Raw genomic sequence first — 54,516 nt, forward strand, 5'->3', positions numbered from 1 at the left:
CCGGCATCATCACTGCCGCCCTGGGGTTTTGCCATCGCCGCGGGCACGCATAGCATGCCAAAGACGACAGCGACCACCACCGCCGCAGTGAGTGCTGCGGTGAGTTTGTTTCTTTTTATCATTTCCATCATCTCATATCTGGATTCCTGTTGATCCAGGGTGATGGCTATGTAGTAAAAAAACTATATATCAGATTGCCGGGCATGTGTCGGTCACAAGAAGCCTGTCCATCCAATGCTGATATGGCGGGCAACTTCCAGCCAATTATCTCTGTCATGCACTCCTGATAGTTATATCAGCGGAAACCATGATTTCAGGTGTGCTCTGACATCTGTATTCGGTATCCCGTAATCTCCCGCTGACCAAAGGCAGCAGACCACCCAATTCGAGGGTGTGGAGGCCGGGGGGGAGAACCAAATCATTGAATTATCCATTTCCCGTATAATAATTCAGGAAAAGAAGGTGTCGTCTGGGTGGGCAAGTATGTTACCTCTGATTTCCAGAAGATTTTGGTCATCGGAGTTGTTGTTGGAATAATCTCTGGTTTTGGTGCCTATCTCTTCTATAGCGGTCTGAAATACGGCGGCCTCTTTGTAATGAAGTACCTCTGGGGGGGTATGATTTTCCCGCAGAGGGGGGGCGTCCATTACTGAAATTGCTACGTGGGCCCCCCCACCCGAGGTTGGGTTCCTGTTTCTTCCAATTATATGCATCGGTGCGCTGATATCAGGTTATCTGGTCTATACCTTTGCACCTGAAGCAGAAGGGCACGGAACTGATGCCGCGGTTGCCGCTTTTCATGGGACCGGGGGGGTGATTCGACGGCGCGTACCTCTGGTGAAGGCCGTCGCTTCTATTATCACCATATCGACCGGCGGAAGCGCAGGGCGTGAGGGGGCCGACAGCCAGATATCCGCCGGGTTTGGATCGCTGGTGGCTGATAAACTCGGTCTCTCCATGAAATACCGGCGCATTGCGATTGCCACCGGCATTGGTGCGGGTATCGGAACTATCTTCAAGGCCCCCCCTCTCGGGGGGGCGATTCTCGCCGCAGAAATTCTTTACACCCGCGATTTTGAGTCCGCTGCCATTATCCCGGCATTTATTGCCTCGGTGATCGGGTATTCTATCTTTGGTATTCTGGAAGGATTCGAACCGGTATTCGGTGCGGTTGAAATCACCTGGACGGTCTTGCAGATTCCGTTCTTTGCGCTGCTCGGTGTTGTCTGTGGTCTGCTGGGAAAACTCTACTGCCATTCGTTCTATGGCACCCGGGATCTCTTCACTGGCTTTTTCACCCGTCACGGACTGCCGAAAAAACTCAAACCCGTGACCGGTGCATTCTTTATCGGTCTCGTCTTCGTTATCTTCTGGTACCTTGCTCCGGAAACCCGGCTGGTCGCTCTGGGGAGTATCGGTTCCGGGTATGGATTCCTCCAGCTGATGATGTATAACATGGTCCCGCTCTCTGTGCTGATCATGATCCCGTTTGTAAAGATTTTCATGACCTCCTTTACCATCGGATCGGGGGGGGATCCGGTGGGGGGGTCTTTGCACCCGGTCTGACGATCGGCGGGTCGGCGGGTGCTGCGGTTGGCATGATCCTTCATCTCTGTTTTCCCTCGCTTGTGGCTATCACCGCGGTCCCTGCCTTTGCGGTAGTGGGTATGATCGCTCTCTTTGGTGGGGGGGTGGCGAACGCACCTATTTCTGTTTTGATCATGGTTATTGAGATGACGCACAATTATTCCCTGCTCCCTCCGGCGATGGTGGCGGTTGCCATCTCCTATATCGTCACATCCAGAGATACAATATTCCGGGCACAGGTGGAAACAAAGCTTGATTCCAACGCCCATCGCGGTGAATACCACATGGACATTGCCCAGATGATTACCGTGGGAGAGGCGATGGTTCCGGGGGGGAAAAAGGTGATCAACTTCTCACCGGAAACCTCCAGTAGAGAGGTGGTAGCCTGATGAACCGGACACGGCACACCGGCTATCCGGTGATCCGTGATGGCGTCCTTGTGGGTATTGTGACCGTTGGTGATCTTCCGAATTATCAACAGGGGGAGACGGACCGCCCGGTGGGTGAGTGCATGACAAAGGATGTGATGACGACGTCACCGGATCAGACACTGGATGAGGTGCTCCGGCAGATGGCAGAGAACAGCTCCATCACTTCCCGGTAACCGATGCTGACGGGAAGTGTGTCGGGTTTCTGACGACCAGTGATATTCTTCGGTCCTATACCAGGAGAATGACCGCACTCTCGAAGGTGGATGAGGAATAAATCGATTTCCTCCCCCCCCTTTTTTCACATCTGTTATTTCATCCGTCCATGGCTATTTATTTCATCACTACGCATGGGTGAGATATGCAGATTCCCCCCCCGTTTGCCCTTGAACGTTACTTTGGAAGATATGAATTCTCAGCGCCCCCCCACATGCTGTCGGCCGCTGACTGTGAGACTTGGTCTGCCGGAGACCTCTTTGCGCTGGAAGAAGGCTCACTTGATGACTTCTGTTCAATGCGGTTCGGGTATACCGAGTCACAGGGAGACCCAACCCTCAGAGAGGAGATATCGGATCTTTCCGGGGGGGATATCGGCCCGGACAGGTGTGTCGTCTTTGCCGGTGCGGAGGAGGCGATTTATATCACGATGCATGCTCTCCTCTCACCCGGAGACCATGTGGTGATTCTTTCCCCCCCGGCCTACCAGTCCCTTCATGAAGTTCCCCCCCGCCACATCGGGGCCGATGTCTCCTACTGGCAGATGAAAGAAGAGTCTGGCTGGCGGCCGGATATGGCGGAACTCTGGTCGCTCATCCGTCCTGAAACCAAGTGCATCGTGATAAACACACCGCACAACCCGACCGGTTTCCATTTTTCTGCAGCAGAACTGGACGAAATCATCGGGATTGCAGAGGAGAAGGGCATATGGCTCTTTTCAGATGAGGTATACCGCTTCGGGGGGGAGTATAGCTCCGCTGACCTTCTCCCGTCCGTTGCCTCATGGTACGAAAAGGGCATATCGGTCGGCGTGATGTCAAAGAGTTTCGGTCTTGCCGGTCTCCGGCTGGGCTGGGTTGCGACACGGGACACGGATCTGATCTCCCGTATGCTCGCGTGGAAGGACTACACCACCATCTGCACCAGTGCTCCGGCGGAGTTTCTCTCCACCCTGGCCCTCCGCCACAGGGAGACTATCATTGCCCGCAACCGGGACATCCTCAACGAAAACCGTGCCCTGCTCAATGCCTTCTTTGCCCGTCACCCTGACCTCTTCTGCTGCCGGGAACCACGGGCAGGACCGGTCTGTTTCCCCCGGTTTATGGGAGAGGAAGGGGGGGCGGAGGCCTTCTGTGACACCCTTGTCCGGGAGACCGGTGTGATTTTGCTTCCGTCAACGGTCTTCGCGCCGGTGACGAGCATATCAGGTTTGGATTCGGACGGTGGGACATGGTGCCCGCCCTCGCGGTGCTGGAAGAGTATCTGGCCAAAAACGGGCGCTGAGCGGTTTGTTGAGAACGGATCTGTTCTCCTCCCGGGATATCAGAAAAAGAGGCAAAATATCACAGAGGTTCGGACCGGAATGGAGTGTTCCGGTCTCTCGTCTGTTTTTTCCGTTATAAATCCAGCGCTATGGCAGTGCCGGATTATTCTCTGTTCTTTTTTATGAGCTTTTTCACATAGAGAGCAGCCCATCCGAATGCAAGGAGACCGCTTACGATGTCACCCAGCACAATGCCCCCCCACCATGCGCCTGATTCCCCCCCATACCAAAGATGAGGGCAAGCAGGGTGGCAAAGAAGGCAATAAAGATGATATTCCTGAAGAGGGAGAGAACAAAGGAGGTGGTGCCCTTTCCGGTGCCCTGGAAGATAGAGGATGACATAATCCCCCCATCGGACGAAGGGTAGAAGAAGCACATCGTCCGGAGGAATGTGGTCAGTTGCGGCAGCAGGTGGGCACTTTCCGGGGTGTAGGCGAAGAGTGTCGCAATCTGCGGCGCAAAGACCCAGGTGAGGATGCTTATCGCAATTGCTATCCCTGTTCCCAGGCCGGTTGAGTAGAAGTGGACCGTCCGGAGTTCTGCATATCGTTTTGCCCCCCCATACAGTGCGCCGGTGACTGATATGACGGCGGTGCCGATTGCGATCATTGGGACAATGGCAAACATCACTACCCTCCATCCGCCGGTGTATACGGCAACCCCGTCCGTCCCTGCCACGGTGACAAAGAGACCGTTCAGGATGATCCCGGCTCCTGCCATCAGCAGGAATTCCCCGCTTGCCGGCAGGCCGACCTTCAGGATATCGGCGACGATCGCCGGGTGATAGTGATAGGATATCCGGCGAACGGAGACATAGGTATCACGTTTTACCAGGAACCAGTAGAGCAGGACAGTGGAGACGGATGCAACGGATATAACGGTTGCAAGGGCAGCACCTGCCATACCCATATCCAGACCATAGATAAGGATGGGGTCAAGAACCAAGTTGACGACGGATGAGACGGCCATCGCGTACATCGTCCGCTTCATGTCCCCCCCTTCTGCACGGAGGATACCGTAGGCCACATTCGTGAAGAGGATGAGTATGGTGCCTCCGAAGATGATGTTGGCATATTCAAGCGCAAGGTCGATGGTATCTCCGGCACCGATGAGGAGCAGGGCGGGTTTGAGGAGGACGAGGAAACATATCGTCAGCACCACCGAGATGGCGACCGTCAGGTAGAGGGCGTGCATGGCGGTATTGTTTGCCCCTTCCCGGTCTTTTGCCCCAATACGCCGGGCGATCGCTGAGGTAGCCCCGGCACCGATGCCATTGGAGAAGCCGATCAATACCATAAAAACCGGTGTGACAAATCCGATCGCGGCAAGTGCGTCCGGACCCAGGCCCGCCACCCATATCGCATCGACGATATTGTACACCGACATGAGCAGCATTGCAACGATCATCGGGCCCGAGAGTTTGATGATGGCCCGTTTCGGGTCGCCGGTGAGGATCGAGATGCCTTTGGTGGCACCGGAAGCGGTGCCGGTTCCCGTTTCCGTCTCAGTTCTGTGTGTCATTGTGATCATTTCCCCCCCTGTCTGCCATTCTGCTGCTGGTGTATGCCATTGACCTGAGGATGGGTGTCAGATATGCCTGCGCTCCCTCCGGGAGACTGCCGGTGATTTCGTGGTCAACGGTGTCTGCTGCCCGGATCACGTCCTGTGCAACTTTTTCCCCCCCTTTTCCGTCATAATGATGCAGAACTTCCGGCGGTTTGTCTCATCCGGTATGCGTGTGATGCAGCCTTCCTCTTCCAGACGGTGGATGGTCCGGGCAATGGCTGCCTTGTCGATCATAAGCCTGCGGCTGATCTCATCCTGGGTGGCATCCGGATGTTTTGTAAGATAGATGAGGGGGCCCACCATGCCAGCCGAGATACCCATGCGTCCCGTATGTTCATTGAGCAGGATATTCCGGTTTCGGTAGATGATCGAGAGGAGCGCTCCCGTCGGCAGGTCGGGAGGGAAAGGGATGTGCATGGTTACAGGTTGTGTGTGTCAGGAGTTAACTGTTGACGTGACAACAGTTGATCCGTCTACTGTCAGGCGGCTTCTTCGCTCTACCCGTCTCGCACTTATGTTGGCGCTTGGAGGAGGAATCCTCATCAGGGATGGTGCAGAACTCTTCTGCAATAGGTGAACCATGTGACCGAAGAAGGGAAGGCAACCCCCCCGGCTGACAGCGACAGGGACGCGGCAGTGATTTTTGATATATTCATGCGGATTGCGGCAATACCACGGTGTTCGGGGAATGAAGATGGTATCGTCCGTTTTATTCTGGACCGGGCAGCGGCAGCAGGTTTTATGGCAGAAAAGGACACGGCGGGTAATGTGTATATCACCCGTCCGGGGGAGGGGGGCGGAGAGGTCGCGCCGCCGGTTGTTTTACAGGCGCATATGGACATGGTCTGTGTGGCAGCGCCCGGCTGTGACCATGACTTTGCCCGTGAGGGTATTGACTGCTACGAAGAGGACGGCATCCTCCGAGCACGGGGAACTTCTCTCGGGGCAGACAACGGCATTGGCCTTGCGATAGGGCTGCACCTCATGGAACATCCGGGAAAGTCCCACCCACCCATCCAGCTTATTGCAACACGGGAAGAGGAGACAACGATGCACGGCGCTGCATCCCTTGACCCCCCCGCCTGTATTGCCGGGACGACGGTTATTAACCTTGACGATGAGGAGGAAGGTGTTATCACCACCAGTTCGGCGGGGATGATGGCAGTGGCCTTTGCCTTCTCTGCCCCCCCGCGTCCGGTCCGTGGCCCGGTCAGTTGGCAGACAGTTGAGGTGGTGGGTGGCAGGGGGGTGGCCATTCGGGGGGGATGGAGGCGGCGTCCGGTCGGGCCAATGCCCTCTCCCTTTTAGGAAAACTGGTCTCCGGTCTCATGGCAGAGACCGGGTGTGCCATCACCTCTCTGACCGGTGGTGAACGGGATAATGTAATACCCGGACAGGCACGGGTCTGCATCGGCATCGACCCGGCGGTGGTAAAACAGGTGATCCTGTTCATCCGGGAGGAGGCACGTGCCTGCCGGGAGACATATCGCGAAACAGATCCTGATCTGCGGATACGTATCTTTCCGGCAACCCCCCCGCAAAAGGATGTTTTCACCCCCCCGGAGACAGCAGCAGCGGCGGTTGCCCTTCTGGCCCGCCTGCCCACAGGTATCTGTGCAATGGATCCCGTCATTCCCGGTCTTGTTGCCACCTCTGTCAACCCGGCAACGGTCTCCGAGAATGAGGGTGTACTTACGATTGGTCTCTCCGCCCGCAGCAATGATGATGCCGCCCTTGCAAAACTGGGGGGGGACACGTTCCGTAAAATGGGTCCGGAGGCAGGGGGGGCAGCAGTCTCGATTCCGGGGGGGGTTGCACCGGCCTGGCACTACCGGGAGGTGTCCCCCCCATCCGTGAGACGGTAAAGGCGGCCTATCGCGATCTCTTTGGCAGGGAGGCACATCTTCGTGGTCTGCATGCCGGTCTTGAGACTGCTGGATTGCACAGAAGATGCCTGTAGCAGACCTCATCGCTATCGGTCCGGATATCCGGGATGCCCACACGTTCCTTGAATCTGCGTCCCTTCCTTCCGCAGGGCGAGTCTGTGTGCTGCTCCGGGAGACGCTTCGGCGGTGTGCCGGGGGTGTGGAAGAAGATAACGAAGACTGATTGCCGGGCGATATGTGTCTCTCATTATTTTGTTGATGCATGATACCGGATTCTTCTCTGCCGTTTCAGGTATCCATCTTTTATTTCAACGATTCGGTGTGCCGGGCATTATATGCTGGTGGAGATGTCCGGGAATATCCAAATAATCCTCTATTTCGAAATGCTGTGTGATACTGCCTCACATATCCTTTTTGTATCTCTTTTGTATCGGTATGTCACAGGGATTGCAGGTATGCAGACACTGGATACCTGATCCTTTGTGAGTGAATGAGGTAAAAATGCTAAAAAAAGTGGAATCTTCATCGTGGTTCTTTTGCTGTGTTTTTCCGTGTATGCGGTCAGTGCACAGGATATCATAGTTCCACAGGAACGTGCCGTTTCAGGCGATTCATCACTGTATGAAAGCCCTGCCGGAATCGTGTATTCAGAATCGTCAGAGCCCCCCCCGCCCCCCCCCAACATGGCCGGAGCCGACACCCGTACCTGAATTCCCGGCCATGGCGCTTCCGATTGGTATGGTTGTCAGCCTTTTCGCCGTTGCATTCGTGCTTCGGCGCTAATTCTCTTCTTTTTCTCTTTGTTCGTTCAGAATCCTGACAGGTATCTCCGGAAGCTGGAGCAACAGCTCATCTGTTAAGGATACAAAAAAATGAGTGATGTGGGTGCTCTCCCCCCCTCTTTCTTTCAGGTATCCTGCCGGATGACACCCGGCCCTTTCATTGTGCTTTTTCCGCCGCTCTCTTTTTTGATCCTGATGACGGTTCCAATCCGCTCGTTTAGGGCGGGAACATGCGAGATGACACCGATCATCTTTCCCTGTTCATGCAGGGAGGAGAGGGTGGAGAGGGCCATATCGAGGGCATCCCCCCCGTCCAGTGTACCGAACCCTTCGTCAAGAAAGAGAGAGTCGACCTGTATCTTCCCGGATGCCATTGAGGCAAGGCCGAGGGCCAGGGCCAGACTCACCAGAAAGCTTTCGCCGCCGGAGAGATTTCTTGTCGACCGGATGGTTCCGCCCTGATAATTGTCGGTCACCGCGAGTTCCAAGGGCTGATTAGGATCATGAATCAGGATATATCGGTCGCTCATCGCCTGTAGCTGGCGGTTTGCCGAGGCGATCATCACCTCGAAGGTGAGACCCTGCGCGAAGTTGCGGAACTTCTTTCCGTCTGCCGACCCGATGAGGGCATGGAGTTCGTCCCAGCGGTTTGTCTCGGTCCGCTGGGCGGTAACCCGTTCCAGCTGTTTGGCATACCGGGTGATTTCTTCTTCCTGGCGTTTGAGCTGCTGCCGTACTTCGCCCTGCGGGTATTTGACTCCTGAACTACTGTGCTGAGGGCATGCAGCTCTTTGGTGAGGGCGGCCTCATCCTTTACCGTACCTGCCAGGGAGCGATGTGTCTCTGCTTCTTTCAGAGCAGATGCACGTTGTGCTGCAATACCTGCCTGCCACTGCTTCAGGCGGTCGCGTTCTTTTCTGAGGTCTGCCGCCTCTTCCGGTGCAAGAAGGGCAACAGCAAAGTCGCCTTCTCCGAGGAATCCGGCGCTGCATACCGCCTCATCAAAAAGACGTTCAGCCTCTTTCAGTTCTTCTCCCTGTCTTTTGATGGAATCCCGGAGAACCCGGACCTCTCCTTCGAGACCTGCGATCTCCTGCACTGTTTTCTGGTAATCGTTTTGAGCTGCTTCCAGTTTCTCCTCTTCTGCTCGGATCATCCGGTAAACTGTGCTTCTGCCTCATCCGGGCTTATATCGGACAGCAGGTTCTCCCGTTTCTCCTGGATTCTCACCATTTCTGCCTGTATTTCGGCGGTGCGAACCGCGCACCTCTGTGCATCCCCGAATCTCAGAACTGCCTGCCGACAGTTGGCGATGAGCGTTTCCGTTGTCCGGACCTCTTCTTTCAGTGTCCAAATGGCGGTCTCTGTTGTATAGTAACGTTTGATTGTCTCATTTGCCTCTTCAAGAGCTGTATGGACCACTGCTTCAGATTCCGGTGTGTCAGGAGTGAGACCGCATGCCCTACACCCGTCTGCCCAGGCCTCTTCCCGGTGTGCGGCCCGTTCACGGATGATAGCGAGTGCCTCATCTGCGGCCTCTGCTTCGCTCTTGCACTGGATCATTGCCTGACAAAGAGTGGCTTCCTTCTTTTGGATTTTCGAGAGGGTGCCCTGTTCCCTTTTGAGTTCTTCATCTGTCGCACGGGGCAGTGCCGCTGTCTCATCTGCGTATGGGTGTATCGTTGAACCGCACAGGGGACAGGGATCTCCCGCCCTGAGATGAGAACGCTCCGTTTCGAGATCATGGATTCGGGCGGCAAGAAGGGCGTTCTCCTCCATCTGTTTGGTGAGGCGCACCTGTCGTTCACGATCATATATGCATCTCTCCAGTGCCTGCTCATATCGGGCGTATTCTTCACGTTTTTCGTTCAGACGGGTGGTGAAATCCCGGCTTTTTCGGGCATCATCTTTACTTTCTGAGATTCGGTCACGAAGCAGGGTCAGCTGTGTTCTCTGCTCCTGAGATGTGTTGATTTCCACTCTGAGTGCGGCAGGATCCTGGTACCACAGGATTTCTGTGAGGGACTGCTGTAGACTACCAATCTCTGTGTTAGCAGTGGTGCACCAGGCATCAATCTCTGCAGGTATCGGTCGGGCGGCATCACCCGGAACTGCTGCAGTGAGCTGTTTTGTGAGATTCATGCTGTCTGAAATGAAAGATGCAGGATCTCCTGAAATCCCTCTGTCCGTAAGAAACCATGCCGTCGCCTCCGTTTCTTCCGGGCTACGGACCTTTGTGTCCGTTCCCCGGTGCAGGTCTGTGCAGGCACTCTCCCAGTCTGCGTCTGCTCTCTCCTGTGCTTCGGTCACTTCACTGAGACGGTCTGCCCCCCCGGCCTGCAGCTTCCGGTCGAGTTCCCGCACTTCCCGGATGGCCGGGGGGGCGGCCAGATCTGCCCGTTCCTTAACCTTCGTGAGTGATTTCTTCTGCAAAGAGACAGTCTCCTCTGTCCGGCGGATGGCATCCATTTTGTCCGGCATTGCCGCTTCGAGCTGTCCGAGGGATGTTCTGTTCTTCTCCCGGCTCTCCCGGAGGGTAGTGATCTGGCGGTAGGCCCCCCCTCCTGTGCGGCGGCTGTTTCTCCTCTCTGCAGGCGGCTGAGCCCTTCTTCTGCTGCGGCCCGCTCTTCCGTCCAGTCTGCCTCTTCGTGTTCCGTCTCGGCAATGGCGGAGTCAATTCTTGTCATATCCTGGTGCCAGGCAATTCCTGTTCTGCACTGCTTGATCTCTTCCTGCAGCGCATCTGCCTTCTCTGTAAGGGTCGCCTCTTCCTCCCGGAGTGCGGTAATCTCCTCATCCGGGAGCAGTGCGATTCCGCTGCCTTCCGCCTCCAGCACCTTCAGTGTCTCATCTTCCTTTCGTTTCCGTTGATGGACCGCAACGGAGATTCTCGAATAGATCTCCGTACCGGTGATCTGCTCCAGAAGAGGAGAGCGTTCATCTGGCGATGCGTTTAAAAATGTCGCAAAATCTCCCTGTGCGAGCATCACGGAACGGGTAAACCGGTCGTAGTCCATGCCCGTTAACTTCTCAACCAGTTTCGGCACTTCACGCTTCCGCGTGGTGAGCACCTCCTCCGTGAGTACATCTGCAATTTCGTGGTGTGGGGTCTGAAGTGTACCGTCCGGTTTCCCGCGTGCCCGTTCCTGTGCCCAGGTGCACCGGTAGATGCCGCCTGCTGTTGCAATCTCCACTTCTGCACTGCATTCCCCCGCCCGGCGGTGCATAATCTCGTTGGTTGACTTGCTGATGGTCTTGAGCCGGGGGGGTGTGCATCCATAGAGTGCCAGGCAGATGGCATCCAGGATGGTCGTCTTCCCTGATCCGGTCGGTCCGGTTATGGCAAATATGCCATCCGCAACGTAGGCTCCGCTGGTGAGATCGATTTCCCAGACGCCTGCAAGAGAGTTGAGATTTTTTAGCCGTATTTTTTGTATTCTCATGCGAGGTCTCCTCCATCTGGTTCGTTGGAGTCCATGTCCCTGCGCACTTCCCGGAAGGCGGTCATCAACGATCCTGCTGTTCGGGGGGGGAATTTCTGCGGTTTCCATGCGGCGTCTGAAGACCTCGGTCTCTGTCAGTTCTGCAAGTTCCTCGCATGACTGATATGCCGAAAGTGCTGCAGAGACAAGACGCATATCTTTCACCCGTAAAACCTCAATAGGGGTCCCTTCAACCATTCCAGCCACCTCTCCCATCAGGTCTCCCGGAAGGGCGGCACCATCGTATATCACCTCAGCCCAGACCGGATCACTGGTATCTCTGAGTTCATTGATTCTGTCGGAAATGGCTGGCAGATCACCCCCCCGGATGGTGGTGAGGTGGCGGAACCGGGGGGGAACGGGGACAGAGCGTACCACGGCCGGTATTCCCGGTGCGGTGGTCACGATGATCACTTCCTTTTGCTGCTCTGCCTCTCCGAATCCAACCGGGATCGGCGAGCCGGGATATCGTATGGTATCAATTCCTGCCACCTTCTGCGGGACATGCAGGTGTCCGAGTGCCACATATGCGGCCTCTGCCGGGAAGACATCGGCTCCGACCCGTTCGATAAAGCCTGCGACCTGGTCACGGACACCATCACCCTCGATGGTCTTTCCCCCCCCTGCAGCGAAAAGATGCCCAGTGACGATCACAGGGACCCGCGGCCTGTCTTCAGGCTGCATGATACATGCGGCTTCCCAAGCTTCCTGATAGATGGACTGGACCCCCCCTTTGCGGATCTGTAAGGCTTTTTCATCAATAGAGATGCCGGGGGGGTGGAGTGCCTGATATCGCGGTCACGGAGGTAGGGGGGGACAGCGGCCACGATGCACTCCGGTTTGCCGTCCGGCCTGTCCAGAAGAAAGGTGCCACCCGGATGTCCGGCGCCTGCTTTCCCCACGATATGGATGTTGAGCGGTTCAAGGATCTCCCGTGGTGCCTCAAGAAATGCCGGGGGGGAGTCATGGTTGCCTGCCGTGATGATGATATGTCGGCAGCCCGCCGCTGCTGCTGCGGTCAGGAAGCGGTAATACAGCGATTGGGATGTGGCGGACGGGGGGGAACCGTTATCAAATATATCACCGGTCACCAGCAGCAGGTCAACAGATTCTCTTTCGATAACTCCTGCCAGCCAGTCAAGAAATTCTTTCGCCTCTTTGTCCCGGCGCCGTCCGCAGAGTGTCATTCCGAGGTGCCAGTCGGCGGTATGAAGAACGTTCAGAGTTCTCCCTCCGTGAAAAGAGATGTAGCCGGATAGTCTGCGATACGGATGTTTTTGCCCTGCATATGATGAATCCTTCTCTCCGGTTCCAAAAAGGTGAGGGATGCAGGGTGAAAGTGTCTGCTGTAGATACGGTGTCCGGCTGCCATAGAAATATCCCTGACCCTCTTTTGTCTGAGAAAGTGGTTATCATCAGATTTATATGCAGTATCGAAGGGTGTTTTGGCCAGATGGAGTTTCATCTGTTGGAGGTTGGTATTTTCATGCACCTGTCTGGTGGATATTCCGTGAGAAAGAGAAGATACCACAGATATGGGGGTGCTCTGTACAGAATACATAGAGGTCAATCATCTGGTGGTCCCAGACACAGAGAACGAAGAGGAAGTCGGGGAAACCAGACCTCTCTTTAATCACTCTCCCTGATATCCCCCCCGGTATCCTCCCTCGGGGATCTGCATCACAAACCCTGAGCCTTCCCCCCCTTCCGTTCCTTCTTCAGTGATCGCGATACGGGTGAGGGCCAGGATCTCTTTACTTAAAAAGAGGCCAAATCCTGTATTTTGTCCATACCCCCCCTGCGTAAAGATCTTCTCCTTGAGTTCCTTTGGCACACCCCGACCGTTGTCTTCCACCACCAGACAACTCCCCCCCGGGATGGTGTTCAAAACGGACGGTCACTGTGGTGACACGTTTACCATGGCGGTGGGCGTTTTCAAAGAGGTTCTCAATCACCTTCTGGAACATGGGGTCAGCATATATTTCCAGTGTACCCGTATCACAGGAGACGGAAATTCCGGTCTCACTTATTGCCCCCCCTTCGGCTCGTGCGGCCACTGCTGCCACGTTCTGCCACGAAGGAGTATAGGTGCCGAGATCTTCATAGTCGCGGGTGAATGAGAGCTGTTCCTCGATTACGGCAGCGGCATGATCAATCTGTGCAACCATCTTTCTCACCTCCGGGCTCATTGCCTCTTCAGGTCCATCCCCCCCGTGAGTTCGGCTATCATCCGGATCACCATCACCTGATTGAGAATATCATGCCGGGTGATTGATGTGAGCAGTTTAAGCTTGGTGTTTGCTTCCATCACGGCCGATCGGGCCTCGTAATGATTCGAGACATCCTGGGTGATACCCACAATCCACATCGGTCTCTTGGTATCATCCCGTCCGATGATCTGGCCGGTGATCTGAACCCAGCGATCCTTTCCGGTCTCTGTGATGGGAAAATCAAGGGAGAAGGTATCCATTCTGCCGGTTGCAATTTCTGCAAACAGCTGTTCAAGTACCATCTCCTGTCCTTCAGGCAGGTGTTCTTTCATTTGATCTGTGAGTGCCTCTATGGTGGTGACATTCTCTATCGTACGGTCGGCGGGCAGATTTTCATAGATCACATATCCCTGACCTTCCCGCCACTCCCAGGTCGCAAGGCCCGCACCTTCCATTGCGATCTTGAGTCTGAGATCCTTTGCCTTCATCTCCTCCTCCGCACGCCTGCGTGCGGTTGCGTCACGGATGAGGATTATCGTACCTCCCGACCGGGTGTCATATCCCTCCACCCGGCTGACGGTCAGGTCAGACCAGCGCCTCTCTTTGGCAGCGTCCGTGTGCAGGACCGTGAGTGAACGAGCCTCCCTGAGTGCAGTGAGACTGGTTCCGAAGACCCTGCCGAGGAGCACATCGGCAGAGAGGGAGATGGCCTCCTCCTCACTTATCCCTGATGCCTGGCAGGCCGCACTGTTGATGTCAATGATGACACCGTTTCCGTCTGCGACGATCACCCCCCCTTCCAGGATCTCGGTTATGATACGGGTTCTTGCAAACGGCATGATGTTGAAGAGGCGCAGCCAGAATATGGTGATGAAGATGAGGATGGCACTCAGGGCAAAGAAGAACGGGGGGGTGATGTCGACGTTGCCGCCATCCGGCACTGTGATGAGCGTGAATACGGTGATTATATTTGCGGTGAATGGGACGAGGGCGCTCAGGATCAACAGGTATATCTGCCGCCTGAAGTGTTGTGGTGAGGACGTCAGAAGGCCGGTCAAAAGGAGTAGGGCGCTGGTGACGAGTGCATATGAATATACCAGATTTATCCAGAACCAGATCCCGCGGGGGGGTCCGGCGTATCCATTGAAGAGCCAGAGGGACGGGTCAGCCATCTGCACATAGTAGAGTCCCGTCCACGGGTTTGTGAGGAGAAAACCGATGCTTACTGCCGGAAGAAGGGCGACTGCTGTCCGCTGCCACCCTGGCATCTGTTCGTCCTTTACGGTATATGCGAGGGTAAATAGAAAGAACACGAGCGGGGGGGTGAGGATGATGAAAATGAACTTGATACCCGAGAACATGAACTTGGTGGGGGGGACGTCCGGAACAGCGATGATTACCGCATCACAACAGAGCCACCCGGTCAATGCGGCAGAGGTATACAGGAGCCAGCTGGCGCCGCGGGCGTCCTGCCGGGTTCGGAGCACCCATGCAATACCTGCGGTAATACACGCCGTTCCCAGTAAGAGGGCGAATACAAATAACTCCGGGTTATTCATCATCACCGTCTCTGCTCTGATTTCTGTTTTGTTTGTACATGCACGTGTTCATCCGGATGAAGTGGATATGTTGTCGTTGGGGGGGTTCCTGATTTATCATGATATAGATGGATGAAATGCAGGATGGTCGACTCTGACAGTAGCGATCTGATTCATGTCTCCTTTCCGGTTGTCTCTCAAAGCTGACTATTATATGGAGTTATTATCCGCGCTTCTGAATAGTGCAGGAGGATATGGCTCGTGCTCTGATCCTCCCGGAATTCCCATACCTGTTTTCAATTATACTATATGATACGTATTTTTCCGTTTTTCAGGTGGGCATCATCTTTTGGATAATTCCTCTCGGTATACCGGTACGGTGTGCACCTTTTAATATCTCAGACGTTGTTGTTTTTTAAGTAACAACAGGAGATAATCATGGGTGTCGGGTGTGGCTTCTTCGTCTCCCTCCCTTGGGGAAGAGAGCATACAGGCGGTACCTGTCCGTCATGGCAGCATCGTTTGTCCTGCATCTGTGAATATCCCGGAATATCAAGCAATAACAGATAATAGAGAGATAGCATGCAGTCACCATTTGCCTTTCTGGCCAATTCCATCAATCATCACCCAAAGACCGTTGCAGCAGTGGTCTTTGGTGTGATCCTGGTGATGATGTTCTTTGCGTCCGGGGGGGTCGAGATGAAGACCGGTACCGAGACCTATGTGGACATCACCTCACCCTCGGGTTCCCTCATCAAACACTATGAGGACACGTATAAATCTGACTCTGTTATTCTCATGATCGAGGGCGATGCGGTCTATATGCCTGAGACACTGGATTACATCCGGGATCTCTCAGAGGATATCGAAAATGAATACCAGATCGTCTCAGTCACGAGTATCATCGACCTGATCAATATATACAACGGCGGTGTAATCCCCCCCGGGTCTGAAGCGGAGATAAAAAGCATTGTTGAGCCGTATAAAGACGTCATTCCGGGGGCCGCAACGACCGGTGCGATGACTTTGATGCAGGTCATCGTGCAGCCCGGTTTATCCGACTCCGCCTCCAGCGCCGCCCTGAATAACATCCGCTCCGTGGTGGCCGCCCATAGCCCCCCGCCCGGTATATCGGTTACGGTAACCGGGACGGCGGCATTTGCTGATGAGATGAAGACCTCCATGGGTTCATCCACCGGCATGCTCATCGGCCTTGCGATGCTGTTGATGGTCGTTGCGATGGCCTTTCTCTTCGGGCATGTCCGTTACCGCTTCCTGCCGGTCCTCATTGTGATGATGGGTGTCATCGTCTCCTTTGGCATGATGGGCGCTACCGGGACGGGGGGGCTCACCATGATGGTGATGGCCGCATTTCCAGTGATGATCGGTATCGGTATTGATTACGCCATCCAGTTCCAGACACGGTTTGATGAGGAGATACGTAAATCGTCTATTGAAGACGCGGTCTTTACCACCATCACCCAGTCGGGCAGTGCGGTTGCAATAGCGATGGTCGCCACATCACTCGGATTTATCGCTCTTACCATGTCGCCGTTTCCCATGGTCACTGACTTCGGGGGGGTGATCTGTGTAGTGGGTGTCCTCTCCTGCTATCTCTGCGCCTTGGTCATTGTGCCCACCTTTGCAACACTGGTGCACTACCGGCCACTGGATCCCAAATCCCATAAAAGCGGCAAGGGCAACCAGAAGTCCATGATGGAACGCTATGATGTGTTTCTCGGAAAAGTGGCTGGATGGATTGCTAATCACCCGGTTGGTGTCCTCCTCCTCGTTGGCTGTATTGCGATGATTGGCATCCCGCTGGATGACAAGATCATCATCAACACCGAAGAGGAGGCGATGGTGCCGCCGACGATGCCTGCAAAGGTGAGTATGGACAAACTGGGCAGTGCGATGGGGGTCGACGTCCACGATACCCCCCCTGATGGTACGGGGGTGACGACATCTTTGAACCCGATACTCTGAAATGGATGTACTCATTCACTGAATATGAGAAACAAAAGCACAGTGAGATCACGGGAGGGAAGAGCATTGCCAGCATCCTTGCGTCAATGAACGGCGGCGTCCTGCCACAGGACCGTGGACAGATAGCCGCACTCCTGAAGCTCGTGCCGGAAGGCACCCTGTCCCGGTATACTGCCGGTCAGATGGAGGCGGTCATCGAGTTTTCCACCGAGGATCTGGATCTCAATAGCATGAAGGCACTTCTCGATGAGATGCGTGAGGATCTCGCGTGGTACGAGAGTGACCCCCGGTACGACCGGCGTGTTTACGGGTAGTCTGGCACTCTTCGGGGGGGACATGATCGACGGCATCACGGAGTCCAAGAGTGACATGAACCTGCTGGGATTCGGCCTGATATTTGCCTTCCTCCTCCTCATATACCGGAAGCAACGGCCATTACTCCGATTATCCCGATCATTATGATCGTCGGCTGGAACGCGGTCATCATGTATGTCCTTGGTCTGGAGTATAACATCCTCACAGCCACCCTTGGTGCGATGACCATTGGTGTTGCGTCCGAGTATACTATCCTTATCATGGAGCGGTATGATGAGGAACGCGAACGCGGGCTATCCTGCATGATGCCATCCAGACCAGTATCCAGAAGATCGGGACGGCGATTACCATCTCCGGGCTGACGACGGTTTTCGGTTTCTCCGCTCTCACCTTATCGGAGTTCCCCCCCATCATGGCCAACTTCGGTCTGGTGACCGTGATCACGGTGGCCTTCTCTCTTGTGGGAGCTATCCTCGTGATGCCTGCAGTGCTTGCCATTGTCAGCAATATCCAGGACTGGCTTGCGGCACGAAAGTCTGCAAAAGTGTGCTGAGGAGATCACAAAAAAGGTGCAGGGGGGGCCATAATTCTACCCTGCAAAAATCATTTTTTCCTGCGTTTTTTTCCCCATGATTTGATTGCAGTATCCGTTCACGTTGTCTCTTCTGCAGGACGTGGTCTGAGGTTGCCCCCCCGCACCGCAGAGAACCAGACGCCTGCTGCACAGAGTGTCCCAAAGGCGGTAAAGGCGTATTTTGTTGCGGTGAGAAGTTCCGTGGTGATGTCCGGGGGGGTGATGACAACTGTCCCGATGACCATGGAAAAGGCCATCATCGCCACTGCCATGGAGAGATTCTGCCCCAATACCCGCATCGTGGCGGCGGTGGCAGAGGCAACGCCTGCCTGTGCATTGCCGACCGAGCTCATGATGGAGTTCATATTGGGAGGTGAGAAGATACCATATCCAAGTCCGAGCAGCATCAGCACGGCCATGATGAGGGAGACCGGCGTCTCTGTCCCGATGAAGGACAGGAGAAAGAGGCAGGCAGTGACAATGCCCATGCCGGTGGTGGCCAGTATCCGGGGGGGCTCAATGCGGTCCGAAAGTCTGCCCGCGACAGGTGCCGCCACTGCCATGAGGATGGGTTGTGCAAGGAGGATGGTGCCCGCCGCCTGCGGGGGGGAGAGGAGCCGGACGTACTGGAGATAGAGGGAGAGCAGAAAGGTGACGGCGTAGGTAGAGGCGTAGTTGATGAGTGCAGCAATATTCGAGAAGGTGAATGCCCGGTTGCCACGGAGGAGCCGGACGGGAAAGATCGGTTCGTCTGCACGGGTCTCCCAGAAAAAAAATCCAACCAGACCGCAGATACCGGACAGGGTGAGGACCGCTGCCCAGAGAGCGGGCAGGCGGGAGGCACCGCCGATGATGAGGATGAGGGAGATGCCATAGATGACGGTTCCTGGGTAATCAAACAGTCTTTTTGGTGCACTGCTGGTATCTTTGGGAATGACAGAATATCCGACAACAAGGGCGGTGAGGATGACCGGGGGGGCTGTCGCAAGAAAGAGTGCCCGCCAGCCGAGAAAACCGGTGAGGATGCCACCGAAGAAGGGGCCTGCGGCGAGGCTCACATAGACGACTGCGGTATTGATGCCGATGATCTTTCCCCGTTCCCGCAGGGGGGGATAATTCGTGGTCAGAAGTGGCAGGGCGGTGGCAAAGGTCATCGCGCTCCCGAACCCGGCAATGGCCATCCCTGCCATCAAAATACCGAATGACGGTGCCAGTCCGGCGCAGATGAGGCCGGTGCCCATGACCGCGATACCAACGAGGAAATATGGTCGCCTCCCGAGCATGTCCGCCGTCTTTCCGAAGGGCAAAAGGAACATCGCATAGGGGGGGAGAAGAAATGCGGTCGGCACCCAGCCCAGCAGGGTGGCGGGGGGGACGCCGAATGCCGCTGCGATGAAGGGCAGGGCAATCTGGACCCCGGAGGAAATGAAGGGGGGGTGGCAAAGGAGGCGAGGCAGACGGCGAAAAGAATCGCGGCGAGGGTGCGTCCTGAAAGCTGGGGGGGTGTGACGGTATCCATGGAATTCTCCGGTATATGTCTGTTTAGGGCTGGCAGAGGAATGAATGTTGGGGGGGGTGGTGCCTCCGGGTACTAATCGTCCCGCAGATTGCCCCGTGCGGCAGAGAACCAGATACCCGCCCCACAGAGGCAGGCACAGATGGCAAAACAGACCTGGACCGCACGCAGGAGTTCGTTGATGACTGCCGGGCCGATCTCCACCTCCCCCGATGACAATGGAGAAGACCATCATTGCAATGGCCATCGAGAGCATCTGGCCGATGACCCGCATCGTGGCGGCGGTGGCAGAAGCAACACCTGCGGCATGGTCGGGCAGGGCACTGATGATGGAGTTCATATTCGGCGAGGAGAAGATGCCGAACCCGAACCCGACGATGACAAGGAGGGCTGCCACGATAATGAGCGGTGTCTCCGGCCCGAGGAGCGCGAACCCGGCAAGGGCCCCCTGCGACCACGGCCATGCCGATGGTGGCGGGAATCCGTGGTTCAACCGGTCGGAGAGTCTGCCTGAGAAGATGACAACGATGGTCATCACGACGGGCTGGGTGACGAGGAGGATACCCGCGGCATCGGGTGTAAAACCCCTGACTCCCTGGAGATAGAAGGAGAGCAGAAAACCGATGGCGAAGGTGGCGGCGTAGTTGATGAGTGCAGCGATATTCGAGTAGGTGAATACTCGGTTGCCAGCAAAGGCCCGCACCGCGAAGACCGGGTTTTTGGCCCGGCCTTCCCACCAGAGAAAGGCTGCAAGTCCCCCCCCGGTGCCTGCTGCTGCGAGTATTCCCCCCCCTTCCAGTCGGGGATCAGGGAGAGACCGGTGATGAAGAGGATGAGGGCGACTGCATAGATGCATGCTCCCGGATAATCGAATCTGCCGGTCAGCCGTCCGGTTCCCTTTGTTGCGGGGGGGATATCCCGTACGCTGGGGGGGATAAAGGAGAGAACGGCGATGGCTGCGGCAAGGGTGAAGACACCCCGCCACCCGGACACGCCGGTGACGATGCCACCAATGAACGGCCCTGCGGCGAGGGCTATGTATATAATCGCGGTATTGATGCCGATGACCTTCCCGCGTTCATGCAGGGATAGTTCATCGTGAGAAGAGCGATGCCCGTTGCATAGATCATCGCACTCCCGATGCCTGCGACAAACATCATCACGAAGAGCGTCCAGAAACCGGGAGAGAGGGCGGCACCCACGAGGGAGACGGCCATCACAAGGATGCCTGCCAGAAAAATCTGTCTCTGTCCGATGGTGTCTGCGACCCTGCCGAACGGGATGAGAAAGATGGCGGACGCGAGCAGGTACGCCGTCGGAACCCAGCCGACCAGGTCTGCACTCACCATGAACTCTGCCGCGATAAGCGGCAGGGCGATGTTGATGGCTGACCCGATAAAGGGCAGGATGAATGTGGCGGCGCTGGATGCGATGAGAATAGCCCGGAGTCGCTGCCGGGAATAGGAATGGGGGGGGATTGCTGTTCATTGGGGAGAAGAAATGTTCATTTTAGACCGGGTTAAGGGTTCTGCAGGGGGGGCATCATTCATCTGTCATTTTTTGGTCTGATTGCAGAATCTCCGCCTGAAATAACCCGTAAAGTATCTGGTGATGGATGATAGAGGATATATGCAAAAAACGGGTGGTTATCTGGATGAATGGTGATGCGAAATGAAACGGGGGGGACCGGTGTGGTATGCATGCTCTTTCTGGTGCTCTGCTTTGCCGGGGGGGTGGGGGGGGCGGCGGATACCGTTGCCCTGGGGGGGATGAAGGATGATACGGAAAGTGCAGGGATATGTATGGTTTCAGTCATGGCCCGTATCTGACCGGCATGACGGTGAACGAAACGTGGGTGAACTGCTGGGCGCCATTCCTGCGGGGGGGGACAGTCGCATATGCAACCGATACCCACTATCGGGAGACGGGCGGGTACGATCAGCAGGTAACGGATGATGCAGCGGTAGCACTCCACATGTCTGCCTCACCGGTCTTGAGCAGGATACCTGTTACCATTATACACTCACCGTTGGCGGGGGGGAAACGTCCGGTGATCACACCTTCCAAACCTTTCCAGAAAAAGGTCCGTTCACCTTCATAGTCTACGGGGGGGATACCCAGGAACAGCTCCCTTATTTCACTCAGGCAGAACGACATGCGCTTGTCGCAGAACGGATTGCCGCAAACGAACCGGACGCTCTTTTTGTCATGCACGTCGGTGACACGGTCTGCGTGGTGGATGATGGGGGGGACGAATGGGATCGTTTCTTTACCGCGGGGGGGAGGACGCTCTTTGCTGATATGCCCGTCATGCCGGTGCTGGGTAATCATGAAAATAATGCGACCGTCTGGTACGACACCTTCGGTATGCCGGAGTGGTATTCCTTTGACTGCGGGAGCTCCCACTTCGTGGTGCTGGACTCAAATGACTGGGCGACGCCGCACATGGAGGAAGAGACGGCATGGCTCAGAGCGGATCTAAAGGAGAACCGGGACAAGAATCCGGCGGGCCGGACATTTGTTTCCTTTCACCATCCACCGTACAGTTCCGGGACCCGGCATCCTGGCGGATGGACGGATATTCGTGAACTCTGGGTGCCGGTATTCGAGGAATACCAGGTTGATATGGTCTTTAACGGGCATGTCCATGCTACCAGCGTTATGTGGTGAATGGCATTCACTACGTGATCGCGGCAACGGGGGGTGGATGATGTACAATCTTACCGGGGACAAGGCGGAAGGCCACGCAGCGAGTGCTGATCATGAGTTGGGATATGTGCGGGTGACGGTGGATGATGACCGGGTGACCTCAGTTTTTGTGCCGGTGGCGGCGGTATCGGCTGACAGCCGTGCGGTTACCGGGATCGTTCCGGCGGGGGGGACAGAGTATGATCTGGTGGTAATCGGGGGGGGTTGTGATGATGGAATTATCAGGGTCTTTAAGAATCTTGAGTGGACTGATAGGATTCATCCCTTTCTCAGTCTCATCAGCTGAAAATTCCCGGTCGCACATCGATAACTGAGATGGAATATGCTTTTTCCAGATCTGTTCCTGTATTACGGGCTCTGGAGAATTGCTGCGAAGCAAAAGAAGATGTGCGTAAGTGTGCAAATCCGGTTGGATGGATGCCTGTCCTCTCCCTGTTTGGGCACCCTTTGTTCACTCTTTTTGGTTTCCTATATGGGGGGGGAATTTGAGGGCAAAATGGGCGTATTTTTCGGCCATTTTTACTGCCTGAAAAATACGGTTATAATATCATTCATTTGCTAAAATGACGGTTAATTGAGGACTATTTGGCGGTTGCTATTGGCGAATATTTTTTGAGGACATATGGGTTGTCTTGACTGAGATCAGGCCACTCCGGGCTTCTGTGTGGACGTGTTTTTCCCGGTCGCAGACCCTTTTGGGAGTAATTTATACGTTACTTAACCATATGGCGGGATTTTTGCCCAAAATGACAAGAATCGTACACCGCAGCTTGCATGAGTGAACAAACAGCATGTCCGGGTGCGCACACTCGAAAAAGAATTGGTTTATTCATCCTGCTCTCCGGTTCCGGTCTCCTTCTGCATCTTTTCAAGCTGTAATACTGCTTCCTTTCCTGCCGTGTATGCAAACGTGAGGGCGGTGGGATGTCCCTGGATACCACTCCAGCGGTCCATGCCGGGTGCGGTGATATTGTGGTCCGGGGGGGTGTAGCCGCAGCCGAAGCCGTTGAAGAATGCGGTGATTATGGGATATGCGTAGTCAAAGATATCGGGCCGCTCCATCCCTGCGGTTGCAAGGAAGTAGCCGGGGGGGTGGGTCGTGAAGTGCTCTTCATCGAAGTGCACCTGATGGAGCTTGAACTTCTGTGCCCAGATGGTATGTGCCCGATCAATGAACGCCTTCATCTCTGCGGTGATGGACATTGAGTATATGGGAGAGGCCAGGACAACGACATCTGCCTCCGGGACTTTCTGTGTGAGAATCGGTATGAGGTCATCGTTGATGATGCAGACACCGGTCCTGTGGCAGGCATTGCACCCCCCCGGCAGGAGCGGTAGTCAAGGGTGGAGAGAATGATCTTCTCGGTCTCCCCCCCCGGCGTCCGCTGCTCCCTCCAGAAAACGATCAAGCAGCTGTTCGGTGTTCCCGCCCCCCCGGTGGGGGACTTCCCGATATGCCCAGCACCCGTAGTGGTCGTCCGGTGCGGAGGTTCATGCGGCCCATCCTTTTTTGGTTCAGTCTTTTTGTCTTCCTGCATATCCCTCTCTTCCCCCCCGGCAAGCCGTGTTTTAATCTCCTCTATCATCTGCTTTCCCAGGGCAACTGCATCCGCGGTCGCCGTCGGGTGGGCGGCAAGCGCACCCATCTTATCCACATTGTTCACCATCAGGTATGAGATATCCCGGTTCTTGATCTCCATTACATGGAAGAAACACTTCACCGAAGGAATGAGACCATCGAAGACATAGTCCCAGTCCTGCCCGGCGGTGGAGAGAAACGCTCCCAGTCGTTTGCCTTGCCGCTCTGCAGGGATGACAGGGAGATGGAGCACGTATTTCCGGGACCGCAGCACCTGCATCCGGTCGACAAGGGCTTTTGCCTGGGCGCACATTCCCATGCAGAAGACCGGTGAGGCCATCACCACAATGTCTGCTGCGATGATCTTCTCCAGCACCCAGCCAAGGTCGTCATCATCAATGATACAACGGTTGAGTTCTTCGCAGGCATTGCATCCCCGGCAGGGCTGGATATCTATCTCATCGAGTGCATACTTCTCCACTGTAACGTTCTCTTCTTTTGCCATTGCCCCCCCGAGGAGGGCATCAAGAAGCGTCTCAGAGTTTCCGTGCCGCCGAGGACTTGTCGCAAAGGCAAGAACATTGACTCCCATTAAGGCACTGTTCGCAGGAATCCTACTTTAGGGTTTCCAACAGGAGTAACCCTCTCTCCGCGATCGGGGGGGCATGGGGGGGTCCGATATGAAGATACTAAAAAAGATATCCGGGAAGGAATCTGGTATTGCCCATGTATAAAAATAACCGAAGGGGGGGATCTGGCATTTCCTCTCCCTATGGCAGATGAAACAGGAGGTTGCAGTCTCCCGCTCATTTTTGAGTAATATTCTTGTTGTCCTCGTGCCTATGGGCGCAGGTAAAAGACCTGGCGTGCGTCAGTGAAGTTAAACTTCCTGACCACAAACCCCCCCTCTTCGATGAGCCTGCGCAGTGCATTTCTGACCGTGCGTGGTGCCCATGCGACCTGACTGGATATCTCTGAGAATGTCCGGGGGGGTTCATGGTCTTCAAGGATCTCCATGACTGCCCGTGCTGAACCTGGAAGTTTCTCTTCTGCGATCCGGGGGGGCTTGATCATGTCCTGATTGGGTGTTACGGTATATGTTGTCATTAGTGTGCCTCCTTGGCTGGTGTATGTGGTGTATCTGGTGCTCCGGCACCAGTTTTCTGAACTACTGTGCATCTGGTGGTTATTGTGATGATTTGACTCCAGTTACGATTGAATAAAGGAGATTGTAGTACCTCCTGAATTACTTCGCAGTGTCACGTTCGATGAACGGGTCTTCACTCGCGGATCTTCACAAGTCGCTGCCCGGACCTGATAGATCCGCGTACTGCCGCCTGGGATCATTTTTCCATCACAGACCACCATCTCACCGGATTTGATAGGAGATCGGACACATTCCCGAATGCCTGCCCCCCCGTCTTGTCCGGGTCATCGGTGTGGGTACACTATGCGACATTTGTCATCCCTATCTCTACGCCAATGAGTATTAAAACTTTCGTATGCCTGTATCTATTACAAAATCGTGATAAATTCAATTATTGCTTAAAATTAGTTTTTTGGGAAAAATTGTCTGATTATTGTGCCTGTGGATATTTAGAACCTTTCCTGCCACGTAGGCACCAATTCGTGATTGACTGCATCTCCTATAAGGACATCTGTCTGATCCTATGTGAGCTATCTGGGGGCAAATGGGGGCAGGGCGCTGGATGATGCCCGGTGTGCAGTGGGTGAATAATTCCTTAAGTCGCAGACTCTTTTGGTTTTTGTGGCATTCATAGAGGATAAGAAACTCCCCCCCGACCACCTTCTCAGGGATGCCTGTTACCTCAATGATCTCATTTGCCCGATAACTCCGTGCATATAACACCACGGTATCAGAAAACTGGCGGAGGTACTTGCGCACCATATCAGTAGAAACACCACATTCCTCAGCGGTATTGTCCACTTCTTCATTGCAGAGATAGCAATCCACACAGACCGTGCGTATGGACGGTATATGGCCGTACTCGTGGATGGCACCCCCCCGTGTCGGCAGTCGTATGCCTGCGCATCTCAGTTCCTTGATGTCGCGCTGGATGGTGCGTGATGAGGTGGTGAGCAATAGTGCGAGGTCATGCTGGGTTAACAGGCCTCCCTGATCATAGGCCTCACGGGCAAGGCGTATCAGTTTGTGCTGTCGCATTCCCTGCAAACCTCCCTTATCAAATGCCATTGCATCTTCAGGATCCGAGATTGTGAGGAATACCGGGCGCAGGGGCATCTCTCCGAATGCCCGGCCCGGCGGCTCACGCATATCCACTGCATGGTGGATGATCTGCATGTCATTGCGGTGCCAGCCATAGGATTCTTCAGCGAATTCGTTCATTAAATGGATAAGGGAACGGCTGGTCACATGTTTGAAGCCGTACTCCTCTTCAAGAATGGCAAGGAGCTGATACTCTTTTGTCTTGATCCAGGCGCTTTTGAGCGACGGAACCTCGGTACGCTGCATTGGCATGAGGACATTTCCTGATGGAAGATGGATCCTTCTCGCCCATAAACCTCCCGACAAATGTCACATCAATCTTGGTATGAAAGGGGGGTATATTCAGATATCTTTGTAGCAGAGATACCAGTCTTTGCAGTCGTAGCCCTCTTTCAGGCGGGCCTCTGCCGCTTCCTGGGTGGCAGGCGGAGGCACGACCACTCTGTCACCCGGTTGCCAGTTGGCAGGGGGTGGCGACACCCTTCTCATCTGTTGTCTGGAGCGCCTTCACCAGCCGGACAATCTCAGGGATATATCGCCCGTTTGTGAGCGGATAGTAGATCATGGCCCGCAGAATTCCCTCCGGGTCAATAAAAAAGACGCAACGCACCGTCGCGGTGCTGCTTGCCCCTTCCTGGATCATGCCATAGAGTCGGGCTACATTCATATCAAGGTCGGCAATGACCGGGAAGGGAATGTCGACTCCCATCTGTTCCTTAATGTTTCTGATCCACCCGATATGGGCATGTACCGAGTCAATGGAGAGCCCGATGAGCCACGCATTCAGTGCCTTCAGCTCCTCATAGACCCCCCCTGCAAGTGCCATAAACTCGGTGGTACAGACCGGGGGGGTGAAATCTGCCGGGTGGCTGAAGAGCACTACCCATTTTCCCCCCCGGTAATCTTCCAGTTCCATTGGTCCATGTGTTGTCACAGCGGAGAATTCCGGTGCCGGTTCGTTCAGTACCGGCCCTCCCTGACAACAGAGGTAATCGTCAAACGTCTCGTCGTCACACATAGGTATTCCTCATTTCACCATGACCCCGGTGGTGTTCAGCGGTAGGGTCATATCATTTGTCTCATTCTCACCGGCAAAAGGGCAGAAAGAACACGTTCCGCAGATAACCGCTCCGCTCTTCTGTACAGATCATCGAATATGGTAGCGAACAGGGGGGGGGTTGGCCGGGACTGCCCGGGTGGATTATTTTTTCATCAGGTCGTCGATTGCGGTGCGCCCATAGGTATAGGCCGGCATACCTGCGAGCAGGAAGGTCACCCTGAGTGCCTCTTCCACCTCTCGTAGTCGACACCAAGGCCGGATGCTCCCGCCGCCTGAGCCCGGACCGCGTGCCGGTCCCGGAGGCTGCCGCCACACAGATGGCAATGATTTTCTTTGTCTGGCGGGAGAGTTTCCCGTCTTTCCAGATGAGTTTGTCCATCGACGTGACCCAGTCCTTTAGGTCCGGATCTTCATCTGCCCACTTCTTCACAATTAACGGGACCTTACCGATCTCCTCTTCCAGTTCTTTGAGCTGTGCATCCATACTCTCACTCCTGCAGGGCCATCGGCTCGCCGCAGCAGACGAGTTCTCCCCCGCCCACTTCAACTACTTCAACAATGTTCCCGCAGATCTCACATTCAAATTTTTGACCTTCACTTTCCACATTTACCATTTTTCTTCACTCCGTGGTCGGGGGGGGATGCAAACTCCCTCTATTTTGATCCTATCATCTCAGCGTTTTGGGGGGTGCCTGACATCTTCCGGGGGGGTCCTGATATCTTCCCTGATATGCGTCATCGGGAAACAGTTGTAATACTCACAGGCACATGTGGGGCATTTTCTGAGATCCTTGTCAGACTCATCGATGGCAAATTCAAGGCCACAATCAACACATTGGTATGTTCCCGGTCCGACTTTTTCGCCAGCTTTCACTCGCTTGGGGGCTTTCACTCATGGACAATCACCTCTGTGCCTACATCTGACTACGGTGTAATAAATCTTTCCCGGATGATAATAACTGGTAGATACTCCCTGCCGGTCTGCCTTCAGGAATGATTATCTGGATTAGCACCCTAGTCTCCCCCCCGATGGCCCCCCCACAGATTATTGCCCTTCTGGGAAGTCCCCCCCGTCCGAAGGGGAATACGGCAAAGCTGATGAATGAAGCGGTGCGGGGGAATCCGTGATGCAGGGTGCGAGGTTGAGATTGTTCCTGTGCCAAGCTGAACTTCAGCCCGTGCAAAGAGATTCTCTACTGTCAGGAGCATGCCGCCTGTGGTATCAATGATGATGTGACCCCCCCGTATCTCGAAAAATTCCGGAATATTGACGGTCTCATCGTGGCCACACCGGTGATGACAATGGGCATTCCGGGTGCCCTGAAGTCATTCATGGACCGGTTTCAGGTCTTTTTTATGGCGAAGTATTTCCGGAATGATCCGTTGGTTTCCCCTGATAAGAAGGCGCACCGCAGGATGCTTCTTTTAAGCATCGGCGGGGGGGAGAATATTGAACATGATTTTGACGGGATCATCCTTTCCATGAAGGCCTTTGGTCATGTTATCGACTGTCCCTACTGGGGGGGTGAGGTGCTGCAGAATAATATGGATGAGGTGATCGACATCACGACACGGACTGATGTGATGAAGGCCGCCTATGAAAAGGGATACCGTATGGGTGAACTTATTGCCCGTGATATGGGAGAGTGAGCGGTCGGGGGGCACCGCCCCCCCTTTTTGCATCTTGGTTTCATTTTTATGAAGTCCCCCCCTCCTGTTTCAGAAGAGGCCCTGCTCCTTCAGGCTGGTGTGACCCGTTTTTGCAACGATTACATGGTCGAGTACGCGGATGCCGAGGATCTCTCCTGCCTCGGCGAGTGTGCGGGTGATGGTGATGTCAGCGTCTGAAGGTTCTGTGTTGCCGGAGGGATGGTTGTGGACAAAGATTACCGAGGCGGCCCGGTCAGTGAGGGCGGGGGGGCGAAGACCTCACGGGGGGGGTGCACCGGGGAATGGGTGAGTGTACCCTTCGTTATGGTGTGGCGCCGTATCACTTCACCCGCTCCGTTGAGGGTGAAGGCAATGAAGTGTTCCTGGTGTTTGTGGAGCAGGTCGGTGGTCATCATCAGGATATCCTCGGGCCGTGAGATGGTGGTGCCCGGTTTTTTGATGTAGCGGCGGGCCAGTTCAAAGGCGGCGACCATCTGGGATGCCCGACTCTCCCGATGCCCCGGACCTCCATCAGGTCGGTGTAGGACATCTCTGTCCCCTTCTCATCCAGAAGAGCGATGATATCGTTTGCGATTATGTATACGTCACGGCCGGGGGGGATTCCCTTGCCGATGATTGCCGCAACAAGCTCGTGGTTCTCCAGAACCGTCGGCCCGCTTGCGGCGATTCGTTCCCGTGGCCGGTCGATCGTCTCGGTATCCCGCATCCTTTTTACTGCCATATTGCCTCTTTTCCCCCCCCTACCTGTTTTAGTCTATAGACAGAGAATCGCAAACCGGGAATAAAACGGTGACGGTATGCAGGGTTTGTCCCGTGACCAGCGAAGAGTTTAATACGGAGCGTGTCCGTTTTACTCCTATCAACGAGGAAGAGGTCAGAGATTACTATGACAACAGAAGAGAATGCCTGGGAGCGTTCGCCGGAGAATCACAGGCAAACCGCAGGTATGCAAATTATTCCGTAAAGGCAAAGGATGAAGGATATCCGGTCGTAGCAAAACTCTTTGCAGCCGCATCAAAGGCAGAGGAAATTCATGCACGGCGTCTTCTTGGGGCCCTGAAGGCGGTGGGTTCAACGGAGGAGAATCTCGCCGGTGCTGTTGAAGGGGAGACACACGAGTACACCACGATGTATCCCTCCTTTATTGAGGAAGCAACGGTCGAAGATGCTGCTGAGGCACGGACGGTCTTTACCCATGCGATGAAGGCAGAAGAGGTGCACGCAGGCCTCTATACCAAGGCACTGGCTGCCGTGAAGGCCGGAGGCGATCTGGAGGCATCTGTCGTCCATCTCTGTCCGTTCTGTGGCAATGTTGTCCTCGGTGAAGTGCCGGAGCGCTGCCCTATCTGTGGTATTCCGGGCACGAAGTTTGAACTGATTGAATAACTTATTTTTTGGCCGGGCCGGGAAGTCTTATCTGTCTCTGTGGTATAGAGGGACATATGCCAAATGTCACTGTGTATTCTACTGAGGGGGGGTGCCAGTACTGCCGCCTGACCAAGGGCTACCTCTCCCGTCTGGGGGGGGTACCCTTCACCGAGGTCGATGTCGGCCGTGACAAAAACGCTGCAGAAGAGATGGTGAATCTGTCCGGCCAGTACGGGGTGCCGGTCACCGTGGTGGACGGGGAGGTCATCGTTGGGTTTGATGTGAAACGGTTCCGCGAACTCTTTGAGACGGGGGAGGCACCGGACATCTATGACATGATTGTCATCGGTGGCGGGCCTGCCGGTCTCACGGCCGCGATGTATGCCTCAAGGAAGATGCTCTCTGTCCTTGTGCTCACGGAGAATATCGGGGGTCAGGCCCTGGAATCGTGGGCCATCGAGAATTACATGGGATTCCGTCTGGTAACCGGCGGGGGAACTGATGCAGAAGTTTGAGGAGAAGGTGCGTGAGGAGGCGGGCATCACCCTTGAACTGGACTCGGTTATCGCCCTGCGGGAGAATGAAGAAGGGGGAGTTTGTGGCAGAGACTGCCTCTGCACGAAGTTTTTCGGGCCGGGCTGTCATCATCACCTCCGGTCTGCGTCCACGGTGGCTGGGGGGGCTTCCTGAGGAGAAACGGTTCATCGGCCGGGGGGGGTGAGCATCTGTTCCACCTGCGACGGCCCACTCTTTGCCGAAAAGACGGTCGCGGTCGTTGGCGGCGGCAACTATGCCCTCACAACCGCCATCGAGATGAGTGGCATTGCAAAAGAGGTGCACCTCATTGTCCGCTCAGAGCTGCGGGCAGATGAAATATACCGGAAGGAGTATGCATCCGTTGAAAATATCATCACCCATAAACCGGCGGTGGTGACCACCATCCACGGGGGGGATACCCTGGTGCAGGGCATTGCCATCACCGACCCGGAGACAAACAAAGAGACCCGGCTTGCGGTTGATGGCATCTTCCTTGCCATCGGGCATCAACCGAATAACGGCTTTTTAGAAGATTTCGTGGCGATGAACGACCGGGGGGGTGAGGTCATGATTGATGTGAACTGCACCACCTCGCGGCCAGGTGTCTTTGCGGCAGGTGATATCACGGAGATACATGGCAAACAGGTGATCGTCGCCGCAGGTGAGGGAGCCAAAGCAGCGCTTGAGGCATACCAGTATCTCTTGCGAAACCGCTGAAGAGTCACTCTTATTCTTTTTCTCTCATTCCCCGTGGGGGGGGATTTTTCTCTTTTTACGGCAAAATGGGTACATATGCAAGCATCTCCGGCACTGAAGGCCGGTGCTCTCATTCTCCTGTTCCTCGCGGTCTGCATCTGCGGATGCACGCAGAGTAGCACGGGAGGGGGGGACGACACCGGCGACGCAATCGACCAGCAGATACAGGCCCTCTCGTCCGGTGACAAGGACACGGAACTGGCCGCCATTACCTTGCTCACGCAGGTTGGTGAACCAGCGGTGCAGCCGATCATCGACTCCTTTACGACCGGTGACAACAAGACCCCGGATATACGGTGCCTTCATTCTTCAGGAGATAGGCACCCCGTCGATTCCACCGCTTGTTGCCGCCCTGGATTCAGATGACACGGACACCCGGTCCATCTGTGGGACGACTCTGGTGGGTATGGGTGCCCCCCCAGCGGTGCCCTCCTTACTTGATGCCCTCGAACGGGGGATTCTGACACACAGAAGGTGAAAGAAGTGATTGTCCGGATCGGAGAACCGGCCGTACCTGCCCTGCAGGCGGCGGCGCTGAGCCCGAACCCGACGTTTGCCGCTGAAGCAGACGCACTGATAAAATCAATCTATATCACTGTGAAATACCGGGAAGGATTAGAGAATACGACCGCCACGGCAGCAAACTGACGGTCAGCAGAACACCCGGACATATTGAAAAGAGATGGGGGGGGTCCCCCCCTTTTCTCATTGGATCGGTTTATTTTGTATTGTTATTCGACGTTTCTGCAGGGGGGGAGATCCTTCCAGTCGCTATCCTCTCCTGACGTGTCGTCCTTTGTTTCGTATGCCTCAAAGAGCAGGGTCGTGATATTGATGACGGGGACAGCAGAATGTTCACCGATATGGAACTCGCAGAACGGGCATGAGGTGACGATGGTTGCAGCACCGGTCGCAGCGATTGCTTCCCGCCGGTCCCGGCCAAGGTCTGCCGCCACATCGGGGGGGAGCCCGGAGCGTACACCTCCGCCTGCCCCGCAACAGCGTGCGGGCATCTCGCGGAAGTCATCGGTCAGCTTCCGGAGAAGGGCCCGCGGCTCTTCGATGACACCCTGTCCCCCGGCGGAGGTGGCAGGGGGGGTCATGGTAGGTCATGGGCACCGAGGTGGAGACCGGTGCTTCGATGCCGTATTCGATTAGCAGTTCATTGATATCGATGACCCGGAAGGGTGTGTCATAGTCATTTTTCAGGGTAGAACCGCAGCCGGCGCACATGGTGAGGACCGTTTCAATGCCGCGGTCGGTGAAGCATCCGATATTGATCCGTTTGAGTCCGCGGATTAATTCCGTCTGGCCGGTCCGGATCAGGGGAGACCCGCAGCAGACCTGTTCCGGCGGTATGATCACACGGATGCCGTTTCTGCGTAGTACAGCGAGCATCTTCAGGGCAGTGTCCGGGAGGCGGCCGTTGTACATACAGCCGACAAAGAACCCTACCTCCCCCCCCTGACCTCGCCCACTGGTTCGATGACCTCAGGCATCTGCTCCAGCACGGTGGGCATGATACGGTCCACACTCCGGCCGGTGGCGCGGACCATGTCTGAGACTGTCTGGTGCTTCGGTAGGGTGAGCCCCCCCTCTCGGTGCGCGATCTCCCGCAGTTTCTCAATGGCCTTCCCCCCCGGAATCACAATATGTTTCGGGCAGACTTCCAGACAACGCTGGCAGGTGGTGCAGGTAAACAGACCCTTGTCGACGGTGAGTGTTGCACGGTCCCGATCGTCCCGGGGGTCAAGGGCAATACGCATCTCCTGGCGCATCGCAGTCGGGCCTGTAAATTCGGTGACTGCAACTGCGGGACATTCGGAGACACAGGCGAGACATTCGATACAGTCCCGGATGGGTCGTATCGCCTCGTTTGCGTCCATCGTCAGGAAGCCCGAGAAGATACCCGGTGTGATGCCTGCAAGGTCCTGCAGATAACTCTTCATCTCCACCTTGAGGTCACGCTCCACCGGGAGGTTCAGCGGGGGCGACTGCCATCCCGTCATATGCCTCGTGCATACAGGCAAGCACCGGTTCGTCGTTTACCCGAACCGTGCAGCTGCCGCACTGCCCCCCCGACCCGCAGCAGTAGCGGTATCCAAGGGACGGGTCACACTGTTCCCGCACCGCGTGGAGGGCGTGCAGCACTCGTGCGCCCTCGTTTATTTCAACAGTATAGGTTTCGATATGTGGTGCCGGGTCGGTCTCCGGGTCAAAGCGTTCGATGGTAAAGGTAATCGTGTTCATACTGCACCTCTTTTATCTTCAATGGCAGTCCCAAACAGTGACTGCACCGTATGGCCAAAGGGTGAGTCTGCGGGTGTCCAGTCCTGTGTGATGTCCTGCCTGACGTGGGCACCGCGTGACTCCTCTCTGAGGATGGCGCCATGGATGATCAGGCGTGCGACCGTGAGCATATTGGTAACGGTGCAGCACTCGCCCAGCATCCGGCGGTCGGCTGCCTTCGGCACCAGATTCTGGAGGCGACTGACGGTGGCCTCTGCCTCCTGCAGGCCTGCTTTTGTCCGGAAGATACCGGCATGATCCCACATCGCATGCTTTAGTTCACGGGTGATCTCATGCGGGGGGGTGTGGAACCGTTGCAGTAGGCGTCACAGCGTGCAGCCTCTGTTGCGAGCACCTCGTCGATATCCACCGAGATGTTGGCAGCAGGGGGGGTCTTTCCTGCAGACTCTCCGGCACGTTTCCCGAAGACCTGGGTGTCTGCGAGGGCGTTACCGCCGAGGCGGTTGGCCCCCCCGTGGATGCCGCCGGTCACTTCACCGCAGGCATAGAGACCAGGGAGTGTGGTGGCCGAATCGGGGGGGGTTATTTTCAGTCCGCCCATGAGGTGGTGTGCGGTGGGGGGGCGACCTCCATCGGCTGGGTCCGGATGTCCACACCGAACTGGAGGAACTGTTCAAGCATGACCGGCAGCCGGCGTTCAATCTCTGCTGCCGGCAGGTGAGTCACGTCCAGATAGACACCCCCCCCATGTTCACTGCCATGGCCTTCAAGGATCTCAGTTGTGATGGACCGCGAGACCACATCACGGGTGGAGAGCTCCATTCTCTCCGGGTCATAGCGTTCCATAAACCGTTCCCCCCCGAGGCTGTTCTTCAAAACTCCTCCTTCCCCCCCGCGGACGCCTCGGTGATGAGGCGGCCGCGTGAATCGGGGGGGGATAGACGGCCCCCCCGGTCGGGTGGAACTGCACCATTTCCATATCAATGAGGGTGGCCCCCCCCGCCCGGTATCCGAGGGCAAAGCCGTCTCCGGTCCCCCCCGCGGCACAGTTGGTGGATATGTCATAGCACCGGGTGCCGCCGCCGGTGGCAAGCACGGTTGCATCAGCAGTGATGACTCCGAGATTGCCGTCCCCCCCGTCCAGGGTGACGGCGCCTGCCACACGCCGGTCGTCCATGAGGAGGTCGATGGCGCTCGTCTCCTGCATTTGCCGGATTCCGGTATTTCGTATCTGTTCGGTGAGGGTGGCAATCATCTCGTGGCCCGAGCGGTCACCTGCATAGCAGGTGCGGCTGAAGCGCTGGCCACCGAAGGGACGCTGTGCCGGTACGCAGTCTTCCTCCACATCGAAGACCGAGCCCCAAGCAGAAAGATCCCGGAAACGGTCCGGTGACTCGGTCACCAGCGTCTCTGCCAGTTCCGGGTCGTTGAGGTATGCCCCCCCCGCGCATGGTGTCTTCAAAATGGAGTCCTGTAGAATCTTCTTCTGCAAGGACTGCATTATATCCTCCTTCTGCCATGACGGTGCATCCGCCTTTTCCCGTCAGCGTCCGCGAAAGGAGCACTGTTTCGCCATACTGGCTGGCTTCAAGTGCCGCCCTGCAGCCGCTCCGCCGCTGCCGATGACAAGCACATGGCAGTCAGTCACATGATCTCCAGGCATGATATTAACCATTATGCCGTATACTTACATAAAGAAATAGATAGGATAGTGGAGCCAAAATGAGGCTTTTAATGAAATTTGGCGGCACTTCGGTCGGTGATCAGGAATGTATCGGCCGTGTTGTCGGAATACTAAACCATTACCATACTGCGGGCAATGAGCTCTGTGTGGTGGTTTCAGCGATGTCTGGAGTTACCGATCAGCTCCACGCAATCGCGGCGGAGATTGAAGGTGTACGTGATGATCCGCCCATTGATACGTTTATTACCTCAATGCGGACACGGCACGGAAAGGTGGTTCAGGCAGTGGCACCCGGTGAATATGACACTGTTATGGAGGTCATCGATGAGCGGCTCTGTAACCTGAAGAATATTCTTACCGCTGTCCATAATCTGCGGGAGCTGACCCCCCCCGATCGCGTGATTATATCATATCGTTTGGGGGGGAACGCCTCTCCGCCCTCATTGTCTCTGCGGCATTGCGGGAAGCGGGTGTCCCCCCCTCACTGGCACTGAGCGGTTGTGAGGCTGGTATCCGGACGACAGACCGGCACGGATGTGCCGCGGTCCTGCCGGAGAGCAGAACCCACATCCAGTCCCACGTCATCCCGCTTCTCGGGGGGGATTCGGTGCCGGTTATCATGGGCTACATGGGCTGCACCGGTGACGGGATCGTGACGACCCTCGGGCGCAGCGGTTCAGACTATTCGGCTGCTATCGTAGGTGCTGCCATCGATGCAGATGAGATCTGGATCTGGACCGACGTAGACGGGGTGATGACCGCTGACCCCCCCGGCTGATTGAGGACGCGCGTGTGCTCCCCCCCAGTGTCTCATATCACGAGGCGATGGAACTCTCGTTTTTCGGGGGGGCAAAGGTGCTGCATCCGCGTTCCATTGAACCGGCAATGCAGAGAGGAATCCTTGTCCGGGTAAAAAATACCTTCAATCCGGCGGCAGCAGGATCCTGTGTGATGGACACGAGCACACCCGACCACCGGGTGGTGAAGGCCATTACCTACATCGACAAGGTCTCTTTGATCAACATCACCGGTGCCAGATGGTCGGGCGACCGGGAGTTGCCCGTGCCATCTTCTCCGCACTGGCTGAGCTTGAGGTGAATGTCATGATGATCTCACAGGGTCGTCTGAGGCAAATATCTCTCTCATTGTGGATGATGAACACCTGGCCGCTGCCCTTGCCGCCCTCAATGAGGTGATGCAGAGAGGATATATCCAGGAAGTGGGACATGACCGTAATGTGGTGGCGGTTGCTGTAGTCGGCGTCGGTATGGCCGGTTCACCCGGCATATCCGGCCGGATATTCACGGCCCTCGGGCGTGAGAAGATCAACCTCATGATGATCTCGCAGGGATCATCTGAGGTGAATGTCTCATTTGTGGTGAAACAGGCAGACGGGCAGCGGGCCGTCCGTGTGCTGCATGATGAATTCGGGCTTGCAAAGGAGAGTTAAAGATGAAAGGACTCATCAGAAAACATACATACAGTGAAGCGGGCGTGGATATCGGGCTGGAGGCAACGGCGGTGAAGGCACTCGTCTCCACCATGACCTTCCGGCGGGAAGGTGACTGCGCACCGGCGGGCGGCAGTGGGCATTTTGCCGGTCTGATTGAGTTTGGCGACTACTATCTTGCGATGGCGGTGGACGGTGTCGGCACCAAGATGCTGGTTGCCGATGTGATGGAGGACTGGAGCACCATCGGCATTGACTGCATTGCGATGAACGTAAACGACCTCTATGTGATGAATATCGAGCCCGTTGCCTTTGTCGATTATGTGGCCACCGATAAACTCTCCATAACGAAGATGGAGCAGGTGGGCATGGGCTTAAACGAGGGGGCCCGGCAGGCAAATATGACGATCATCGGCGGCGAGACAGCGACCCTGAAGGGCATGGTGACCGGCCTTGACGTGGCGGGCACCTGTCTGGGCATCCAGAAACAGGATGCGATCATCACCGGAGAGACAATAACTGCAGGCGATGTCATTGTGGGTGTGCCGTCCTCAGGGATTCATTCAAACGGTCTTACCCTTGCCCGTGAACTGGTGGATTCCTATGCACGCTATGATCAGGAGATGCCGTGGGGAACTACCCTTGGTGAGGAACTGCTTACCCCCCCAACCCGCATTTATGCGGGTGTACTGGATGTCACCGCTGCCTGTGATGTGCATGGCATGTGCCACATCACGGGTGGCGGCCTGCTCAACCTGAAGCGTCTGGGTGACTGGGGCTACGAGATCACCGACCCTCTCATCCCGCAGCCGATTTATCCCTGGATGCAGTCAATGGGCGATGTGGAAGAGGCAGAGATGTACCGGACCTTCAACATGGGCATGGGATATGTCTTTATCGTCCCGGAGGAGTCGGTGCCGGTGGTGCAGAAGATCTTTACCGATGCCCGACCTGTGGGCCGAATCACCGATGCGCCGGGCGTCTTCCTCCGCGGCGAACCGATAGAATAACATTTACGATATTTTTTCCTTTTTTGAGGAAATGCTACGTTTTCAGGGTAATGTTGCCCCCCCGCTTTCGAGTATCGTTAATCCCGGATGATGAGAGAAAACTGTCAGACCTGAATAATGGCGTAGTATGTATGCAGGCCGTCTGTGTGTGCCTCTTGTGTGACGGCCTGCATAAATGAGGTGGGACTTGCCCCCCCCGATTGTTCCATCAGATCGGGCGGCATCAGGGTATTGCGGTATTCTGTGATTTGAATCGGATGATTCTTTATCCGTGTGCTATCGTTTTGTCACATGTAGGGCATGCTCATTGGTATCAGTACAATACGGCTTGCATCTCCTATAACGTGCCCGGAATATGACGGGTGCATCCTCTCATACAGGACGATAAAGAAATATTTCCGTATGTGTTGCATTCGAGTCTTGGGTTGTATGTTCATCAAAGCCATCCTGCTCCTGTTCCTTCATGGGTAAAGAACATGATCAGCATGGCGGTTGGTTATCAACATATGTTGTTTACATCTGTGGGCGTTCTGCTCTTCTCCAACCACCTCCTTTGTGGTAGATGGTGCATACTGCCACACAGATAATATATATCTTTCTGCAGGTCAACTAAAAATTCCAACAAAAACGATGGTTATGATGTTAAATCGCTCTTTAACGATTGATTATCGATATTTGTTGTTTGGAGATTCTGGTATCTGAATGACCGGGAAGAAGTCCGGTATGATACCTTTTTTTCAGTGTTTTATGGCTCCTTTATGGATTGGATGCAGTGCGTAGCCGGTATCCTGAAAAATCCGGTGTTTTATCTGAGTTCAACTTTGAAACTGCATTCTCTGTGGATATTACAAGGAGTGTCTTTGGCATTTTGGTATAAACTGCAGAAGGTACTCTCCCGTCGCCTTCTTCAGCACCCCCCCGGGCATGTATCTGTTTGGGGGGTATAGGGTCTCTGTTGGTCTGCTCAGGAAAAAAAGGAGTGAGGATTACTCCATCCTGTCTTCATAGGGTATGGGCGCACTCTTTTGTGTATTCGGATGGATGATAGCACTGTTCCCATCCTCGTCCTGTACAATCAAAACAAAGGGCTCGTTGCCCGACCGCATATCTTCAATACGTGCTTTAAGTTCATGGGCACGTTCCAGTTCTTCCCCCTCCGACCAGGTGATCACGCGGTCGATGACATCTCCGATGCGGACAAGCACTCCCTCCACATTGGTGATGAACCTTCACAGATGGGTCCAGGTTCGATGAGAATGCCTAGTTCAGGTATTTCTATGGTACCGGTCGTCGAACGGACTACACGAGCTTCCATGTCCTCTGGTGAGGAGATGGCCAGGGTATACCGGGCCGGCTCGTTCTCTCCCAGGATCATTACATCGACAGAGCGGAATCCACAGGAACCGCATATCACCGTGGTAATGAGAGCGTCGGAAAAATATGGAATCTCTACGGTTTTATACAGGTATTCGATCTCTTCTGAACACTGGAGGCACGGGGGGGCGCGAATAACCCGGTCCACCTTCAGAGCCCTCCGCCGATCTTTTCGCGGGAAATCTTCACGGACATTGGTGTCAGGATCACATATTTCTGGTCGCCAAGACCGACGATATCTCCATTGATATCATGTGCAACGGCACGGAGATCCTTGAGCACCCGTTCATAGGTAATCTTGTCCATCTTCAGTCTGGATACATCGACAATGACGATATTTCCGTTATAGATCTCGTCTTTGACCCGCGGCGTATCTTTGAGGTCGTTTATTGCGGCAATCTTGACATACATAGAGGCCGGTGAAGCATCCCCTGAAGTGGATTCAAATGATGCAAGGTCCAGTTCCATATAATCTGACTCAGTAACAGACGTGGAACCCTTGCCAAGGATGGAATCCAGAAATTTAGCCATGAAAATCGTTTTAGAGTGAATTTTATTTAATGGTATCTTTTTTCCGGAAGATCCTCAGATATCGAGATTCCAGAGTTCGTCTCCCACGTAATGGAATGTGCGCACCATCTTACCGGTCTCTGCAGCGTTGATCTCCGCTGCATCGAATGCTGCAATGCCTACTGCAAGCGGTTTGCCATAGGTTTCTTCAGTGATGAGAACCGGATGATCTGCCAGGACATCGTCACTCACGCGGACGATACCGGGACGCATCACATCGGCACCCTTTGCCATAAACCGCACGGCACCGGCATCAACAACGATGTTTCGCGCCGAAAACGGATGAGCGATGGCACCTCTGAGGGTGGGAAAGACCTGATCCTGGTATTCCATCAATAATGGCTTTTTTTCGATGAGATAGAGGGAGATGTCTCCGGTGATATCTATCAGCTCTACAGTTGTTGAGCGGAAGAGGTCGGTGTCAGTCCCAATTTCCTCTTCCAGTCCCCCCCGGAAGAGACGGGAGATATCGGATTTTCGTATGATGTGCCTTTTTCGTGAGTTTATCTTCGCCATTTTTACCATTCACCATCCATATGGGTTCTTTTTCGGGTTATCTTCCGGCCATCCGGGGGGGATGGTCGTTATATTTATGTATGTTACTGGCGCAATTATACTAATCCTCATCGATTAGAGCAGGGAATCTTATGACCAGAAGACCATTGGAAATTTTAGATAAAGCCCTTAACCAGAAACCGGTCATCGTCAGTCTCAAGGGCGGTAGGGAGATCCGGGGGGGTATTCTCCAGGGCTATGATGTTCATATGAACCTCGTCCTCGACAATGCAGAGGAAGATATTGACGGCGTGGCTGAGAAACGCGGCACTTTAATCGTCCGTGGAGACAATGTGATATACATCTCTCCATCCGTGGAATAACGTATCATTCAGGTAGGTGAAAAAAATGAGTAAAGGCACACCCTCAATGGGTAAACGGCAGAAAACAACGCATATTGTCTGCAGACGCTGTGGTAAGATTTCATTCCACAAGCGCCATGGAGTATGTGCGTCGTGCGGGTTTGGAAAGTCTCCTCGCCTGCGTAAGTATAACTGGAATTCGAATAACTAGATTACCCGATTTCACTGATTTTAGGAATTTATTATGTGTGGAATTGTCGGCGTCGTCGATTCAGGCGATGTCTCATTCCCCCCCCTGTATTATGCACTTTACGCCCTGCAACACAGGGGGGGTCAGGAGAGCGCGGGTATTGCAACATTCGATGGTCTGACGCTGTATAAAGAAAAGAGCCACGGCCTTGTTGCGGAAGTGTTTGATAAGAAAGTCCTTTGCGGTCTGAGAGGGGGGGAACCGGTGTCGGGCATGTCCGTTACCCGACAACAGGGGGGGAGAAGATCCCGGAGAACATCCAGCCTTTCACCTTCACCTTCCGGGGGGGCCGGAAGGTGGCACTTGCCCACAACGGAAATCTTGTCAATACTCTCAGTCTCAGGGAGGAATATGAAAAACGCGGGCAGATATTCTGCACGACAGCAGATACCGAGGTGATCGGCAACATCCTCGCTGATGAATACCGGGTGTCGGAGGATGTCACAGAGGCTGTTGCCATGTGCATGCACCGCCTTCAGGGTTCCTACTCAGTTGTGATGATGCTTGACGATGAAGTCTGGGCATTCCGTGATCCACTGGGTATCCGCCCGCTGTGTATCGGAAGAACGGAGACCGGGTATGTGGTGGCGTCAGAGTCTGTCGCCATTGATGCGCTGGGCGGCTTGTTTATGCGTGATGTCCGTCCGGGTGAACTGGTCTGTCTGAAAAAAGATGGCATCGAGTCTCATCAGATTGCCGAGGCCTCTCACCGGGCACACTGCATCTTTGAGTATGTCTACTTTGCCCGGCCGGATTCGGTCATCGATGGGCGTCTCGTCTATGACGTACGGCGTCGTATCGGTCACTCGCTGTTTGAGGAAGCACCGGTGGATGCTGATCTGGTATCTCCGGTTCCTGACTCCGGGATGGCACATGCGGCAGGGTATGCGGAGGCGTCAGGCATCCGCTACCGTGAGGGTCTCATCAAGAATCGTTACATGGGTCGGACATTCATCATGCCTACGCAGGAAGCCCGCGAGGCTGCGGTCCGGATCAAACTGAATCCCGTCCGGGGCCATCTCAGGGACCGGTCTTTGATCCTCATTGATGATTCCATCGTCCGGGGGGGACCACCTCACGCCGTCTGGTGAACATTGTCCGTGATGCAGGGGGGGCAAGAGAGGTGCACATGCGTATCGGATCGCCTGCCATCAAAGCTCCGTGTTATCTGGGTGTGGATATGCCCACTCGTGCCGAGCTGATTGCGAGCGACCTTGATAATGATGAAGTCTGTATGTCCATCGGGGGGGCGACATCCCTTCATCACATTTCCATCTCAGCACTGATCCGTGCAATTGGTATTCCGAAAGAAGATCTCTGTACTGGGTGTCTGACCGGGGGGGAGTACCCCCTTGCCATCGGCAAGGAACGCTGCTGTCCGCGTGAGGTCACCTGCGTTGCAAAACACTATCAGGCGGGACTGGAGTCATTCTCCGGGGGGGAATGACTATCTCCCCCCCTGATTTTTTCTGACTGTTTTACGTTTGTATATTCCTGGCGCCGTTTCAGTAAAGCGAACGGGGGGGATGATGTGTCCGTCTCAGAATACTAAAATAACTCATGTTCTGATCGATGTAATGGAAAAAAACAAAAATCATTCCGTTGAAATGATAAAAAATGTTCAGAATAGCGAGGGATGGATTTGAACCATCGATCTACGGGTTATGAGCCGTCGGGATTTCCTAACTACCCCCCCACCTCGCTTCACAGTGTGTGTCATACTACTATGGTTCGTACCATGATATATGTTTTCATTTGAATGTGCGGGTTCTCCGTGTTTCGGGATGTGAACGGTCCATTTCCAGCAGGGTTAAGTGGATGTGGACCACTTTTTCCTTTTATGGTCGATGATATTTCGGATGAGGATGAACTCGCAGGCCTGCGCGAGAAGCGTGCCGGGGGATCTGAAGAGTCGGGTGAATGTTCCTGCCGGATTCCCTGGTACGGTCAGAGAGGTGACTGACATGAATATCCATGATCTCATTTCTACTCACCAATACCTTGTGGTAGACTGCTGGAGTGAGTGGTGTGGTCCGTGTATGACGATGGCCCCCGGTGATTGATGAGCTGGCAGTGGAGTTTGCAGGAATGGTCACTATCGGAAAATGTGATGCTGACATGAATCCGGAGATAATGGAAGCTTTCCAAATCTCCGCCGTTCCGACTCTGCTTTTCTTTGCAAACGGGTCTCTTGCGGGGAGACTCACCGGCGTGCATTCCGGTGAGGGGATACGTACGTCCTTGGTGCGGATCTTTGGGCTCTGAATGATATTGTCCGTTAATACATGCCGTATTGACCCCCCCTTTTGGAGATGGGGCCCAGGTGGCAAAGGAGTTCCTGCCGGAGTTGTATGATCCTGAAAATGGCGAGATATTGATGGTTGTATTAAGGATAACGAGTATGGGATCTGCCGATTATCTATATGTCTATCTGTGGGGGCCACCTGTCAGGTTCTGATCATTTGGGGGGGTTTTTTCTGCGCGATTGCACGCCTGTACTCTCTTTCTGGGAGTTTCCGGGGGGGGAGGAATTCTGGTGAAATCCTGTTGGATCTGGAAAATGCCGGGTATTTTTGATTTTTTTGAGGTATTTCCCTGAGGTGTTCCTCATTTTTCACAAATTTCCCCCCTGATATTAAATTAGATGGATATTTGTCGTTATTTAATTTTTTTTAGAATTCCAGGTTCGGATCCGGTGGTGCAGCCTCCGCAACATATATATATGCGCCACTGTGACTATCATTTTGTAGAGATACCATGGAGTTCATGAGAATTAGCGGGTTCGAGTGCCTGAAACCAATGCGGGAGTATGATCTGGAAGAGCGGGATGAGCTCGTCTGTTCCTCTGTTTCTGATGTATACTGTCTGGATTATGAGTCGTCATGGCATGTGAGCGACCACGATGAGATTCGTATCATGGTTTCAGAACGCGATGAAGCAGACTGAGACGATCTGCATCATACCTGGCCGGGATTGATTCAATAGGTGAATGCCCGGGGATATGCAAGAGGGCATCCCCCCCGGGTTTTGGTTATATTCTTTTTTGTCCTGTTCGTGTGGATATTCGGGCAATAAACCGTATTTGGGTTTATATGATCGGGGTTCTGTTCTCATTCCTGCCAAAGAGAGATCTCTTGTGGTCCCGGCTGAAAGACTTTCGTTTGCTGATGTCGTTGTTGTGGTGTGCTTTGGGTTCTGTTCTCACAGAAGAGTGGGTCTGGTATTCTCCTCGTCCCGCAATGTAGTCGGTTCCTGGTGACAGGTTCGCAGGTCCTGTGGTCAGGAAATATTTTTTCATTCACTCATTTTCGTTCTTCATCCTCTGATGCTGTGTTCCATCCGACGATTCCGACCAGACGGGAGACAAAGACCGCAAGGAAGATGACTCCGGTTATTGCCTCAACCATTGCAAGAGACTGGGTGACTCTCATCGTCGGGATGATATCTCCGTAGCCGGTGGTGGTGAGTGTGATAAAACTGAAATAAAGGAGGTTTCCAAAGGTCAGGTGTTCTCCTGCTGGCATGATGGCCGGAGTATAGGAGAACGCTGTCGCTGACATCTCCGCAGCGGTGGCATACATACTGGCCCAGAGCAGACCTATCAACAGGTAGACGCAGACTGCTCCGTATATGGTGTCCCGGTTTACGTGTCTGGTGGTGAGAATCCGGTGTACGATAATCGCAATAATAACACTGAAGAAGAGTGCTGATGTGAGGGCCGACCCGATAATGACTTCCGGCCTCATCCCGAAGATGGCCCGTGCCCAGAGCATGCATATCGCAGGCAACAGGAGAATAAAGGCGATCCTGAAGTGTCGGTTCCGATCAATGACTGCATAGAGTGCCAGAAAAAGAATGATATTCATCAGTACGGGAAAGATGTAGCCGTTCTGGTCAAACTCTTCTACAAACGGATAGAAGAAGATGAGCACAACGAGGGCAGTCAAAAGAAAGAGAAAACGGTTTGTTGTTCTGCCATACCACCGGGTAGTGATCCCCCCCGTCTGCCATATCATACGGTACTCCTCCTCCGTTCTATTCCGGCAGGGCAGCACTGTGCCTAAATATCGTCGTCTTCCTGATCTGTGATATATCCCGGCCAGTCTTCATCAGAGGATTCATCGCTGAACGGGATATCAATGACATCCGAACCGTCTGCCAGCACATCACCGGGTCCGATGAATGCATCCCGGCTGACCTCTGCATCCTGAATATCACCTTCTGGTGTCTTAACCCTGACCCACATCATTTTTTCTCCTCACCCCCCCTGCAGGATGGTGTGCCCCCCCTGCATTGTCTGGGGGGGAACTTAAATAATGTTTCAGGCCTTCAGGCTTCTGCCGATTTTACAGGCACGTCCCAGGAATTCTCCAACCTGCCAGTATGAATTGTCCGGCATGGAGAGCAGGAGCGGGTTTATTTCTGTGACGTCCGGTTTTCCACCGGTAAAACAGTTTTCATTGGCATATGCCCCTTTAATTTCACCGATAAAAAGGTAGTTTGTCGGGAGATCAATAGTTTCTGTAAGCTGGCATTCCAGTGTGATTGGGCAGTTCTGGATCATGGGTGCGTTCTTCAGTTCACCATAAAAGATATCAAATAGCCGGGATTTATCTTTATATTTCCCGGATACCAGACCACAATAATCGGTCTCTTCAATGAGATCTGTTCCGGGGAAGTTTACCGAGAAGGTCTTGTGCATGGTGATGCCGTCTGCCGATGCGTTTGACTTGTTAATCCCGATGGCGATCATAGGAGGATTCACATTCGCCCGTGTCACCCATCCGACAGTCAGAAAGTTGGGGGGGCGGTTGTTCAGGCAGGTTCCGACAATGGTGACAGGCATGGGGGGGCAGATGAATACATTTTTTCCGATCGCTTTTTTCTCTGTCTCATACCGTCTCATCCCATTGGTTTTTTGTGCTGTATTTTGTGCCATCATCTCATGTGTCTCCTGATGAACTCCGCGCACACTGGCCTTCCAAGCCCCCCCGACGAACCTGCCAGACGTGGATAAACGTTGAATCGTGTTGCTGTTATTTATATATATGTCAGGCTGCACATATTCGGGTGGGGATTGTCGATTTGAATCTGTATGGTCGGTTAAATTAAAAAAGACGTTGATTATTGTGGTTATTCTGCATATGTCCAAATTTGTGCCCATTTTGCCTCTAAATTCCAAAATAAATGGACATTCGGGCATATCATGCCCCCCCATTTCATCCACACGTCAGGATCTCATCGAAGCTGGCCCGTTTCGTTACTGGGCAGGGTTTGTTCTCTTTTGTGTGAACAAAACGGTCTATAGCAATGCGCTGTGCTATGGGGCCAAACCCTTTAGTGGGTGGTGATCTCGGTCGTGGTGATCTCCTTCCATGAAACCCGTTTCCATACCCCCCCATTTTCAATCCGCATTACGTCATAGGCGGGGGGGATTCCACCGTCATCCTCAAAGACTTTTGGGCCACAGGCACCCAGATGCCGGATCTTTCCGAATGCATCACGGATCTCATCCGCCGAGTAACCCCCCCATGCCGGATGGCCTCTGTTACAACCATCATGGTGTCGTAGGAATAAGGGGGCCATCCAGTTGACCGTGCTGTCTTTGGCCCGTATCTGATATTCACGGATGAATACCGGGTCGCGAACCTCGCTTGCCTGCATTGTGGCGATGAACCCTTCCGTATACGGGCCGACATGGGAATAGAGTTCAGTGGTAACGATACCGTCTGACCCGACCCAGGCGACATTAAGCCTCTGTGCTCTGCTTCCTTCAGGATGTAATCTGCCTCAGTAACATGGGAGATGAGGGCGACACCGTCCGTTCCGGAGGTACGGATGGCCGCTATTTCACTGGTGAAGGTGCGTTGCCCCCCCTCCTCAAAGGGTATCACCTGTTGTACGGTAAAGCCACTCTCATCCTGTGCATTCACAAATGAATCCATCAGGCCGGTGCCATAGGTATTGTTGATATAGAGAACGGTTATCTTGTCTGTGTCGGGGGGGTGGAAGATCCGGAATATTCGGGCCATGCCCCGTCCTTGATAGAGATCCGATGAGATCGTCCGGAATACATACGGACTATATCCGCTCAGTTCCGGTGTGGTTGCCGCTTGGGAGACGAGAACGATCTGTTCCTCTTTAGCAACCGCTGCACACGCAAGAGCACCGGCACTGGTGATATCGCCAATGAACACAGGAATGCCTTCATCCACCCCCCCTTCCCTCATGAGTTTTGCCGCCCGGTCGGGGGTAACCCCCCCATGTGTTCTTATATACGGCCACCACATCCTTGCCACCGATGCCCCCCCCTTTGGCGTTGATCTCATCGACTGCGATGTCTATGCCTACCTTTACATCCGAACCATATTCTGCAAGACCTCCGGTGAGCGGGAGTATAATACCGATTCTTATCGTGTCCTCGTCTCCGTAATCAGGTGTGTTTACAAAAGTACCGAAGAGGATGAAACCGCAGATGAGACCTGCGAAGATGAAGGGCAGGAAATCAAGGGCTTTCTGTTTCATCTCTTTTCCTCCCCCCCGTCTGGTGTTGGTTCATCATCGTTTTTTTCTTCGAACCGGGTCGTGAGTGCGTAGCCCTTCATGCGGACGATATAGCAGAAGAGCATTACTCCCAGAGTTATCGCAAAGACCATCGGCAGCAGGCTGGCCCGGACGATGACCAGAAATTCGGCAAAGGAGGCAATGTCCGATAAGAGAGGGACAATGATGAAGATATGTATCATCTCGACAATGACCACGAGTATGAATCCCCGGAGATAGGTGATATTTCCCCCCCGGAGCATCCGGGTATAGAATCCTGCCACAACGCCCGCCACAATGGCTGCCACCGCACAGGCGAGGGCGGTCTTCTCCGCACCAGGAATCTGGTAGCGATATGCCGCACCGATAATTCCTGCACATGCCCCCCCGATGATCGGACCTCCGACAATACCTGCGAGGATTGGGCCGAGGTCACGGAAGTTGATGATTAAACTCATAGGGGGGATGCCGCGGAATGTACCGTAGATGGAGATCAGCCCGAAGATGAGAATCGTCCATAACTGGTCGATCCATGTAGTTTTTCCCTGAATGACATCCCGGAAGAGCGTGGTTCCAGCAAAGATAAAGATTATGAAGGCGACGACGATCATGCGTTCTGCAAGCGGCAGGCCGAACTTGATGATTCCCTCTTCCATAAAGAGTGCCATTAAAAGAAAGATGAGACTGCCGACGGTCATGACGGCGGTCCAGATACGATTGGGCCTTTCCGGATCTTTGATCTCCATGTTGAGATAGATCAGGATGAATCCCATCACCGCAAAGAAGACTGAGGCAATAGCCGAGACCCCCCCGTGGACCAGTGCCATCGGTTCCCCGATGATGACACCGCTCACGATGATCGCCGTGAAGATGAGAAGGGTGAGGCGGAAGGTGGTTCGCTCTTTCCATTTCATCCCGTAACTGGAGTGTAGGATCTCGGATACGGCCCGGGCCCGGCCGTCCATACCGGTCAGCACCGCACCAAACATGATGAGGTAACCCGTTGCAAGAAAGGTCTGGGGGGGGCCGTATGGGATGGAAGCGATGATATAGAGTACCTGGGCAATGAGCGCATCAACGCTGAAGGTCTCGCCGTGGGCCAGGTAGGAGATGGAGAAGCCGGTGACGCCGAGAGATGTAAAGAGGACGGTGATGATACCCACAAAGAGGAAGGCGAGGATGAGGTCAAGATTGACTTTATGAATGGTCTTCTGGTAGAATGATGGCCCCTTCTCATCACCTGCCTTCTCTTTAAGCCAGATGGAGTATAAAAGCAGGTTCAGCGACGATCCGACTGCGCCCATGAGGGCCATGATCGAGAGCAGGGACCCGGGGGGAATTTTCGGCACTATTCCCGGCAGCATCGCAGTAAAGGAGATAGGGAACTGGGTTAGGGAGAATGCAATGCCAAAGAAGAGGAGAAGGGCGATCAGGATAATCGTATGTTCCAGCCGTTCATAGGACTCTTTCCAGAGCAGGATGAGGATGGCGGAAAGGGATATGAAGACAATCATTCCGGTTGAGTTGATGCCCGGGACGATGTAATCCATGAAGATGGCGCCCAGAAGCAGCATACCTGCAAAGGCGAACATCTCAAGAAGATAGATGATCATCACGAGAATCCCTCCCCCCCAGTTTTTTGGTCCGGGAATGGAGACCAGGCCCTGAAAGATGGTCTTTCCGGTGATCATCGTATAGCGGGCGATACCGTTTACGAATGCGAATTTATAGATAAGGGTAATGGCGATGACCCAGATGAGTGCGTATCCGAAGTGTGCACCGATCTCGACAGCCTCTGCGATACCGCTCTCGCCTGCGGCAGCGACTGCCAGCAGAAGTCCGGGCCCGAGAAACCGGAGGTAATCATGCGCCTGATTTATGATTGTGCAACTGAATTTTTCGGCCATTTCCGCTTGTCTCTGAATAATTTTTTATATCAGGGTACTTAATGCTAGTGAAATCAGTGCGTGACAGAGGCCTGAGGATGAACCTTTTTTAGTATGCCTCACACAGTAATGGATATGCAGATTGATGCAGTCCTGATTTTGGGGAATTCAGCGTTTCTGCATATTTCTGAGAGGTGATCACGTTTGTCTGCAGGAGAAGATATGCCATTACCGGATGTATGCCACGGATTATGTGAGAATGCGCCGCATGCGATGCTCATTGCAGATTCAGGAGGGAACATTGTTTGGGCCAATGCAGCGGCAGCCCGGATTCTCGGCAGGGAATCACCGGCCGAGCTCTTTGGGAACACGGTCATGGCCGTTCTCTTCTCCCCCCCCGGCATAAGTAACTGGGATGAGCTCTCTTCCCGGATCCAAAAAACCGGAACCTTTACCGGTTCTGTTATTTCCCGGGAACGGATGGATGCCGGTGCCACTCTCGATATCAGAGTCTCCCATGCAGCAGAGGTGGAGAAGGAATGGTATTACCTCTACCCCCCCGTTCCCGGAACGGTGGCCACCGCGGCTCCGGCACAGCATGATGAAGACCGGCTCAGTCTGGCTCTTCAGTGTGCTGGCCTCGGAGTCTGGGATGTGGATCTCAATTCCGGTGATATTAGGGTGGACGAGCGCTGCGCAGAGATGATCGGCTACCGGCGGGAAGAGCTGGCGTCCCTCACCAGAGATGAGTTTCTGGAATATCTCCATCCGGACGATCGTGATGCGTGGTTCCATTTTGCTTCCGGGTGGAGTGAGGGCAAAAACCTGACCGGCACCTATGAGATGCGTATGCGGCATAAGGACACTACCTGGGTCTGGATCCGTTCGCGGTGGCAGGTCTTCCAAAGCCCTGAGACGCGCCGGTGCTTCGGGTGACGGGTGTTCATCAGGATATCACCAATACGGTCAGAAAAGACGATGCCATTCATGAGGCACAGAAGAAGATTGCGATGCTCTCGTCCGTTACCCGGCATGACATTCTCAATCAGGTGACGGTCATCCGCATGCTCTTTGACATTATGGAGATGACAGGAGAAGTGCCTGTTGACTCGGATACCTGGATGCAGCTCTCAAAAATAAATGATTCGGCAATCACCATCGAACGTCAGATAGGCTTTACCCGTGACTATGAGGATCTGGGGTCGCAACCCCCCCTGCCTGGCAGCATATCGGGGGGGATTTGGTGGACCGGGTGACGGTCACGTCTGACGTCTCCCATCTGACGGTTATCTGTAGCTGCCGGAATCTGGTAGTCTATGCCGATCCAATGCTGGAGCGGGTGATGCATGAAATCTTCATGAATACTACCCTGCATGGGGGTGACGTGACCACCATTACGGTCTCCTGTTTGACGAAGTCGGATGGTACGGCGGTAGTAGATATATCGGATGATGGTGTCGGTATCGCCGATAACCGGAAAGAGCGGATCTTCTCACGGGGGGCATTGGGATCAAAACCCGTTACGGTTTGTATCTCTCGCGGGAAATTCTGTCAGTGACAGGCATCACCATCCAGGAGACCGGCACAGAGGGAACAGGTGCGGTCTTCTCTCTTTCAGTGCCGCAGGATAATTGGAAGATACCACGGGATGATCCCGTCTCCTCCTGAACAGAGGAGAAAAAATAACCGGCACCCTTTTTTAGGCAGTCTCTGTCTCGTCGTCACTCATGAGGACGGCAAGCCAGCGGGTGCGTTCGTCTCCTGCAAGCAGGGTTCGCAGGATGACGGTGAGGGGGGGAATGGCAAGAAACATGCCGACGATGCCCAGGACTGCCGTCCAGACTAACAGGGCGATGACGACGGCAAGCGGGGGGGTGAGCCGCATATCGTTTGCTGCAATCTTTGCGAAGACGACGTTCTCGATGATGAAGTTGAGGATGGCAATTCCTGCGAGGACGAGAAGTACCCCCTCCCCCAGCCGAACTTCAGCCATGCGAGGACGACAGCAGGCACACAGGCGATGAAGAGGCCGATATACGGGATATAGCTGAGGATGATGGTGAGCACACCCCAGAGTATGGCAAGGTCGACGCCGATCACATACAGGAATGCGCCGATGGAGCCGCCGAGGACGACATTGGTTTTTGTCCGCACGACCATGACGTCATAGGTGTTGCGGATGAGGGTGGGCAGGTTGCGGCTGAGGCTGCTTGCCGGGCCGAATGAACGGTTCAGTTTATCCTGCAGGGTGGGCAGTTCGAGCAGGATGAAGGCGGTGACCACGAGGACAAAGAATCCGTTGACGACAATCGCCGATATGTCGCCTGCGATTGTCATCGCAGGTGCGAAGAGGGTTTTGAGGCTGAAGATGCCTGAACTGAGTATCCCCCCCTGTATTGATATGCCGTATGTTTCCAGTAATGCATTCAGGCCCGTGAGGTTTGCGTTCAGTTCTTGCTGGTATTGGGGGATTTCTCCGGCAAAGATCATGAGTGAAGTGATCGCGAGCAGGAAAAGGCCGATGCCGATTAGAAGATAGATGAGGGTGATGATGCCGGTGCCTGCCCAGATTGGGACCTTCTTTTCTTCCAGCCAGACGAGCAGGGGTGCGGCGAGAAAGGCCAGCACCAGTCCTAACAGGATGACAGAGAAGACATCCGTAAACATGGTGATTCCGACAAGAATCACGAAAAGGGCGGCACATGCGACGAGGGAACGCAGGGGGGGCCCCATGGTGATTCCTTGTATTCCTGTATGCTGGGGGGGACTTTGGCATATTAGTTTACTGTTGTCCGGGAAATGGAGATATATGTTTGGATTTTAGGGGGGGAAGAGATTCTTGTTGGGGGGACCGGGATGTGATCGGTTCCGTTTTTTGCCTTGCAGGAATCCGGTAACTGGATCACCTGCGACTGGGGTGCAGGGTTTGCATTGTTTCGGGCAGTATCTCTGACATCGGTTGCCGGATACTGGTCAAATATTCAATTACGGGGGTCATTGCCGGGGGGGAAAAATGCATCCACACAGTGGGTTGGAGTGGCCGGTTCTCCGTTGAGATATGTGATACATCCTCTCAAAATCTCCATCAATGAAAACCTCTTAATGGTCTGCAATCCTCCGTGTTTTTGGCAAATAACGGACATTACGGCCGTCATTTCCCTGCAGAAAAACCCGGCAGGAAATATGCTCATTCTGCCCTCCGATTCCCGAACGCAGGTGATCAAAAAGTGTGGTCATATCAGGAAAAACGTGAAAACACCGGAGAAAATCAGATCCCCCACAGCGGCTCGGAGTGGCCGGTTTTCTGTTGAGACATGTGATACATCCTCTCTAAATCTCCATCAATGAAGACCTCTTAATGGTCTGCAATCTACCGTGTTTTCGGCAAATAACGGACATTACGGCCGTCATTTTCCGGCAGAAAAAATGGCCTGAAAATACGCTCATTCTGCCCCCCCCGATTCCAGAACGCAGGGGGGGTTCAAAAAGGGTGGTCATATCAGGAAAAACGTGAAAACACCGGAGAAAATCAGATCCCCACAGCGGCCCGGAGTGGTTGATTCTCGGTTGAGACATGCGATACATCCTCTCAAAATCTTCGTCAATGGCGACCTCTTAATGGTCTGCAATCCTCCGAATTTTTGGCAAATGCCGGACATTACGACCTCCATTTTCCAGCAGAAAAAATGGCCTGAAAATACGTCCATTATGCCCCCCGATTCCCAAACGCAGGGGGGGGATCAGAAAGTGTGGTCATATCAGGAAAAACGTGAAAACACCGGAGAAAATCAGATCCCCACAGCGGCCCGGAGTGGTTGATTCTCTGTTGAGATATGTGATACATCCTCTCAAAATCTCCGTCAATAACTACCCCTTAATAATCCACATTAATCCGTGTTTTCGGCAAATAACGGACATTACTGCCTTAATTTTCCGGGAGAAATGATGGCCTGAAAATACGCTCATTCTGCTCCCCAATCCCAAAACGCAGGGACGCAAAAAGGGTGGGAAGAGGAAACCCGAGAATAAAAAACAGAGAGATGCATTTACCCTTTGTTTACACACACCCCTGGAACCGGGTAGACGGAATATGGTATAGTAGCTTTCCCCTGCTATAATGAGGGGGGGGAGATCTTTTGGACGGTAAGATGAATAACAGGTGGTAAATTCTCATCGGAGGACTTATAATTCTTTTTCTCAAAGAATCATTATCAGAGAAGATAATATGGGGGGGAAATGCAAAAGAATGCGGGAAAAAATGTTCACTGCTTTTTCAGAAAAGAGCGATGAGCTTTCAGAGAAGTTGACCTATCTTGACAATCGAAAACCACTTTATCTCTGGGTTTCGGTCTATGGAGGATTTTTTTGTCTCGCACTATTTTTTGCCGGGGTCTCTACCTGGTTATGGCCCGGTCTCATCTTTAATTCCGATAGTGTCCGATACATCCTGGGTGCCCTCATCCAGAGTCAGGCAGCGGTCATCTCAATTGTGGTGACACTCACGCTGGTTGCCGTGCAGTGGACCGCATCGACGTATTCACCCCGCGTTGTTGAAGTGTTTAAACGGCATCCCAATATGTGGTTGCTTCTGTTTTCATATATTGTCTCAATTACCTTTTCAACAATTTTACTCACCTCAATCACAGGTGATGTAAGTTCTTTTCTTCAGCGCTTTAGCGTATTCTGTGCGATCTATCTGGGAATATTTCTCTTCGTCACCCTTTTCCCCCTACATTCTCAATACGATGAATCTGCTCAACGCTGAAAAGATATTAGTCCGGCTCTCAGGACTCATCAATGTCTCAGAAATCCGAGTCGGGGGGGACGACCCCCTTTCAGGCTTTTTTTGATATTATCTATGGGGGGGCAATCCGTAATTATGATATGACAACCATGAGCACTGGCATTGGGCTTGCTCAGGACAAATTTGAAGAAATTGTCGGTGGACATGAGGAAGGAGAGGGACGGAGATACATCACATCCCGTTTTTTTAATGACATCAAACGTTGCGGACTTTTATTGACAGAAATAGGCGAGGAAATATTTGTATTCGAGATCATTGCCCAAATAAAAGATATTGGCGAGTGGGCTGTTGGGTGTGATGATGCGGATGTCCTCCATTATTTGAATATAACACTGCAAGACATTGGGATAGCAGCAACTGAAAAAAGTCCCGGGCTGTTGTGGAATATGTCATGACAAATCTCGAAGAACTTGCACAGTTGGTTTTGGAAGAGGAAGAGGAACTTGGTAATCATTCACTGAATATACCTAATCTCATTGTCTCAATCTCATTGATTGGTC

The 54,516-nt window shown here is 54.1% G+C and carries 63 protein-coding genes, 1 tRNA gene and 12 pseudogenes (2 of these 76 cut by a window edge); 37 read left to right on the forward strand and 39 right to left on the reverse strand.

What is annotated here, in order from left to right:
- Positions 1–131 carry the 5' portion of a hypothetical protein gene (locus tag JCM10550_RS02820; RefSeq protein WP_062396813.1) on the reverse strand. The gene continues 595 nt to the left of window position 1, outside the view, so only the first 131 of its 726 coding nucleotides appear in the window; its start codon is at positions 129–131; its stop codon lies off the left edge, out of view.
- Between the two features lie 342 nt (positions 132–473).
- Between JCM10550_RS02820 and JCM10550_RS21630 the strand changes: the two genes are divergently transcribed.
- From JCM10550_RS21630 to JCM10550_RS02830, 5 genes and pseudogenes are all read left to right on the forward strand, one after another.
- Positions 474–653 carry a hypothetical protein gene (locus JCM10550_RS21630; RefSeq protein ID WP_245618650.1) on the forward strand — a complete coding sequence of 60 codons (180 nt, stop codon included), beginning with the start codon at positions 474–476 and terminating at the stop codon, positions 651–653.
- Between the two features lie 82 nt (positions 654–735).
- Positions 736–1,976 (forward strand): annotated as a pseudogene (locus JCM10550_RS02825) (chloride channel protein).
- Positions 1,976–2,191 carry a CBS domain-containing protein gene (locus JCM10550_RS21635; protein ID WP_281175231.1) on the forward strand — a complete coding sequence of 72 codons (216 nt, stop codon included), beginning with the start codon at positions 1,976–1,978 and terminating at the stop codon, positions 2,189–2,191. The pseudogene JCM10550_RS02825 and the gene JCM10550_RS21635 overlap by 1 nt, the downstream one beginning before the upstream one ends.
- A gap of 14 nt (positions 2,192–2,205) precedes the next feature.
- Positions 2,206–2,292 (forward strand): annotated as a pseudogene (locus tag JCM10550_RS24250) (hypothetical protein); the annotation flags it as partial.
- An 84-nt stretch (positions 2,293–2,376) separates the two neighbouring features.
- Positions 2,377–3,681 carry an aminotransferase class I/II-fold pyridoxal phosphate-dependent enzyme gene (locus JCM10550_RS02830; protein ID WP_062396815.1) on the forward strand — a complete coding sequence of 435 codons (1,305 nt, stop codon included), beginning with the start codon at positions 2,377–2,379 and terminating at the stop codon, positions 3,679–3,681.
- Here JCM10550_RS02830 and JCM10550_RS02835 read toward each other — a convergent pair.
- The 3 genes and pseudogenes from JCM10550_RS02835 to JCM10550_RS02840 form a co-directional block, all read right to left on the reverse strand.
- Positions 3,659–5,076: pseudogene (locus JCM10550_RS02835) on the reverse strand (MATE family efflux transporter). The gene JCM10550_RS02830 and the pseudogene JCM10550_RS02835 overlap by 23 nt on opposite strands.
- A complete protein-coding gene (locus JCM10550_RS17995) occupies positions 5,060–5,215 on the reverse strand; it encodes a hypothetical protein (RefSeq protein ID WP_157199863.1) in 156 nt (51 codons plus the stop codon). Before JCM10550_RS17995 ends, JCM10550_RS02835 begins: the two are co-directional and overlap by 17 nt.
- A complete protein-coding gene (locus JCM10550_RS02840; protein WP_062396817.1) occupies positions 5,212–5,538 on the reverse strand; it encodes a MarR family winged helix-turn-helix transcriptional regulator in 327 nt (108 codons plus the stop codon). Before JCM10550_RS02840 ends, JCM10550_RS17995 begins: the two co-directional genes overlap by 4 nt.
- Before the next feature lie 165 nt (positions 5,539–5,703).
- On the opposite strand from JCM10550_RS02840, the gene JCM10550_RS02845 reads away from it, so the two are divergent.
- From JCM10550_RS02845 to JCM10550_RS18005, 4 genes are all read left to right on the forward strand, one after another.
- A complete protein-coding gene (locus tag JCM10550_RS02845; RefSeq protein ID WP_157199864.1) occupies positions 5,704–6,429 on the forward strand; it encodes a M20/M25/M40 family metallo-hydrolase in 726 nt (241 codons plus the stop codon).
- Entirely contained in the window at positions 6,387–6,986 is a 600-nt protein-coding gene (locus tag JCM10550_RS02850) for a peptidase dimerization domain-containing protein (protein ID WP_062396822.1), read from the forward strand. The genes JCM10550_RS02845 and JCM10550_RS02850 overlap by 43 nt, the downstream gene beginning before the upstream one ends.
- An 85-nt stretch (positions 6,987–7,071) precedes the next feature.
- Entirely contained in the window at positions 7,072–7,230 is a 159-nt protein-coding gene (locus JCM10550_RS18000; RefSeq protein ID WP_157199865.1) for a hypothetical protein, read from the forward strand.
- A 328-nt stretch (positions 7,231–7,558) separates the two neighbouring features.
- Entirely contained in the window at positions 7,559–7,717 is a 159-nt protein-coding gene (locus JCM10550_RS18005; RefSeq protein WP_157199866.1) for a hypothetical protein, read from the forward strand.
- Positions 7,718–7,914: 197 nt separating this feature from the next.
- On the opposite strand, the gene JCM10550_RS02860 is transcribed toward JCM10550_RS18005, so the two are convergent.
- The 7 genes from JCM10550_RS02860 to JCM10550_RS02895 form a co-directional block, all read right to left on the reverse strand.
- Positions 7,915–8,352, reverse strand: a complete 438-nt coding sequence (locus JCM10550_RS02860; RefSeq protein ID WP_062396826.1) for an SbcC/MukB-like Walker B domain-containing protein — start codon at positions 8,350–8,352, stop codon at positions 7,915–7,917.
- Positions 8,352–8,945, reverse strand: coding sequence for a hypothetical protein (locus JCM10550_RS20240; RefSeq protein WP_062396828.1), 594 nt, complete (start codon positions 8,943–8,945; stop codon positions 8,352–8,354). Before JCM10550_RS20240 ends, JCM10550_RS02860 begins: the two co-directional genes overlap by 1 nt.
- 1,150 nt (positions 8,946–10,095) lie before the next feature.
- Positions 10,096–11,925 carry an exonuclease SbcCD subunit D C-terminal domain-containing protein gene (locus JCM10550_RS02875; RefSeq protein WP_172673739.1) on the reverse strand — a complete coding sequence of 610 codons (1,830 nt, stop codon included), beginning with the start codon at positions 11,923–11,925 and terminating at the stop codon, positions 10,096–10,098.
- The gene (sbcD, locus tag JCM10550_RS02880; protein ID WP_281175244.1) at positions 11,922–12,494 is read right to left on the reverse strand and encodes an exonuclease subunit SbcD; all 573 of its coding nucleotides are present in this window, start codon (positions 12,492–12,494) and stop codon (positions 11,922–11,924) included. Before sbcD ends, JCM10550_RS02875 begins: the two co-directional genes overlap by 4 nt.
- Positions 12,491–12,643 carry a hypothetical protein gene (locus tag JCM10550_RS18010; protein ID WP_157199867.1) on the reverse strand — a complete coding sequence of 51 codons (153 nt, stop codon included), beginning with the start codon at positions 12,641–12,643 and terminating at the stop codon, positions 12,491–12,493. Before JCM10550_RS18010 ends, sbcD begins: the two co-directional genes overlap by 4 nt.
- A 382-nt stretch (positions 12,644–13,025) precedes the next feature.
- Positions 13,026–13,439 (reverse strand): hypothetical protein, encoded by a 414-nt coding sequence (locus JCM10550_RS19480; RefSeq protein WP_218185095.1) that lies wholly within the window; start codon positions 13,437–13,439, stop codon positions 13,026–13,028.
- 17 nt (positions 13,440–13,456) lie between these two features.
- Entirely contained in the window at positions 13,457–15,043 is a 1,587-nt protein-coding gene (locus JCM10550_RS02895; protein WP_062396840.1) for a histidine kinase N-terminal 7TM domain-containing protein, read from the reverse strand.
- A gap of 558 nt (positions 15,044–15,601) precedes the next feature.
- Here JCM10550_RS02895 and JCM10550_RS21640 point away from each other — a divergent pair.
- From JCM10550_RS21640 to JCM10550_RS21660, 5 genes are read left to right on the forward strand one after another with little or no spacing between them, the layout of a single operon-like run.
- A complete protein-coding gene (locus tag JCM10550_RS21640) occupies positions 15,602–17,005 on the forward strand; it encodes an RND family transporter (protein ID WP_062396842.1) in 1,404 nt (467 codons plus the stop codon).
- 5 nt (positions 17,006–17,010) lie between these two features.
- Positions 17,011–17,319: a hypothetical protein gene (locus tag JCM10550_RS21645; protein WP_062396844.1), complete on the forward strand. Its 309-nt coding sequence runs from the start codon at positions 17,011–17,013 to the stop codon at positions 17,317–17,319.
- On the forward strand, positions 17,306–17,467 hold the full coding sequence (locus JCM10550_RS21650; protein ID WP_245618651.1) for a hypothetical protein: 162 nt from the start codon (positions 17,306–17,308) through the stop codon (positions 17,465–17,467). The genes JCM10550_RS21645 and JCM10550_RS21650 overlap by 14 nt, the downstream gene beginning before the upstream one ends.
- Positions 17,464–17,682, forward strand: a complete 219-nt coding sequence (locus JCM10550_RS21655; RefSeq protein WP_062396846.1) for an MMPL family transporter — start codon at positions 17,464–17,466, stop codon at positions 17,680–17,682. The genes JCM10550_RS21650 and JCM10550_RS21655 overlap by 4 nt, the downstream gene beginning before the upstream one ends.
- On the forward strand, positions 17,679–17,873 hold the full coding sequence (locus JCM10550_RS21660) for a hypothetical protein (protein ID WP_245618680.1): 195 nt from the start codon (positions 17,679–17,681) through the stop codon (positions 17,871–17,873). The genes JCM10550_RS21655 and JCM10550_RS21660 overlap by 4 nt, the downstream gene beginning before the upstream one ends.
- A gap of 98 nt (positions 17,874–17,971) precedes the next feature.
- Here JCM10550_RS21660 and JCM10550_RS02915 read toward each other — a convergent pair whose 3' ends face one another.
- Positions 17,972–20,395, reverse strand: a complete 2,424-nt coding sequence (locus tag JCM10550_RS02915; protein ID WP_245618652.1) for an MFS transporter — start codon at positions 20,393–20,395, stop codon at positions 17,972–17,974.
- Between the two features lie 49 nt (positions 20,396–20,444).
- On the reverse strand, positions 20,445–20,774 hold the full coding sequence (locus tag JCM10550_RS19485; protein ID WP_245618681.1) for an MFS transporter: 330 nt from the start codon (positions 20,772–20,774) through the stop codon (positions 20,445–20,447).
- Positions 20,775–21,074: 300 nt separating this feature from the next.
- Here JCM10550_RS19485 and JCM10550_RS18020 point away from each other — a divergent pair, with 300 nt between their 5' ends.
- Positions 21,075–21,239, forward strand: coding sequence for a hypothetical protein (locus tag JCM10550_RS18020; RefSeq protein ID WP_157199869.1), 165 nt, complete (start codon positions 21,075–21,077; stop codon positions 21,237–21,239).
- A gap of 109 nt (positions 21,240–21,348) precedes the next feature.
- On the opposite strand, the gene JCM10550_RS16730 is transcribed toward JCM10550_RS18020, so the two are convergent.
- Positions 21,349–21,624, reverse strand: a complete 276-nt coding sequence (locus tag JCM10550_RS16730; protein ID WP_157199870.1) for a hypothetical protein — start codon at positions 21,622–21,624, stop codon at positions 21,349–21,351.
- Here JCM10550_RS16730 and JCM10550_RS16735 point away from each other — a divergent pair.
- Positions 21,508–22,080, forward strand: a complete 573-nt coding sequence (locus JCM10550_RS16735) for a metallophosphoesterase (protein ID WP_083475253.1) — start codon at positions 21,508–21,510, stop codon at positions 22,078–22,080. The genes JCM10550_RS16730 and JCM10550_RS16735 overlap by 117 nt on opposite strands.
- A gap of 37 nt (positions 22,081–22,117) precedes the next feature.
- On the forward strand, positions 22,118–22,405 hold the full coding sequence (locus JCM10550_RS02935; protein WP_157199871.1) for a hypothetical protein: 288 nt from the start codon (positions 22,118–22,120) through the stop codon (positions 22,403–22,405).
- A 539-nt stretch (positions 22,406–22,944) separates the two neighbouring features.
- Here JCM10550_RS02935 and JCM10550_RS02940 read toward each other — a convergent pair.
- The 8 genes and pseudogenes from JCM10550_RS02940 to JCM10550_RS02975 form a co-directional block, all read right to left on the reverse strand.
- A complete protein-coding gene (locus tag JCM10550_RS02940; protein ID WP_245618682.1) occupies positions 22,945–23,382 on the reverse strand; it encodes an NAD(P)H-dependent oxidoreductase in 438 nt (145 codons plus the stop codon).
- Positions 23,383–23,681: 299 nt separating this feature from the next.
- Positions 23,682–24,290: pseudogene (locus JCM10550_RS02945) on the reverse strand (flavodoxin family protein); the annotation flags it as partial.
- Between the two features lie 248 nt (positions 24,291–24,538).
- Positions 24,539–24,805 (reverse strand): MarR family winged helix-turn-helix transcriptional regulator, encoded by a 267-nt coding sequence (locus JCM10550_RS02950; RefSeq protein WP_245618653.1) that lies wholly within the window; start codon positions 24,803–24,805, stop codon positions 24,539–24,541.
- Between the two features lie 427 nt (positions 24,806–25,232).
- Complete coding sequence (locus tag JCM10550_RS02955) at positions 25,233–26,192, reverse strand: DUF1670 domain-containing protein (protein WP_062396855.1); 960 nt, start codon at positions 26,190–26,192, stop codon at positions 25,233–25,235.
- A gap of 96 nt (positions 26,193–26,288) precedes the next feature.
- A pseudogene (locus tag JCM10550_RS02960) lies at positions 26,289–26,964 on the reverse strand (peroxiredoxin).
- A 183-nt stretch (positions 26,965–27,147) separates the two neighbouring features.
- Positions 27,148–27,490: pseudogene (locus JCM10550_RS02965) on the reverse strand (carboxymuconolactone decarboxylase family protein).
- Between the two features lie 4 nt (positions 27,491–27,494).
- Complete coding sequence (locus JCM10550_RS02970) at positions 27,495–27,620, reverse strand: desulfoferrodoxin FeS4 iron-binding domain-containing protein (RefSeq protein ID WP_062396856.1); 126 nt, start codon at positions 27,618–27,620, stop codon at positions 27,495–27,497.
- Positions 27,621–27,679: 59 nt separating this feature from the next.
- Positions 27,680–27,898 (reverse strand): hypothetical protein, encoded by a 219-nt coding sequence (locus JCM10550_RS02975; RefSeq protein WP_062396857.1) that lies wholly within the window; start codon positions 27,896–27,898, stop codon positions 27,680–27,682.
- Positions 27,899–27,999: 101 nt separating this feature from the next.
- On the opposite strand from JCM10550_RS02975, the gene JCM10550_RS24255 reads away from it, so the two are divergent.
- Complete coding sequence (locus tag JCM10550_RS24255) at positions 28,000–28,134, forward strand: hypothetical protein (protein WP_281175232.1); 135 nt, start codon at positions 28,000–28,002, stop codon at positions 28,132–28,134.
- A gap of 36 nt (positions 28,135–28,170) precedes the next feature.
- Entirely contained in the window at positions 28,171–28,656 is a 486-nt protein-coding gene (locus JCM10550_RS02980; RefSeq protein ID WP_281175245.1) for a flavodoxin family protein, read from the forward strand.
- Between the two features lie 69 nt (positions 28,657–28,725).
- On the opposite strand, the pseudogene radC reads toward JCM10550_RS02980, so the two are convergent.
- A pseudogene (gene radC / locus JCM10550_RS02985) lies at positions 28,726–29,398 on the reverse strand (DNA repair protein RadC).
- A gap of 92 nt (positions 29,399–29,490) precedes the next feature.
- Between radC and JCM10550_RS02990 the strand changes: the two are divergent.
- Together JCM10550_RS02990 and JCM10550_RS02995 are read left to right on the forward strand one after the other, a co-directional pair.
- On the forward strand, positions 29,491–30,063 hold the full coding sequence (locus tag JCM10550_RS02990; protein WP_245618654.1) for a rubrerythrin family protein: 573 nt from the start codon (positions 29,491–29,493) through the stop codon (positions 30,061–30,063).
- A 56-nt stretch (positions 30,064–30,119) separates the two neighbouring features.
- A pseudogene (locus JCM10550_RS02995) lies at positions 30,120–31,299 on the forward strand (FAD-dependent oxidoreductase).
- Positions 31,300–31,323: 24 nt separating this feature from the next.
- On the opposite strand, the gene JCM10550_RS18025 reads toward JCM10550_RS02995, so the two are convergent.
- Positions 31,324–31,644 (reverse strand): hypothetical protein, encoded by a 321-nt coding sequence (locus JCM10550_RS18025; protein ID WP_157199872.1) that lies wholly within the window; start codon positions 31,642–31,644, stop codon positions 31,324–31,326.
- Positions 31,645–31,821: 177 nt separating this feature from the next.
- Here JCM10550_RS18025 and JCM10550_RS18030 point away from each other — a divergent pair, with 177 nt between their 5' ends.
- A complete protein-coding gene (locus JCM10550_RS18030; RefSeq protein ID WP_157199873.1) occupies positions 31,822–31,986 on the forward strand; it encodes a hypothetical protein in 165 nt (54 codons plus the stop codon).
- Positions 31,987–32,069: 83 nt separating this feature from the next.
- Here the strand turns inward: JCM10550_RS18030 and JCM10550_RS03005 are convergent.
- Positions 32,070–33,588 (reverse strand): annotated as a pseudogene (locus JCM10550_RS03005) (succinate dehydrogenase/fumarate reductase iron-sulfur subunit).
- Positions 33,585–35,251, reverse strand: a pseudogene (locus JCM10550_RS24260) (fumarate reductase subunit A). Before JCM10550_RS24260 ends, JCM10550_RS03005 begins: the two co-directional pseudogenes overlap by 4 nt.
- Positions 35,252–35,322: 71 nt before the next feature.
- Between JCM10550_RS24260 and JCM10550_RS03015 the strand changes: the two are divergent.
- A pseudogene (locus tag JCM10550_RS03015) lies at positions 35,323–36,722 on the forward strand (aspartate kinase).
- 2 nt (positions 36,723–36,724) lie between these two features.
- Positions 36,725–37,732, forward strand: a complete 1,008-nt coding sequence (purM, locus tag JCM10550_RS03020) for a phosphoribosylformylglycinamidine cyclo-ligase (protein WP_062396859.1) — start codon at positions 36,725–36,727, stop codon at positions 37,730–37,732.
- 986 nt (positions 37,733–38,718) lie between these two features.
- Here purM and JCM10550_RS24265 read toward each other — a convergent pair.
- From JCM10550_RS24265 to JCM10550_RS03035, 4 genes are read right to left on the reverse strand one after another with little or no spacing between them, the layout of a single operon-like run.
- Positions 38,719–38,904, reverse strand: a complete 186-nt coding sequence (locus JCM10550_RS24265) for a hypothetical protein (protein WP_281175233.1) — start codon at positions 38,902–38,904, stop codon at positions 38,719–38,721.
- The gene (locus tag JCM10550_RS03025; protein WP_281175234.1) at positions 38,901–39,254 is read right to left on the reverse strand and encodes a ZPR1 zinc finger domain-containing protein; all 354 of its coding nucleotides are present in this window, start codon (positions 39,252–39,254) and stop codon (positions 38,901–38,903) included. The genes JCM10550_RS24265 and JCM10550_RS03025 overlap by 4 nt, the downstream gene beginning before the upstream one ends.
- Before the next feature lie 2 nt (positions 39,255–39,256).
- A complete protein-coding gene (gene sepF / locus JCM10550_RS03030) occupies positions 39,257–39,637 on the reverse strand; it encodes a cell division protein SepF (protein ID WP_062396861.1) in 381 nt (126 codons plus the stop codon).
- Between the two features lie 54 nt (positions 39,638–39,691).
- The gene (locus JCM10550_RS03035; protein ID WP_062397011.1) at positions 39,692–40,192 is read right to left on the reverse strand and encodes an RNA-binding protein; all 501 of its coding nucleotides are present in this window, start codon (positions 40,190–40,192) and stop codon (positions 39,692–39,694) included.
- Between the two features lie 131 nt (positions 40,193–40,323).
- On the opposite strand from JCM10550_RS03035, the gene JCM10550_RS03040 reads away from it, so the two are divergent.
- From JCM10550_RS03040 to purF, 3 genes and pseudogenes are all read left to right on the forward strand, one after another.
- Complete coding sequence (locus tag JCM10550_RS03040; RefSeq protein ID WP_062396863.1) at positions 40,324–40,554, forward strand: LSM domain-containing protein; 231 nt, start codon at positions 40,324–40,326, stop codon at positions 40,552–40,554.
- A 25-nt stretch (positions 40,555–40,579) separates the two neighbouring features.
- On the forward strand, positions 40,580–40,744 hold the full coding sequence (locus JCM10550_RS16740; RefSeq protein ID WP_083475255.1) for a 50S ribosomal protein L37e: 165 nt from the start codon (positions 40,580–40,582) through the stop codon (positions 40,742–40,744).
- Between the two features lie 33 nt (positions 40,745–40,777).
- Positions 40,778–42,230: pseudogene (gene purF / locus JCM10550_RS03045) on the forward strand (amidophosphoribosyltransferase).
- Between the two features lie 180 nt (positions 42,231–42,410).
- Here purF and JCM10550_RS03050 read toward each other — a convergent pair.
- Positions 42,411–42,487: transfer RNA gene (locus JCM10550_RS03050), tRNA-Met, on the reverse strand.
- Between the two features lie 136 nt (positions 42,488–42,623).
- Between JCM10550_RS03050 and JCM10550_RS24270 the strand changes: the two genes are divergently transcribed.
- From JCM10550_RS24270 to JCM10550_RS18035, 4 genes are all read left to right on the forward strand, one after another.
- A complete protein-coding gene (locus JCM10550_RS24270) occupies positions 42,624–42,746 on the forward strand; it encodes a hypothetical protein (protein WP_281175235.1) in 123 nt (40 codons plus the stop codon).
- Positions 42,747–42,838: 92 nt separating this feature from the next.
- Positions 42,839–43,048, forward strand: coding sequence for a co-chaperone YbbN (locus JCM10550_RS03055; protein ID WP_062396865.1), 210 nt, complete (start codon positions 42,839–42,841; stop codon positions 43,046–43,048).
- A gap of 58 nt (positions 43,049–43,106) precedes the next feature.
- Positions 43,107–43,241 (forward strand): hypothetical protein, encoded by a 135-nt coding sequence (locus tag JCM10550_RS24275; RefSeq protein ID WP_281175236.1) that lies wholly within the window; start codon positions 43,107–43,109, stop codon positions 43,239–43,241.
- 299 nt (positions 43,242–43,540) lie between these two features.
- On the forward strand, positions 43,541–43,729 hold the full coding sequence (locus tag JCM10550_RS18035; RefSeq protein WP_157199875.1) for a hypothetical protein: 189 nt from the start codon (positions 43,541–43,543) through the stop codon (positions 43,727–43,729).
- Between the two features lie 356 nt (positions 43,730–44,085).
- Here the strand turns inward: JCM10550_RS18035 and JCM10550_RS03065 are convergent, their stop codons facing one another.
- The 6 genes from JCM10550_RS03065 to JCM10550_RS03090 form a co-directional block, all read right to left on the reverse strand.
- Positions 44,086–44,799 (reverse strand): potassium channel family protein, encoded by a 714-nt coding sequence (locus JCM10550_RS03065; RefSeq protein ID WP_157199876.1) that lies wholly within the window; start codon positions 44,797–44,799, stop codon positions 44,086–44,088.
- Positions 44,800–44,843: 44 nt separating this feature from the next.
- A complete protein-coding gene (locus JCM10550_RS03070) occupies positions 44,844–45,032 on the reverse strand; it encodes a hypothetical protein (protein ID WP_157199877.1) in 189 nt (62 codons plus the stop codon).
- 72 nt (positions 45,033–45,104) lie between these two features.
- The gene (locus JCM10550_RS03075; RefSeq protein ID WP_245618656.1) at positions 45,105–45,725 is read right to left on the reverse strand and encodes a flavin reductase family protein; all 621 of its coding nucleotides are present in this window, start codon (positions 45,723–45,725) and stop codon (positions 45,105–45,107) included.
- Between the two features lie 472 nt (positions 45,726–46,197).
- Positions 46,198–46,998, reverse strand: coding sequence for an ABC transporter substrate-binding protein (locus JCM10550_RS03080; protein ID WP_172673743.1), 801 nt, complete (start codon positions 46,996–46,998; stop codon positions 46,198–46,200).
- Complete coding sequence (locus JCM10550_RS24280; RefSeq protein ID WP_062396875.1) at positions 46,991–47,308, reverse strand: ABC transporter substrate-binding protein; 318 nt, start codon at positions 47,306–47,308, stop codon at positions 46,991–46,993. Before JCM10550_RS24280 ends, JCM10550_RS03080 begins: the two co-directional genes overlap by 8 nt.
- Entirely contained in the window at positions 47,305–49,233 is a 1,929-nt protein-coding gene (locus JCM10550_RS03090) for an Nramp family divalent metal transporter (protein ID WP_062396877.1), read from the reverse strand. The genes JCM10550_RS24280 and JCM10550_RS03090 overlap by 4 nt, the downstream gene beginning before the upstream one ends.
- 201 nt (positions 49,234–49,434) lie before the next feature.
- On the opposite strand from JCM10550_RS03090, the gene JCM10550_RS03095 reads away from it, so the two are divergent.
- Genes JCM10550_RS03095 through JCM10550_RS03105 form a run of 3 tightly spaced genes read left to right on the forward strand, consistent with a single transcriptional unit; the run spans position 49,435 to position 50,770 of the window.
- Positions 49,435–50,148, forward strand: a complete 714-nt coding sequence (locus JCM10550_RS03095) for a PAS domain-containing protein (RefSeq protein WP_062396879.1) — start codon at positions 49,435–49,437, stop codon at positions 50,146–50,148.
- Complete coding sequence (locus tag JCM10550_RS03100; RefSeq protein WP_157199878.1) at positions 50,136–50,468, forward strand: hypothetical protein; 333 nt, start codon at positions 50,136–50,138, stop codon at positions 50,466–50,468. Before JCM10550_RS03095 ends, JCM10550_RS03100 begins: the two co-directional genes overlap by 13 nt.
- Positions 50,465–50,770, forward strand: coding sequence for an ATP-binding protein (locus tag JCM10550_RS03105; protein WP_172673744.1), 306 nt, complete (start codon positions 50,465–50,467; stop codon positions 50,768–50,770). Before JCM10550_RS03100 ends, JCM10550_RS03105 begins: the two co-directional genes overlap by 4 nt.
- Positions 50,771–50,911: 141 nt before the next feature.
- Here JCM10550_RS03105 and JCM10550_RS19490 read toward each other — a convergent pair whose 3' ends face one another.
- Both JCM10550_RS19490 and JCM10550_RS03115 read right to left on the reverse strand, forming a co-directional pair.
- Entirely contained in the window at positions 50,912–51,097 is a 186-nt protein-coding gene (locus JCM10550_RS19490) for a hypothetical protein (protein ID WP_062396886.1), read from the reverse strand.
- On the reverse strand, positions 51,055–51,945 hold the full coding sequence (locus JCM10550_RS03115) for an AI-2E family transporter (protein WP_062396888.1): 891 nt from the start codon (positions 51,943–51,945) through the stop codon (positions 51,055–51,057). Before JCM10550_RS03115 ends, JCM10550_RS19490 begins: the two co-directional genes overlap by 43 nt.
- A gap of 1,513 nt (positions 51,946–53,458) precedes the next feature.
- Between JCM10550_RS03115 and JCM10550_RS03130 the strand changes: the two genes are divergently transcribed.
- The 3 genes from JCM10550_RS03130 to JCM10550_RS03140 form a co-directional block, all read left to right on the forward strand.
- On the forward strand, positions 53,459–53,977 hold the full coding sequence (locus tag JCM10550_RS03130) for a DUF2254 family protein (protein WP_172673745.1): 519 nt from the start codon (positions 53,459–53,461) through the stop codon (positions 53,975–53,977).
- A 119-nt stretch (positions 53,978–54,096) separates the two neighbouring features.
- A complete protein-coding gene (locus JCM10550_RS03135; protein WP_157199880.1) occupies positions 54,097–54,411 on the forward strand; it encodes a hypothetical protein in 315 nt (104 codons plus the stop codon).
- Positions 54,408–54,516, forward strand: the 5' end (the start) of a protein-coding gene (locus tag JCM10550_RS03140) for a hypothetical protein (protein WP_218185089.1). 416 nt of this gene lie beyond the right edge of the window; 109 of the gene's 525 nt are visible here — the first part of the coding sequence; its start codon is at positions 54,408–54,410; the stop codon falls past the right edge of the window. The genes JCM10550_RS03135 and JCM10550_RS03140 overlap by 4 nt, the downstream gene beginning before the upstream one ends.

The sequence above is a fragment of the Methanogenium cariaci JCM 10550 genome (assembly GCF_001315945.1).
GTDB lineage: Archaea > Halobacteriota > Methanomicrobia > Methanomicrobiales > Methanomicrobiaceae > Methanogenium > Methanogenium cariaci.

Coding starts and splice junctions, on each gene's coding strand:
- JCM10550_RS21635 (WP_281175231.1), top strand. CDS start 1,976: ATGAACCGGACACGGCACACCGGCTATCCGGTGATCCGTGATGGCGTC.
- JCM10550_RS02830 (WP_062396815.1), top strand. CDS start 2,377: ATGCAGATTCCCCCCCCGTTTGCCCTTGAACGTTACTTTGGAAGATAT.
- JCM10550_RS02840 (WP_062396817.1), bottom strand. CDS start 5,538: ATGCACATCCCTTTCCCTCCCGACCTGCCGACGGGAGCGCTCCTCTCG.
- JCM10550_RS02850 (WP_062396822.1), top strand. CDS start 6,387: ATGGAGGCGGCGTCCGGTCGGGCCAATGCCCTCTCCCTTTTAGGAAAA.
- JCM10550_RS18000 (WP_157199865.1), top strand. CDS start 7,072: ATGCCTGTAGCAGACCTCATCGCTATCGGTCCGGATATCCGGGATGCC.
- JCM10550_RS02860 (WP_062396826.1), bottom strand. CDS start 8,352: ATGATCGCCTCGGCAAACCGCCAGCTACAGGCGATGAGCGACCGATAT.
- JCM10550_RS20240 (WP_062396828.1), bottom strand. CDS start 8,945: ATGATCCGAGCAGAAGAGGAGAAACTGGAAGCAGCTCAAAACGATTAC.
- JCM10550_RS18010 (WP_157199867.1), bottom strand. CDS start 12,643: ATGGCAGCCGGACACCGTATCTACAGCAGACACTTTCACCCTGCATCC.
- JCM10550_RS19480 (WP_218185095.1), bottom strand. CDS start 13,439: ATGGTTGCACAGATTGATCATGCCGCTGCCGTAATCGAGGAACAGCTC.
- JCM10550_RS02895 (WP_062396840.1), bottom strand. CDS start 15,043: ATGATGAATAACCCGGAGTTATTTGTATTCGCCCTCTTACTGGGAACG.
- JCM10550_RS21640 (WP_062396842.1), top strand. CDS start 15,602: ATGCAGTCACCATTTGCCTTTCTGGCCAATTCCATCAATCATCACCCA.
- JCM10550_RS21645 (WP_062396844.1), top strand. CDS start 17,011: ATGTACTCATTCACTGAATATGAGAAACAAAAGCACAGTGAGATCACG.
- JCM10550_RS21655 (WP_062396846.1), top strand. CDS start 17,464: ATGATCGTCGGCTGGAACGCGGTCATCATGTATGTCCTTGGTCTGGAG.
- JCM10550_RS18020 (WP_157199869.1), top strand. CDS start 21,075: ATGCGAAATGAAACGGGGGGGACCGGTGTGGTATGCATGCTCTTTCTG.
- JCM10550_RS02935 (WP_157199871.1), top strand. CDS start 22,118: ATGATGTACAATCTTACCGGGGACAAGGCGGAAGGCCACGCAGCGAGT.
- JCM10550_RS02950 (WP_245618653.1), bottom strand. CDS start 24,805: ATGACAACATATACCGTAACACCCAATCAGGACATGATCAAGCCCCCC.
- JCM10550_RS02955 (WP_062396855.1), bottom strand. CDS start 26,192: ATGCAGCGTACCGAGGTTCCGTCGCTCAAAAGCGCCTGGATCAAGACA.
- JCM10550_RS02970 (WP_062396856.1), bottom strand. CDS start 27,620: ATGGTAAATGTGGAAAGTGAAGGTCAAAAATTTGAATGTGAGATCTGC.
- JCM10550_RS24255 (WP_281175232.1), top strand. CDS start 28,000: ATGATTATCTGGATTAGCACCCTAGTCTCCCCCCCGATGGCCCCCCCA.
- JCM10550_RS18025 (WP_157199872.1), bottom strand. CDS start 31,644: ATGAAGGCACCGTATATCCGGGGTCTTGTTGTCACCGGTCGTAAAGGA.
- purM (WP_062396859.1), top strand. CDS start 36,725: ATGAAAGGACTCATCAGAAAACATACATACAGTGAAGCGGGCGTGGAT.
- sepF (WP_062396861.1), bottom strand. CDS start 39,637: ATGGCTAAATTTCTGGATTCCATCCTTGGCAAGGGTTCCACGTCTGTT.
- JCM10550_RS03035 (WP_062397011.1), bottom strand. CDS start 40,192: ATGGCGAAGATAAACTCACGAAAAAGGCACATCATACGAAAATCCGAT.
- JCM10550_RS03040 (WP_062396863.1), top strand. CDS start 40,324: ATGACCAGAAGACCATTGGAAATTTTAGATAAAGCCCTTAACCAGAAA.
- JCM10550_RS16740 (WP_083475255.1), top strand. CDS start 40,580: ATGAGTAAAGGCACACCCTCAATGGGTAAACGGCAGAAAACAACGCAT.
- JCM10550_RS24270 (WP_281175235.1), top strand. CDS start 42,624: ATGGTCGATGATATTTCGGATGAGGATGAACTCGCAGGCCTGCGCGAG.
- JCM10550_RS18035 (WP_157199875.1), top strand. CDS start 43,541: ATGGAGTTCATGAGAATTAGCGGGTTCGAGTGCCTGAAACCAATGCGG.
- JCM10550_RS03065 (WP_157199876.1), bottom strand. CDS start 44,799: ATGATATGGCAGACGGGGGGGATCACTACCCGGTGGTATGGCAGAACA.
- JCM10550_RS03070 (WP_157199877.1), bottom strand. CDS start 45,032: ATGATGTGGGTCAGGGTTAAGACACCAGAAGGTGATATTCAGGATGCA.
- JCM10550_RS03075 (WP_245618656.1), bottom strand. CDS start 45,725: ATGATGGCACAAAATACAGCACAAAAAACCAATGGGATGAGACGGTAT.
- JCM10550_RS24280 (WP_062396875.1), bottom strand. CDS start 47,308: ATGAAACAGAAAGCCCTTGATTTCCTGCCCTTCATCTTCGCAGGTCTC.
- JCM10550_RS03090 (WP_062396877.1), bottom strand. CDS start 49,233: ATGGCCGAAAAATTCAGTTGCACAATCATAAATCAGGCGCATGATTAC.
- JCM10550_RS03095 (WP_062396879.1), top strand. CDS start 49,435: ATGCCATTACCGGATGTATGCCACGGATTATGTGAGAATGCGCCGCAT.
- JCM10550_RS19490 (WP_062396886.1), bottom strand. CDS start 51,097: ATGCGGCTCACCCCCCCGCTTGCCGTCGTCATCGCCCTGTTAGTCTGG.
- JCM10550_RS03115 (WP_062396888.1), bottom strand. CDS start 51,945: ATGGGGCCCCCCCTGCGTTCCCTCGTCGCATGTGCCGCCCTTTTCGTG.
- JCM10550_RS03130 (WP_172673745.1), top strand. CDS start 53,459: ATGCGGGAAAAAATGTTCACTGCTTTTTCAGAAAAGAGCGATGAGCTT.
- JCM10550_RS03135 (WP_157199880.1), top strand. CDS start 54,097: ATGACAACCATGAGCACTGGCATTGGGCTTGCTCAGGACAAATTTGAA.